We start from the raw sequence: 55,700 nt of genomic DNA on the forward strand, positions 1-55,700 counted from the left end.
ACCGAGGCCAAGCCCCGCCGCCGCACCACCCGCAAGGCCACCCAGCCGGAGACGGTCACCACCGCCGACATCCCGGCCCAGGCCACCGCGGAACCGGAGCCCAAGCCCCGCCGCACCCGCAAGACCACCGCGGCGGCCGAGGCTGCGGTCGACACGGCGGAAGGCACGGAGGCCAAGCCGCGCCGCACGCGCAAGGCGACGGCGACTGCGGAAGCCGCCGTCGACACCGCCGAGGCCACGGAGACCAAGCCGCGCCGGACCCGCAAGACGGCCGCCGCGACCGCCGAGGCCACGGAAACGGCACCGGAAGCGACGGAGGCCAAGCCGCGCCGCACGCGCAAGGCGACGGCCACCGCGGCCGAAGCCGCCGTCGACACCGCCGAAGCCGCCGAGGCCAAGCCCCGCCGCACCCGCAAGACCGCGGCCACCGCACCCGCCGAGGCAGCCCTCGACACCGCCGAGGGCACCGAGGCCAAGCCCCGCCGCCGCACCACCCGCAAGGCCACCCAGCCGGAGACGGTCACCACCGCCGACATCCCGGCCCAGGCCACCGCGGAACCGGAGCCCAAGCCCCGCCGCACCCGCAAGACCACCGCGGCGGCTCCGGCGGAAGCGGCGGCCGACGCGGCCGACGCGAAGCCCAAGGCGCGGCGTACGCGCAAGGCGACGGTCGCCGCGGAGCCCGCGGACAGCTGATCGCCCGGCAGGATCACCCGGCCAGGACGGCCCGGCCTCTCCCTCACGGAGGAGCCGGGCCGTCGGCGTTGCCCCGGGGACTCGCCCACGCCCCGCACGGTCTCCCTCCACCTCACCCCGCTCTCCCGGTAGCCTCACCCCGTGACCACGCCGATCAGCTTCACCCCTCCCGCCGGAGCTCGCGCCTACCACCTGCGGACGGCGCGCGGTGAGTTCGCCGTCGTCGACGCGCCCGTGGCGACCGGGGCCGAGCCCCGGGGTGTCGCGCTGTTGCTCCCCGGGTTCACCGGGAGCAAGGAGGACTTCCACTTCCTGCACGAGCCCCTGGCGGCGCGCGGGTACCGGACCATCGCCGTGGACGGGCGCGGGCAGAACGAGTCGGACGGGCCTGCGGACGACGAAGCGCCGTACGCCCAGCAGGAGTTGGCGCGGGACGTGCTCGCCCAGGCGGCCGCCCTCGACACGCCCCTGCACCTCGTCGGGCACTCCCTGGGCGGTCAGATCGCCCGGGCCGCCGTCCTCCTGGACCACTCCCCCTTCATCTCGTTCACCCTGCTCGCCTCGGGTCCCGGGCAGATCTCCCCGTCCCAGCAGCAGCGCGTGAAGCTGCTGCACGACGCGCTCGCGGTGATGACGATGCCCGAGGTGTGGCAGGCCATCCTGGCGATGGGCCCGCCGGAGGAGGTCGGCGGGCCCGCCCGCGGCTTCGGCGAGCTCGCACTCCTGCGCCGGCGCTGGCTGAACCACAAGCCCGCCCAACTCCTCGCCACCGGCCGCCAGTTGCTCGTCGAGCCGGACCGGGTCACCGAACTCGCCGCCGTGCCACTGCCGTTCCACGTCCTGTCGGGCGCACGCGACGACACCTGGCCGGTGACCGTCCTGGACGACATGGCCGTACGCCTGGGCGCGGACCGGACGGTCATCCCGGGTGCCGAGCACTCCCCCAACATGGACCAGCCCCTGCCGACCGCCCACGCCCTCGCCGACTTCTGGGACAAGCACCCCCAGCAGTACTAGCCGGAAGTACCAGCACGGAGCGGCGGCCAGGACTGCCGGCCAGGAGCACCAGCAAGGAGTGCCGGCCCGGAGTGGCCGGAGCCCTTAGTACTGCGCCTGCAAGTGATCCCAGAACCCGTCGCGCAGCGCGCGTCTGAGGTCCGCCTGGCCGCGCAGCGAGTACTGGAGGACGCCCTCCGCCTCGACCAGGAGGTCCTGGTCGACGGAGCCGGGCAGGTAGGGGTGGCCGGGCAGCAGTTCCACGAGGGACTCCCTGCCCCGGGCGGCCAGCCACTTCGCGGCGATCTGGGCGCCGACGAAGCGGACGTCCTCGCGGGTGGGCCGGGTCGCGCCGGCCGCCTCGTAGGCGGGGGCGGTGCGACGTGAGACGTACGGCTTGAAGAAGTCGAGGTCGAGGGTGCGCTGACTGTCGACCTCCCAGAGGAGGGGTTCGGCCTGGTTGCGGCCCTCCGGGGCCTCGATGCCCCAGAGGTGGACGCGGGCGCCGTAGCCCTGCGCCGCCTCGACCGCCGACACCAGGTCCTCGTCGCCGCCCAGCAGCGCCGCGTCGCTGATCGCCCGGTGCCTGGCGAGGGACTCCAGGTCCGACCTGATCAGTGAATCGACGCCCTTCTGCTGGTTGTTGGCGTTCAGGTTGCCCAGCCGGACCTTCACGTCCGGGAGTTCGGCGATGGACTGCTGCTCGGCGGTGTGGATGCGGCGCCGGGCGCCGTCGTACCAGTAGACCCGCAGCAGCCGGCTGTCCGCGAATATGGTGCGGGCCCGGTCGATGAGCGCCTCGATCAGGCCTTCGGCGTCCAGGTCGAAGGCCCGGCGGTCCTCGGTCCCGGCGACCAGCCGGCCCGCGGCCGCGTACAGGTACCCCGCGTCGACGAAGATCGCATGGGTCGAGGGTGTCTTCGCCACCTCGGCGAGCATGCGGGTCAGCAGCTCGTTCGTGCGGTCGATACGGGCGGCGAGGGCCGCGAGGTCGTCGTTCATCACCTCCATTGTCCCGGCGGTCACGCTGCGAACACAACCGGTCCCGTTCGGTCCACCAGGACTCTTACCCGTTAGTAATTAGACGTTCGAAAAATTTCCTTAGCGTAGGGAATGTTTGTAACAAGCACCGCGTTGAATACGTATGGAACAGGGGGCACCGTCGTCCCGTGGGCCACACACCAGTAGTTCTCCTCAGGAGGATGACCAGACGAAGGGAGAAGCCATGCGCTTCGAAATCATGCGACTCGACGACGTCGACGGCACACCCGTGGACAGCACCGTCGTGGACGCCGCCTCCGTCAACCGGATCGTTCAGCAGGCCGCCGCCATCGGGCAGCGGCTGTGGATCCGTCCGGCCGACACCTCGGCCTCGTAACCCCGCGGGTCCCTTACACATACTTCGGAGCCCCGTACGGCATCACTCGGATGGCGTACGGGGCTCCGCGTCTGTTCACACCCCGGCGCCCGGCAGGTGTTCAGCTCCCCCGGATCACCTGCGTGACCCCGTTGATGATCTGCTGCACGGCGATCGCGGAGAGCATCATGCCCGCGAGCCGCGTCACCAGGACCACACCGCCGTCCTTGATGACCCGGATGATCAGCAGCGAGTAGCGCATCACCAGCCAGAGCACGACATGGATGGCGACGATCGCCGCCCACACCGACACCTGCGTGGCGGCGCTGTCGGCCTTCTGCACGGCCAGGATGACCGACACGATCGCGCCGGGACCGGCCAGCAGCGGCATACCCAGCGGGACGAGCGCGACATTGACGTCCTTGGTCTGCTTCGGCTCGTCGGTCTTGCCGGTGAGCAGGTCCAGCGCGATCAGCAGGAGCAGCAGCCCGCCCGCGATCATCAGCGCGGGCACGGACACATGCAGGTAGTTGAGGATCTGGTGCCCGAGGAGCCCGAAGACGGTGATCACCCCGCCGGCCACACAGACGGCCTGGAAGGCCATCCGCTTCTGCACCTTGCCGGGGCGTCCGGAAGTCAGCGCGAGGAAGATCGGGGTGATCCCAGGGGGATCCATGATGACAAAAAGGGTGAGGAACAGAGAGCCGAAGACGGCAACGTCGAACATCAGTACTGAGGCCTTGCGGGAGAAGAGAAACGGAACGTGGACGAGCGGGGGTGATCCTCAGACCCCGCCGGTCCCCGGGACGGGAAACGCCCCGGTCGCCCGCCGCGTGATCTCCCCGTACACCTCGGGGTCGGTCGTGTACTCGCCGAGCACGCAGGTCTTCCGGCTGCCGTGGTAGTCGCTGGACCCGGTCACGAGCAGCCCCAGCTCCTTGGCGAGCCCACGCAGCCGGGCGCGCGTGTCCGGGTCGTGGTCCATGTGGTCGACCTCGATGCCGTCGAGGCCGGCGGCGGCCAACTCGGCGATCGCGGACTCCGGCACCGTACGGCCCCGCTTGCTCGCGGCCGGGTGGGCGAAGACGGTGACCCCTCCCGCGGCCTTGACCAGCCGGATCGCCTCGAAGGGGTCGGTCTCGTGCTTCTCGACGTAGGCCCGCCCGCCGTCGGCCAGCCAGTCCTGGCTGAACGCGTCGCTCACGGTCGGGACGACGCCCAGTTCCACCAGCGCGGTCGCGACATGCGGCCGTCCGACGGACCCGTCGCCCGCGATCCGTGCGACCTGCTCCCAGGTGACGGGGACGCCCAGCCCCTGAAGCTTGGCGATCATGCCCTTGGCCCGCGGCACCCGGTCGTCGCGCACGAGCTCCCGCTCGGCGAGCAGGGCGGGCTCCTCGGCGTCGAAGAGGTAGGCCAGCATGTGCATGCTGATGCCGTCGATACGGCAGGACAGCTCGGCCCCGGTGACGAGGGTGAGCCCCGGCGGCAGCGCCGCGATCGCCTCGGCGTGCCCGCGCGTGGTGTCGTGGTCGGTCAGCGCGACGACGTCCAGCCCGGCCGCGGCCGCGTTGCGGACCAGCTCGGCCGGGGTGTCCGTACCGTCCGAGGCCGTGGAGTGGCAGTGCAGATCGATACGCACGACGCGGGCTCCAGGCGGTGACGGGACGGATGGGGACGCTTCAGCATAACGGGAAATCGAACGACCTCTGTCACACCCGCACCCCGGGTACGCCCCCTACAGCGTCCACACAGCGCCCGCTACGGTTTCAGCAGCCTCGGCGACAGCGCCCCACAGGGCACCAGCTCCACCTCGGCGCCGGCGTCCCGCAGGTCCGTCAGCACCAGCTCGTCGTACATCAGCAGCCCGGACTGCTCGGGCCAGACCACCGCCCACAGCCACAGCCCCAGCGCCTCACCCGCGAAGACCGCACGGTCGTCGGGGGCGCCGGAGACGTGCCACAGCGGGGTGGGCCGGCCGGCGGCCAGGACCTTGGCCTGGGGCGGCTTCTCGACGTTCAGGTACGGGCCGGGGTCCGGGCCGTCGATCCCGGCGTAGCGCGCACCGAGTCCGACGCCGAGTTCCTCGGCGATGAGGACGAGTTCGCCCACCCCACCGAGCGGACCGGGACCGGAGCAGGCGACGACGGACGCCCGGCCACCGCTGCGGTCGTCACCGGCGTACGCCACGCCCGTGAACAGCCAGCCGACCGGCAGCGGCCATGGCATCCACACCGGCACCTGCGTGCGGTGCACGACGACACTGAGGGCCTCGACGCTGGGCGGGATCACGGGCTGCAGCGGATGCACCGTCCCGTGCACATCGCACTGCCAGGAATCGGCGAAGAGTCCGGGAGCCCTGACCCGGCCACCACACTTCGGGCAACTGGGTTCGCCCCTCATAGGGCTCCACGGTCCTACCCCTTCCCCTCCACGTCAAGGACGATCACCCGTCCGGGCGGAAGCAGGCGGTCGCAACAGATAGATGTAGATTGCATTAATTAGAACCACTAACTTACTATGTGCATATGCCAACCATCCACGTCCGGATCGGAGCAGTCATGGACCCCTTCGACGCGGGAGCCGACGGCATCCTGCGGCAGCCCAAGGCGGTCTGGGCGACCGCCGGCGCGTCCGTCGTCGCCTTCATGGGCATCGGGCTCGTGGACCCGATCCTGCCGTCCATCGCCCGGGGCCTGGACGCCTCCGCCGGCCAGGTCTCCCTCCTCTTCACCTCCTACTTCCTGATCACCGCCCTGGCGATGCTGCTGACCGGCTTCGTCTCCAGCCGCCTCGGCGGCCGCAGGACCCTGCTGCTCGGGCTGGCCCTCGTCGTGGTCTTCGCGGGCCTGGCCGGCACCTCCGACACGGTCGGGCAGCTCGTCGGCCACCGCGCCGGCTGGGGGCTGGGCAACGCCCTCTTCGTCTCCACGGCCCTCGCGGTGATCGTCGGGGCGGCCGCCGGAGGGAGCGCCGCGGCGATCCTGCTGTACGAGTCGGCCCTCGGCCTCGGGATGGCGTGCGGACCCCTGGTGGGCGCACTGCTCGGCGACGCGAGCTGGCGCTACCCCTTCTTCGGCACCGCGTTCCTGATGGCGGTCGGCTTCCTGTGCATCGCGGCGTTCCTGAAGGAGCAGCCCAGGCCCGCGCGCAAGACCTCCCTCCTCGACCCGGTGAAGGCGCTGGGCCACGGCGGTCTCGCCTCGGCGGCGGTCTCGGCGTTCTTCTACAACTACACGTTCTTCACCGTGCTGGCCTTCACGCCGTTCGTGCTGAACATGACGCCCTACCGGTCGGGCGCGGTCTTCTTCGCCTGGGGTGTGCTGCTCGCCGTCTTCTCGGTCGTCGTGGCATCGCGCCTACAGGAGCGGTTCGGCTCGCTGAAGGTGCTCGGCGGTTCGCTGCTGCTGCTCGCCGCGGACGTGCTGGTCCTCGGCTACGGCGACCACACCGCGGCCGTCGTCTGCACGATCCTGTCCGGCGCCTTCATCGGCGTGAACAACACCGTGTACACGGAGCTCGCCCTGGGCGTCTCGGACGCCCCGCGCCCGGTGGCGAGCGCGGGCTACAACTTCGTGCGGTGGTTCGCGGCGGCGGCCGCGCCCTACTTCGCGCCGAAGATCGAGGAGTGGACCGACGTCCACATCCCGTTCGTGGTGGCGGCGGTCACCGCGGCCGTGGGCGCGCTCGTGGTCGTCGTACGGCGCAAGGCGCTCACGCTCCCCCACTCCCGGCTTCCCTCGGGCGGGGGAACGCCCCTCGCCGAGGGGCGCGAGCCGCGGCACGCGGCGGAGGACGGGGTCACCGTTCCCGCCGGCTGAACCGACGCCGGGTCAACTGACGCGTGCGGGCCGCCGGTTGGTGATCTTCCTCACCCGGCGTCAGTCCAGCGGGACGGATCTCCGGGACGGGTCCCTGAGGTCCGTCCCGTGCGTCAGCCAGCGCTCCTGGAGGGCCTGGGCGCCGTGCACACGCTTCCAGGCCGCCTCGTTCGGGGTCATCGGCAGCAGCGGCAGGAAACGCACCGGGTCGAGGGGCTCGTCGAGCTCCAGGTCCTCCACCAGACCGCCCGGCTCGGCGACCAGCACCGAGGTGAACGGCGCGCCCGGCCACAGCGGCCCACCGACGTCGAGGGAGGCGCCGGGGGCCACGATCACACCCTCGACCTGCGGGGACGCGGCGAGCACGGCGAGCGGGCGGAGCACCTTGTCGGTGTCGGCGAGACCGCCGCGCACGGACAGGAGCAGCTCCGCGCGCGGACCCTTGACCGGGTCGGTGATCAGCGCGGTGGGGTCACCCATCGGCTGCGCGGACATGCCGAGCGTGGCGTAGCGGACGATGTCGCCCTCGTGAAAGCGCAGCACCTCGATGCGGTCCGTACCGAGGAAGGTGATCGCCGCGCGGGCGTCCGGCTCGCCCAGCGCGGTAAGCAACCGGGCCTCGACCAAAGGGAGAACATCAGTCATGTCGCGAGAATAGAACTCGTCAGTACCGGGCAAAGCAGCGCCTTGACACTTCCGTCGGCTGATACTCTTGCCCGGTGGTTCGGGGCAGCACGCAGAAGCGTCGCGATCAAGCCCCGACGCCGAAGAGATTCCCCCACGGGGGACCGGCAGGAGGAGGTGGGGCTGTCATGGATCGAAGTCGACCGTGCAGTACCACTCGCTCTTCCCGCCGCTGATGTAGCTCTGTGGCTCCGGCCGACCGCCGCCTCTCGCGCTCGCGTCTTCACACGGAAGAGCACTTCGTTTCGTTTTACCGGATCTGCCGGATCTGTCCGATCCATTCGATCCGTCTGATCTGAGCAGTAGCCGAATCAGTAGCGAAACCCGCCACCGCGACGGTGCGGTGCTCCCCGCTTTGTGGACGTGCCAAACATCCGCAGTCAGGACGTCCCCATTCCGGGTAGTTCCACCCGTCGTCGGCGCCTTTCGTTGCCCGCCGCGAAGGAGCCTGCCATGTCGATGATCCGCGACCTGCGCGCAGCCGTCCGCCCGTCCCGCCCGTCCCTGCGCAAGGACAGCGGCGCGTACGACACCACCCGCGACCCGGCCACGCCCTCGGCCGTCGTCGACTGCGCCGTCTACCGCGACGGCGCCCGCGTGCAGACCGCGGCACCGCTCACCCCGCACGAGGCGATGCGGCACGTGCGGCGCGACGGCGGCTTCGTGTGGATCGGGCTGCACGAGCCGACCGAGGCCGAATTCGCCGGTATCGCGAGCGAGTTCGGGCTGCACCCGCTGGCCGTGGAGGACGCCGTCCAGGCCCACCAGCGCCCCAAGCTGGAGCGTTACGACGACTCCCTGTTCACCGTCTTCAAGACCATCCACTACGTCGAGCACGAGCAGTTCGACGCCAACAGCGAGGTCGTCGAGACCGGCGAGGTCATGTGCTTCACCGGCAAGGACTTCTTCATCACCGTCCGGCACGGCGGCCAGGGCTCGCTGCGCGGGCTGCGCCACCGCCTCCAGGACGATCCCGAGCTGCTCGCCAAGGGCCCCTCGGCCGTGCTGCACGCCATCGCCGACCACGTGGTCGACGGCTACATCGCGGTCGCGGACGCCGTGCAGGACGACATCGACGAGGTCGAGACCGAGGTCTTCTCACCGGGCCGCAAGGGTGCCCCGCGCGGCACGGACGCCGGCCGGATCTACCAACTCAAGCGCGAGGTACTGGAGTTCAAGCGGGCGGTCTCGCCGCTGCTGCGCCCGATGCAGCTGCTCAGCGAGCGGCCCATGCGGCTGATCGACCCCGACATCCAGAAGTACTTCCGGGACGTCGCCGACCACCTCGCCCGCGTCCAGGAGCAGGTCGTCGGCTTCGACGAGCTGCTCAACTCGATCCTCCAGGCCAACCTCGCGCAGGCGTCCGTCGCGCAGAACGAGGACATGCGCAAGATCACCTCCTGGGCGGCCATCATCGCCGTACCGACCATGGTGTGCGGTGTGTACGGCATGAACTTCGACCACATGCCGGAGCTGCACTGGAAGTACGGCTACCCGGTGATCATGGGCGTCACGGTGATGCTCTGTCTGGGCATCCACCGCACGCTGAAGCGCAACGGCTGGCTGTGAGCGCGCCTGGATAGGGTGAAGCCATGACACGCGAGCTGCTCGACCAGGCCCTCGTCGAGGAGGCCACCAAGAAGTCCGGCCTCATCTGGGTCAAGGGGGCCGGCGAACCGGCTGCCCGGGCGCTGTGGCACGTGTGGCACGAGGGCGCGGCGTGCCTGGTCGGCGACGGGTCCGGCGAGCAGCCGCTGCCGGGGCTGACCGACGGCTCGTCGGCCGAGGTGACCGTCCGCAGCAAGGACAAGGGAGGCCGGCTGGTCTCCTGGACCGCGCGGGTCGTCCAGCTCGCCCCCGGCACCGAGGCGTGGGACGCGGCCGTCGGCGAGCTCAAGGGCAAGCGGCTGAACGCGCCCGACGGCGAGGCGATGACCGAGCGGTGGGCGCGGGAGTGCAGAGTGCTCCGCCTGGAACCGGCCGGGGGTACCTTGCCGCTGCCCGAGGGTTCCCTGGCCGAGGCTCCGCTGCCCTCGCCGGCCACGACCCGTCGGGCGGTTCCCGCCGGTCTGCCGCGGCTGCTGCTGAAGAGGCGCAAGAGAAAGTAGCGAGCCGGGCACGGCCCGCCGCCGACGTCGTCATGGCCGAGCGGCGGAGCGGATCGTTCAGGAGGTCGGCAGCTCCTTGCCGTAGTCCACCGTCTCGCCCTTCGCCGGCTCCTCCAGGGCGAAGTCCTGGCCCCAGGCCGAGAAGCTCAGCGTGCCCGCGCCGCCCGCGCGCACCAGGCGCAACGGGTACGGCTTGCCCTCCAGGGAGACGTCCAGCGTGCCGCCGGAGCCGCCGTCGCCGGTGATGCGGATCGTGCGCACGCCCGCCTGCTCGTGGTGCCCGTCCTTGCCCAGCGCACCGTGCAGCGTCAACAGATCGCCGAGAAGGAGGTCCTTGTCCGTGAAGCCGCTGAACTTCTTGTACGAGGGGTCGCCGGTCGGCACCTTCACGTACTTGCCGTCGAGCTTGTCGGCGGCCGCCGTGTCCGAGTCGCTGGTGCCGGCCTTGCCGTCCTCGTTCTTCCAGAACGCCGCGTCCGCCTTCAGGTACAGCTGCTCTCCGACCCGCAGCAGGTGGAAGGCCACCCCCTCCGCGGTGACCGACCCGGTGCCGCCGTCCGGCTTCAGGCGCATGTCGAGCTTGTACGACTTCCCGCCGGCGACCACGGTCCCGGACAGCCGCACCGCGTCGACCGCGCCCGCGGCCGCCTTCGTCTTCGCCTGGATCCGGTCGGCCGACAGCTTGCCGACCCCGTTCGTGCCCGCGTCCGGATCCTCACTGCACCCCGTCACTCCCAGGCCCGTCACGGCCAGTGCGCACATCGCGCTCACCAGCGCGGCCCGACGATGGGTACGGCCCTGGGGAATCACAGTCACAGAGGGGGCTGCCTTTCTGCGGGGAAGTCCTGAGCGGCGTACGGCAGCGTACCGGGGTGGCAGGCCAGGAGCGGAGCCAGTCCGTCCGGACCCCTCACCAGGGCGTACCCGATCGGGACGGGCTAGCCTGAAGCCCGCACGAGTGGGCAATTGGGAAAAGAGCCTCACAGGAAACAGCCCAGGAAACAGCCCAGGAATCCCCCCAGCAGACACGTCGGCGAACGCCCCGGCAGACAGTCCCGTCCACACCCGGGCGATCGCCTCGTACGAGCACCGAAAAGGAGGTGCGGCCATGGCCGCGGGCGTCCCCCGGGTCTTCGTCTCGCACCTCGCCGGTGTCGCCGTGTTCGACCCCAACGGCGACTCGGTGGGGCGCGTGCGCGACCTGGTCGTCATGCTGCGGGTCCGACGGCGTCCGCCGAGGCTGCTCGGGCTGGTCGTCGAACTGCCCACCCGCCGCCGCATCTTCCTGCCCATGACCCGGGTGACCAGCATCGAGTCCGGCCAGGTCCTCACCACCGGCGTGCTCAACGTCCGCCGCTTCGAGCAGCGGCCCACCGAGCGTCTCGTCTTCGGCGAGCTGCTGGACCGGCGCGTCACGCTCGTCGAGACCGGCGAGGAGGTCACCGTCCTCGACGTGTCAGTACAGCAGTTGCCGGCCCGCCGGGACTGGGAGATCGACCGGGTCTTCGTGCGGAAGGGGAAGAAGGCGGGTGCCTTCCGGCGCGGCAAGGGCGAGCGGCTGACCGTGGAGTGGTCGGCGGTCACCGGTTTCTCGCTGGAGGAGCACGGGCAGGGCGCCGAGAGCCTGCTCGCCACCTTCGAGCAGCTGCGCCCGGCCGACCTCGCCAACGTCCTGCACCACCTCTCCGCCAAGCGCCGGGCGGAGGTCGCCGCCGCCCTCGACGACGACCGTCTCGCCGACGTCCTGGAGGAGCTGCCGGAGGACGACCAGATCGAGATCCTCGGCAAGCTGAAGGAGGAGCGCGCGGCGGACGTCCTGGAGGCCATGGACCCCGACGACGCGGCCGACCTGCTCGCCGAACTCCCGGAGGAGGACAAGGAGCGGCTGCTGAGCCTGATGCAGCCCGACGACGCGGCCGACATGCGGCGCCTGATGTCGTACGAGGAGCACACGGCGGGCGGTCTGATGACGACCGAGCCGATCGTGCTGCGTCCCGACGCCACCGTCGCCGACGCCCTGGCCCGCGTCCGCAACCGCGACCTCTCCCCCGCCCTCGCCGCCCAGGTCTACGTCTGCCGCCCGCCCGACGAGACCCCCACCGGCAAGTACCTCGGCACGGTCCACTTCCAGCGCCTGCTGCGCGAACCGCCGTACACCCTGGTCAGCGCGGTCCTCGACGACGACCTCCAGGCCCTGGCCCCGGACGCCACGCTGCCGCTCGTCGCCGGGTTCTTCGCGACGTACGACATGGTCGCGGCGCCCGTCGTCGACGAGGCGGGGTCGCTGCTGGGCGCGGTGACCGTGGACGACGTGCTGGACCACATGCTGCCGGAGGACTGGCGGGAGACGGAGTTCCACCTGGCCGAGGGGGAGGTGTCCGATGGTGCCTGAGCGTGAGAGCGGCCGCATCGAGCGCACCCTGGCGGGCGCCACCGCCACCGCCACCGGCCGCCCGCGTGTCCGCCTGGACCAGCCGCGTCCGCCCCGCCGCCGGATCCTGCCCGAGTGGGACCCGGAGGCCTTCGGGCGTCTCTCGGAACGCATCGCGCGCTTCCTGGGCACCGGACGGTTCATCGTCTGGATGACGATCGTCATCATCCTGTGGGTGGTGTGGAACGTGTCCGCGCCGCGTGACCTGCGCTTCGACGAGTACCCGTTCATCTTCCTGACGCTGATGCTGTCCCTCCAGGCCTCCTACGCGGCCCCGCTGATCCTGCTCGCGCAGAACCGGCAGGACGACCGCGACCGGGTCAACCTGGAGCAGGACCGCAAGCAGAACGAGCGGTCCATGGCGGACACGGAGTACCTCACCCGCGAGATCGCCGCCCTGCGCATCGGGCTCGGCGAGGTCGCCACCCGGGACTGGATCCGCTCGGAGCTGCAGGACATCGTCAAGGAACTGGACGGGCGGCACGACGGGCACGGCGTATTCCCGACAGTCGCGGCAGAACGGTCGCGCGGACGTGACGCAGACGACCGCTGACGGGCATCCCGGGGCGCCCGCCGGGCGCCGTACCATCGTCCTTATGGCTACGGAAGACGCGGTGCGCGAAGCACTGGCGACGGTGAACGACCCCGAGATCAACCGCCCCATCACCGAGCTGGGGATGGTCAAGTCGGTGGAGATCGGTGCGGACGGAGCGGTCGCGGTCACCGTGTACCTGACGGTCTCCGGCTGCCCGATGCGCGACACGATCACCCAGCGCGTCACCGAGGCGGTCTCCCGGGTCGAGGGGGTCACCCGGGTCGACGTCACGCTCGACGTGATGAGCGACGAGCAGCGCAAGGAGCTGGCGACCGCCCTGCGCGGCGGCCAGACCGAGCGCGAGGTCCCCTTCGCCAAGCCGGGCTCGCTGACCCGGGTGTACGCGGTCGCCTCCGGCAAGGGCGGCGTCGGCAAGTCCTCGGTGACGGTGAACCTCGCGGCGGCGATGGCGGCCGACGGTCTGAAGGTCGGTGTCGTCGACGCCGACATCTACGGTCACAGCGTGCCGCGCATGCTGGGCGCCGACGGCCGTCCCACCCAGGTCGAGAACATGATCATGCCGCCGTCCGCGAACGGCGTGAAGGTCATCTCCATCGGCATGTTCACCCCGGGCAACGCCCCGGTCGTCTGGCGCGGTCCGATGCTCCACCGGGCGCTCCAGCAGTTCCTGGCGGACGTGTACTGGGGCGACCTGGACGTGCTCCTCCTCGACCTGCCGCCCGGCACCGGTGACATCGCGATCTCCGTCGCCCAGCTGGTCCCGAACGCCGAGATCCTGGTCGTGACGACGCCTCAGCAGGCCGCCGCCGAGGTGGCCGAGCGGGCCGGCTCCATCGCCGTGCAGACCCACCAGAAGATCGTCGGCGTCGTCGAGAACATGTCCGGCCTCCCGTGCCCCCACTGCGGCGAGATGGTCGACGTGTTCGGCACGGGCGGCGGCCAGACGGTCGCCGACGGCCTCACGCGCACCACGGGCACGTCCGTCCCCGTCCTCGGCAGCATCCCCATCGACGTCCGTCTCCGCGAGGGCGGCGACGAGGGCAAGCCGGTCGTGCTGACCGACCCGGACTCCCCGGCGGGCTCCGCCCTGCGCTCGATCGCGGGGAAGCTGGGGGGCCGGCAGCGGGGGCTGTCGGGACTGTCCCTGGGGATCACTCCCAAGAACAAGTTCTGATCTGAGGTTCTCGACGCCGTCGGGCAGCGCCGCGAGGGACGCGGAGCCGTATCGGCATGCGGCTCCGCCGGGTGGGCGCCAGGACCACGGCGCGCGGACCACGGGGCGAGGACCACAGTCGGTCCGCGCTCGGCCCGCAGTCGCCGACGTGAAGAAGCCCTACGACGAAGGGGCGCCGGGAAATCCACGGCGCCCCTTCGTCACGCGTAGGCGGCGATGTCCTTGATCATGGCGAAGCCGAGCCCGTACGCGCTCATCCCTCTCCCGTACGCCCCCACGTGCACCCCTTCCTTCGTCGAGCCGGCCAGGACCCAGCCGAACTCGGACTCGCGGTAGTGGAAGGGGGTCGGCACGCCGTCGACCGGAAGGGAGAGCGTGGACCAGTCCGGGCCGGCGAGGTCGTCGGCCAGCACCCACGCCGTCTCGGTCTGCTGCTCCAGCCAGTCGTCGCGCAGGCTGTGGTCCATCTGGCCGGGCCAGGTGAAGGACAGCAGCCCCACCCCGGCGAGCCACGCCGCCGAGGAGACCGACGTGGCCTCCAGCAGCCCCGTGCCGTCGGCGCTCCGGCGGGACGGGCTCGCGGCCACGGTCACGACGACCGCGAACTTCCCGCGGTCCTCGCCGGCCGTCTCGTGCCGTACGGAGGGCTCGTCACCGTGCCCGATCGAACCGTGCTCGACGGCCCCGTCGGCCGCCGTGCCCACCTGCATCAGCCAGCGCGGTCCCGTGAAGGCCTCGTCGAGGCCGTACCACGGGAAGGGCGCCTCCAGGTAGCCGTCGACCGTACGCCGACCGGAGGGGACGGGTTGCCCGCCCTCCGCGGCCGGCGTCTGCGCGACTGCCCGACTCGTCGTCTCCATGTGCCCGGACGCCTCCTCGCTCTCGCCGGACCGCCCCGGCCCGCCCCCCTTCGGGCGTACTCGTCCGGTCCGCACAACAACCAGGCAGCATAGCCATCCCGCTCCTGGCTGGGGGGAAGCCGCCCGGCGCGTGGGGCGTGCGCCCCCTCACACCGGGGAGGCGCGTGTGGTTCAGGTGGCGTCCGCGTCGAAGACCGGGCGGGTGTCCTTGGCCGGCTCCTCGGGCTTCTTCGACAGGTCGATGCGACCACCGGACGAAGACGACGAGGACGACGACGCGGCAGAGGCCTCCGCGTCGTGGCTGTGGACCGCTTCCGTGACCTCGGCCATCTCCTTCTTCAGGTCGAAGCCGTTGCGGATCTCCTTCAGCCCCAGTTCGTCGTTGTCCAGCTGCTTGCGGATGAACGTCTTGGGGTTGAGGTCCTCGAACTCGAAGTCCTTGAACTCCGGTCCGAGTTCCTGCCGGATGTCCTGCTTGGCGCTCTCCGAGAACTCACGGATCTTCCGGACGGTGCGCATCACGTCCTGGATGACCTTCGGGAGCTTGTCCGGACCAAAGACGAGCACGGCCAGGACGAAGATCGTCACCAGCTCGAGCGGTCCTATGTCATTGAACACCTGAAGCTCCTTGCGATGTCCGCGGTCCTCGGCCCTCGGTGGTCAGTTCGGGTCTTCCGTGGTCCGGGCCGGGTCCACGGTACCTGTCGCACCTGTCCGACCGGTACCTTCCAGAGGTGTCCGAGTGAGTACGGACGACCTGTTTTCCGCGTTGTTTGCCCAGTGGGGCCGTATTTCGTGGCCCGATCTGTGAAGTTCCTGTCAATCGGAGGACCCGAGCACCAGGGAGAGGGAGCGTTCCTTTCCGTCGCGTTCGATCGTCAGCTCCAGCCGGTCGCCGGGGCGGTGGGCGCGGGTCTTGACGATCAGTTCCTCGCCGGAGTGGATGCGCTGGCCGTCGATCTCGGTGATGACGTCTCCGGCCCGGATGCCGGCCCGGTCGCCGGGGCCGCCCGGGGTGACCGGGGAGCCGCCGTCGCGGCCCTGGGTGCCGACACGGGCGCCGTCTCCCGCGTAGTCCATGTCGAGGGTGACCCCGATGACCGGATGGGTCGCCTTACCGGTGTTGATCAGCTCCTCGGCGACGCGCTTGCCCTGGTTGATCGGGATGGCGAAGCCCAGGCCGATCGAACCCGCCTGCCCGCTCTCGGGGTCGGCGCCGTCGGCGGCGGACCGGATGGCGGAGTTGATGCCGATGACGCGGCCCCGCACGTCGAGGAGGGGACCGCCGGAGTTGCCGGGGTTGATGGGCGCGTCGGTCTGCAGGGCGTCGACGTAGGACATGTCGCTGCCGTCGCCGCTCTCGCCGCCGGCCGTGATGGGCCGCTCCTTGGCGCTGATGATGCCGGAGGTGACCGTGCCCTCCAGGTCGAAGGGGGCGCCGATGGCGACGACCGGGTCGCCGACCTGGACGTTGTCGGAGTTGCCGAGGTTGAGGGGCTTGAGCCCCTTCACCCCGCTCACCTTCACGACGGCGAGGTCGTAGCCGCTGTCCCCGCCGACGATCTCGGCCTCGGCGGTCTGGCCGCCGTTGAAGACGACGGTTATCCCACCGTCGGAACCGGCGGGCTCGACGACGTGGTTGTTGGTGAGGATGTGGCCGAGCGAATCGAGCACGAAGCCGGTACCGGTGCCGGACTCCTCGCCGCCGCTGACGTGCAGCGTGACGACGCTGGGCAGGGCACGGGCGGCGATCCCGGCCACGCTGTCCGCGGCGCGCGCGGTGGGCTCCGCGGAGGCCTGCGGCAGCTCCACCCCGTCGAACCCGCCGTTGCGCTCCAGATGGACGCCCACGACCCCGCCGAGCACCCCGGAGACCAGAGCGAGGGTCAGGGCCCCACCGACCAGCGTCTTCCGTACCCGCTTACGCCGCTGCTGCTCCGTGGGGACGGCGGCGCCGGTCTGCTGGAGCGGGGCGGTGGACCAGGGGTCGTAGCGCTGCCAGGGGGCGCCGGGAGAGGTCGGGGAGGCTGGGAGCACCGGGGGTGTGGGGGCTGTGGGAGGTGCCGGTGCGGGGGCTTCTCCGGCGGCGACCGGAGGCACGGGCGGATGGGGAGCGCCGGGGGTGGACGGGACGGGCGGCATGGTGGCGGCGGGAGCCGGTGTGGCGGGGGTGGGCTCGGGCGCCGGGATGGCGGGCGCTTGCATGCCGGGGGTGAGCGTGCCGGGCGCGGAGGTGGACATGCCGGGGACTGGCTCGGGCATGGCGGGGGCGGGCGTGCCGGGCGCGGAGGTGGACATGCCGGGGACTGGCTCGGGCATGGCCGGCGTGGGCTCCGGCATGCCCGCAGCGGACGTGGGCATGGGGGGCAGGGGCGTGGGCGTGCCGGGCACAGGCGTGGGCATGCCGGGCGGGGGCGTGGCCAGGGGCGTGCCCTGGGTGGGTGGGACTGCCGCCGGGTGCTGTACGGGCGGTGCGGGCGCCCAGGGGCCCGGCTCGCCGTACGGCGGGGTGCTGTAGGGGTCGGGGTCGTGCAGGGGCTGGGGACGGTCGCCCGTGGCCGAGGGCAGAGGGGTGGACTCGGCGGGGTCGGCCGCCTGGTCCGCGGGGTCCGGCGGGGCCGACTCGGTGGCCGACGCGGTGGCCGACTCAGTGGCCGACTCGGCGTGCCGCTCCCGCACGGATGCCGGCTCGGCCACCGGAGCAGGCGGCGCCACGGACTCCCCCGCGGCGGCTTGGGCCGTCTCGGTTCCCACCCCGGTGTCCGTGTCCGTCGCCGGAGCACTCACGCCCACCGGCCGGCTCAGTTCGTAGTCACCGTCCTGGGGGCCGCCGTCGGATGTGCCGACCGGTCCCCCGGCGCTCTCCTCCACCGCCGCCGCCCCCACGGGCCGCGCCAGCTCGAAGTCCCCCTCGGTGTCCTCCCGCCCGCTGTCCCGCCCGCTCTCCTGCCCGGCAGGGCTCTGCGGTCGAGGCCGGCTCCACCACTTCCCCTTAGGGGGCTTCCCCTCGTTCATGCTCTCCCCGCACTCGGGCCCCGTCGCGGCATGGCTCGTCGGCGGGGGGGCCGTAGCTCGTCGAACGCCGCCCCCGTGCCCGGCCGCCGGGCATGGGAGCGGTCCTCCGAGGATTCAACCAGGTTCGCGGCGTACCGGCGCCGGGACCGGATCAGCGGGCGTTCTGCGGAGAGGGGGAGGTGGTCGGGGGGGAGGTGGTGGCGGGGACGGGCGCGGCGAGCAGACCGGGTGCCGTGACCTCGGGGGTGGTGGACCACGAGGTCAGGGCGATCGGCGGGGTGGTGCCGAGCGGACGTATCAGCGGGGACATGGCGGCGGCGCCGGCCACCACGGGCGTGGTCAGCCCGTGCAGGGCGGCCTGGCCGGCATGGACCATGGCCGGGGCCGGCACCCCGGGCAGCAGTGGCGCGGAGACCTGGGTCGGTGCGACCGGGGTCTCACCGAGCAGCTGGCCGCCCTGGGCGAGCAGGGGCCCGGCGGTACGGCGGCGCTGGTTGTCGGGGGCCGTCGTGGAGCCGGTGGCGGGGGTGCGGGCCGGAGTGACATTGCTGCCGGAGCCGCCGCGGGCGTCCGTGTCGACCATCGGGGGACCCGTGTTGACCCCGCCCAGGGCGATCGCGGCCAGCGACACCGCGCCGGCGGCGACGAAGGCGAACCGCAGCCCCCGCGAACGCTCGGCGTCGCCACGGCCGACGGCGTGGATGCGGAAACCGCGCTCCGTGGCGGGCGTGAGCACGGATCCGTGCTCACGCGCGGGCACGTAACCGAACTCGAAGGGCTCGTTCCGCTTCACTCCGAAGACTCCGGCCGCTCCGGGGCGGGAGTCGAAGCGGTCGGCGAACCCTCCCCCGAGCGGCATTCCGCCGCCGTCCGTGTCACCTCCTCCGGGGAGCCCCTGGAGACGGGCCAGGAAGCTTTCGGAGGGGGTGGGCGGGGCCACTTCCGCGAAGACGTTCTTCAGCCGGCGCTGGGCGTCGACCTCCGCCTTGCACTTGGGGCAGGTCGCCACGTGCGCCAGCACGCGCTCCCGCGTGTCATGACCGAGCTCGCCGTCCACGAGGGCCGAGAGCCGGTCGCCGAGGTGCTGTTCCGCCAGGAGTCGCTCGGCGGGGTTGTGCCGGGATCCGTTCACGCGGTCGCGCCCCCTCCTCCCAGAGCGGGCACGCGGGCCACGAAGGAGCGCCGCTCCGCGCGCGCCTCGGGCGAGCGGTGGGCCAGCGCCTTGCGCAGCTGCGAACGGCCGCGGTGGATGCGCGAACGGACCGTGCCGAGCTTGACTCCGAGCGTCGCGGCGATCTCCTCGTACGACAGTCCCTCGATGTCGCACAGGACGACCGCGGCGCGGAACTCCGGCGCGAGGGTGTCGAGGGCCTGCTGGACGTCCGCGTCGAAGTGGGCGTCGTTGAAGACCTGCTGGGGGGTGGGCTCCTTGCTGGCCAGCCGCTCGGCGGCGTCCTCGCCGAGCGCGTCGAAGCGGATGCGCTGCTTGCGGCGGACCATGTCCAGGAAGAGGTTGGTGGTGATGCGGTGCAGCCAGCCCTCGAAGGTGCCCGGCGTGTACGTCGACAGGGACCGGAAGACACGGACGAAGACCTCCTGGGTGAGGTCCTCGGCGTCGTGCTGGTTGCCCGTGAGGCGGTAGGCGAGCCGGTAGACCCGGCCGCTGTGCATGCTGACGATCTCCTCCCACGTGGGCGGAGTCCACGCCTGCCCGTCCGCGTCGGTGGAGAAGGTCGCGGTCTGGGGCCGGCCGGCGGTGAGGCCGGCGGCGTGGCTGTGGTCAGCAGTGTCGTTCACGGATTTCGGCCTGCCCGCCGACCCGAGAAAGCGCCGCAGCACTCCTCCCTGATCCACAGGTGCAGCCGCACCTCCCCTGTCGGCTCTGGTGGTGTCCAGTGGAGCCCCTACCATAGCCACCTCGCCCGTTAGCTCCGGATAAGCGGTTTTACGAGAATTTGATCTGTGCTGATACGGCTCATACGGCTGCGTCAGCACTTGCTCGGGGACGCGTCCCTCGTCGTGATCCAACCGTGTCCCCCCGTCGTTCTTCCCACCCCTTCAAACGCCCGGTCCCATCTGCGGGTTCCCGGCGCCAACGGATACAGTCACGCCCAGGCAACCACGGGGACAGGAGAGGGTCATTACCGGCAACCGGCAGACGAGCTGGGCGTTCGCCGACGCCTATGTCGCCGAGGACGAAGCGCTGCGCTGGGCCCGCGACCGGGCCCGCGAGGCAGGGCTGCGCTCGGTGTCGCCCAGCACGGGCGCCGCACTGCGGTTGCTCGCCGCCACCGTGGACGCCAAGGCGGTCGCGGAGATCGGTACCGGCACCGGCGTCTCCGGGATCCACCTGCTGCACGGCATGCGCCCCGACGGCGTGCTGACCACCGTCGACCCCGAGCCGGAGCACCAGCAGTTCGCCCGGCAGGCGTTCCGCGCCTGCGGCTTCGCCAGCAACCGGGCCCGCTTCATCCCGGGCCGCGCGCTCGACGTCCTGCCCCGCCTCGCGGACGCCGGCTACGACCTCGTCTTCTGCGACGGCGACCGTCTCGAGGTCATGGACTACCTCGACGAATCGTTGCGGCTGCTGCGCCCCGGGGGGCTGGTGGTGTTCGAGGGCGTCTTCGCCAACGGCCGCACGATCGACTCCGGCCCGCAGCCGACGGAGGTCATACGAATCCGCGAGCTGCTGCGCGCCGTACGCGAGAGCCAGGAGCTGGTGCCGTCGCTGCTGCCCGTGGGGGACGGGCTGCTGTGCGCGGTCAAGCGGTGACCGCTGGTTCGCCCGGCCGAGAGGTGTGACGGCGAGCGGTGTGGGGGTGAAACAGCCGCCCCGGCAACCAAGAGGATGCCGGGGCGGCTGAAAGAGTATGGTCGCTTGCGCGTCAGCCGACGACCTTCTTGAGGGCGTCGCCGAGCGCGTCGGCCTCGTCAGGGGTCAGCTCGACGACGAGTCGACCGCCGCCTTCGAGCGGAACGCGCATGACGATGCCCCGCCCCTCCTTGGTCACCTCGAGCGGGCCATCGCCCGTCCGCGGCTTCATGGCCGCCATGCTCGTTCCCCTTCCTGAAACCAGCTCATCGTCAAAGCCGACGGCCCGTGAAGGGCACGCGCCATCCAGTGTGGGGCACGCGACACCGGCATCGAACACATTGCTTCCCGGCCATTATCCCGCATCTCAGGACCCGATGACCAACATCGGTCGGCATCGCTTGCGCAACGCGCGCGAGCAAAACCACTCAATTCGGCGATGTGACTGCGATACTGCGCGCCTGCACCGACTTCCGGCCACCGGAAATCGTCCCGAATTCTTTGACGCAGGTCACACGTGCTGCGCGGTGCGCTTCCTTCATGCTGTCCTTCGGAGACGGGCGTACCGGTCGGTACGCCGCAGCCGTGACACCGGAGGGGACATCCCATGGCCGACACCGTGCTCTACGAGGTGAGCGACGGGCTCGCGACGATCACCCTGAACCGCCCGGAGGCGATGAACGCGCTGAACATCGCGACCAAGATCGCCCTGCGGGAGGCGGTGCGCTCGGCCGCGGAGGACGGCGCCGTCCGCGCGGTGCTGCTGACCGCCGCCGGTGACCGGGCCTTCTGCGTCGGCCAGGACCTCAAGGAGCACATCGGGCTGCTGGCGACCGACCGGGAGACCGGCTCGGGCCAGACCATGACCACGGTCAGGGAGCACTACAACCCGATCGTGCGGGCGCTGACCGAGGCGCCGAAGCCGGTGGTCGCGGCGGTGAACGGCGTCGCCGCCGGGGCGGGCTTCGGTTTCGCGCTCGCGGCGGACTACCGGATCGTGGCGGACACCGCGGCCTTCAACACCTCGTTCGCCGGGGTGGCGCTGACCGCCGACTCCGGCGTCTCCTGGACGCTCCCGCGCGTGGTGGGCCCCGGCCGGGCCACCGACCTGCTGCTCTTCCCGCGCAGCGTCAAGGCCCAGGAGGCGTACGAGCTGGGCATCGCCAACCGGGTCGTACCCGCGGCCGCGCTCCGCGAGGAGGCCGCGAAGGTGGCACGGGCCCTGGCGGAGGGGCCGACCGTCGCGTACGCGGCGCTGAAGGAGGCCGTGGCCTACGGGTTCTCGCACTCGCTGGCGGAGACGCTGGAGAAGGAGGACGAGTTGCAGACGCGGGCGGGGCAGTCGGAGGACCACGCGATCGCGGTGCAGGCCTTCGTGAACAAGGAGAGGCCGAAGTACCTGGGAAGGTGACCGGCCGGGGCGGGGCTCAGCCCCGCCTCGCCACGCAGGCCTCCAGGTGATCGTCCACCAGTCCGCAGGCCTGCATCAGCGCGTACGCCGTCGTCGGCCCCACGAACCGCAGCCCCCGCTTCTTCAGCGCCTTGGACAGGGCCGTCGACTCCGGGGTGACCGCCGGGACGTCGGCGAGGCTCTTGGGAGCCGGGCGGCCGTCCGGGTCGGGGGCGTGGGACCAGATCAGGTCGTCCAGGTCGCCCGGGGTCCAGTCGGCCAGCACGCGCGCGTTGGCCAGGGTGGCGTCGATCTTGGCGCGGTTGCGGATGATGCCGGGGTCGGCGAGGAGCCGTTCGCGGTCCTCGTCGGTGAAGGCGGCGACGGACGTGATCGTGAAGTCGGCGAAGGCGGTACGGAAGCCGGGGCGGCGGCGCAGGATGGTGATCCAGGACAGGCCTGACTGGAACGCCTCCAGGCTGAGGCGTTCGAAGAGGGCGTCGTCGCCGTGGACCGGGCGGCCCCACTCCTCGTCGTGGTACGTCACGTAGTCCACGGTGGACAGGGCCCAGGGGCAGCGCAGGGCGCCGTCCGGACCGGCGAGGGCGGTGCCGTCGCTCACCGCGACTCCCCCTGCGCGGGCTTCTCCATGGAGACGTGGGGCTCGGGCATCCGGGCGGCGGACAGGGCGGACTCCAGTTCGGCGATCCGGGCGTCGCGCTCGGCCAGTTCGGCGCCGAGGCGGTTGAGGGCGTCGTCGACGTCCGCCATGCGGTAGCCGCGGGCGGCGAGCGGGAAGCGGAGGCGGTCGACGTCGGACCGGTTGAGGGGGCGGTCCGGGGGCAACGGGTCGTGCAGTCGCTCGGGGGCGACCTCCGGCAGCGGGCCGGTGCCCTCGCCGCCGCCCACCACGGCGAGTGTCACCGCGGCGACCACGACGGCGAGCGCGACGACCAGGAACAAGAACATAACCATCGGTGGGTCCCCACGCTCGCTGTGCTCGGTGTCGAATGTGTCAGGGTCCGATCGTGCCATGCGGGTGTGCCGGTTAGGGTCGCAGGCGGCGGATGTCCAGGACGTACCAGGAGAGGTCACAGGGGATGCTCAGGCTGGGCAGGCGTGAGTTCGGCAGGCACGAGCCGGTCGTCATGGCGATCGTGAACCGGACCCCGGACTCCTTCTACGACCAGGGTGCGACCTTCCGTGACGAGCCGGCGTTGGCGCGGGTCGAGCAGGCGGTCGCGGAAGGGGCCGCGATCATCGACGTCGGCGGGGTGAAGGCCGGGCCCGGCGAAGAGGTGACCGCCGACGAGGAGGCGCGGCGGACGGTCGGTTTCGTGGCCGAGGTGCGACGGCGCTTCCCGGACGTCGTCATCAGCGTCGACACCTGGCGGGCCGAGGTCGGGGAGGCCGTCTGCGAGGCGGGCGCGGACCTGCTGAACGACGCGTGGGGCGGTGTCGACCCCCGGCTGGCGGAGGTCGCGGCGCGGTACAGGGTGGGGCTGGTGTGCACGCATGCCGGAGGCGCGCAGCCCCGGACCCGTCCGCACCGGGTGACGTACGACGACGTCATGGCCGACATCCTGCGGGTGACCGTGGGGCTGGCCGAGCGGGCGGCGGGGCTGGGCGTGCCGAGGGAGTCGATCCTGATCGACCCGGGGCACGACTTCAACAAGAACACCCGGCACAGCCTGGAGGCGACGCGGCGGCTCGGGGAGATGGTGGAGACGGGGTGGCCGGTGCTGGTCTCCCTGTCCAACAAGGACTTCGTCGGGGAGACCCTGGACCGGCCGGTGAAGGGACGGGTGGTCGGCACCCTGGCGACGACCGCGGTGTCGGCGTGGCTCGGCGCTCAGGTGTACCGGGTGCACGAGGTCGCGGAGACGCGGCAGGTCCTGGACATGGTGGCGTCGATCGCGGGCCACCGGGAGCCGGCCGTGGCACGGCGGGGACTCGTGTAGGCCGGCCGCGAAGCGGGCCCCGACGGTGGTGGCCCGCTTCGCGGCCTGCGGTACGAGCAGGCGCTAGCGGCCCGCCTCCTTGGACACCAGCGTCACCGCCTCCTCCACGTCGTCCGTGACGTGGAAGAGGAGGAGGTCCTTCTCGGACGCCTTGCCCTGCGCGATCAGGGTGTTCTTCAGCCAGTCGATCAGGCCGCCCCAGTACTCCGTACCGAACAGGACGATGGGGAAGCGGGTGACCTTCTGGGTCTGGACGAGGGTGAGCGCCTCGAAGAGTTCGTCCAGGGTGCCGAGGCCGCCGGGCAGGACGACGAAGCCCTGCGCGTACTTCACGAACATCATCTTGCGGACGAAGAAGTAGCGGAAGTTCAGGCCGATGTCGACGTAGGGGTTCAGGCCCTGCTCGAAGGGGAGTTCGATGCCGAGCCCCACCGAGACGCCGCCCGCCTCGCAGGCGCCCTTGTTGGCCGCCTCCATCGCGCCCGGGCCGCCGCCCGTGATGACCGCCCAGCCGGCCTCGACCAGGGTCCGGCCGAGCCGCACTCCCGCCTTGTACTCCGGGGAGTCCACGGGCGTCCGGGCGGAGCCGAACACGCTGATGGCCGGGGGGAGTTCGGCGAGCGTGCCGAAGCCCTCGATGAACTCCGACTGGATGCGCAGCACCCGCCAGGGGTCCGTGTGGACCCAGTCCGAGGGGGCGCGCTCGTCCAGCAGTCGCTGGTCCGTGGTGCTCGCCTGCACCTGGTCCCGCCTCCGGAGGACCGGTCCCAGGCGCTGTTCCTCCGGTGGCTGCTTCTTGCCCTCGGGGTTGCCGGTAGCCATGTGAGCTCCCTCCGCTTGCAGATGTTCCACCTCAGCGTAGATCTACGCGGGTTACGGACGGGGGACGTCGGCGTGTCCGCCGTGGAGCGCCTTCGGCCGCGAGGCCCTCGGGACGCCTCACGCCGTGAGCCACGCGCGCAGCCTCTCCTCCCCCGCCAGGACCTTCGCCGTCTCCACGCGCTCGTCCCGCTTGTGCGCCAGGTGCGGGTTGCCCGGGCCGTAGTTGACGGCGGGGACGCCGAGCGCCGAGAAGCGCGAGACGTCCGTCCAGCCGTACTTGGGCATCGGGGTGCCGCCCACCGCCTCGATGAAGGCCGCGGCGGCCGGGTGGGAGAGGCCGGGCAGGGCCGCGGCGCTGTGGTCGTCGACGACGAACTCCTCCACCCCGCAGTCGGCGAAGACCTCGCGGACGTGGGCGACGGCCTCCTCCGGCGTACGGTCCGGCGCATAGCGGAAGTTGACCGTGACGACGCACTCGTCGGGGATGACGTTGCCCGCGACTCCGCCCGTGATGCCGACCGCGTTGAGGCCCTCGCGGTACTCCAGGCCGTCGATCACGGGGTAGCGCGGCTCGTACGAGGCCAGGCGGGCGAGGATCGGGGCCGCGGCGTGGATCGCGTTGGAGCCCATCCAGCCGCGCGCCGAGTGGGCCCGCTCGCCCTTCGTCCTCAGCAGGACCCGCAGGGTGCCCTGGCAGCCGCCCTCCACCTGGCCGTCGGACGGCTCCAGCAGCACCGCGAAGTCGCCCTCCAGCCATTCCGGGTGGGCCTCGGCGACGTGCTTGAGGCCGTTCAGCTCCGCGGCGACCTCCTCGTTGTCGTAGAAGACGAAGGTGAGGTCGCGGTTGGGGGACGGGACCGTGGCCGCGATGCGCAGCTGGACCGCGACGCCCGACTTCATGTCGCAGGTGCCGCAGCCCCAGAGCACGCCGTCCGCGTCCAGCCGGGAGGGGACGTTGTCGGCGATCGGGACCGTGTCGATGTGGCCGGCGAGGATCACCCGCTGGGGGCGGCCCAGGTTCGTGCGCGCGATCACGTTGTTGCCGTAGCGGTCCACCGTCAGGTGCGGCAGTGCGCGCAGGGCGCCCTCGATCGCGTCCGCGAGCGGCTTCTCGGTGCCGCTCTCCGACGGGAAGTCGACGAGCTGTGCCGTGAGGAGTGCGGCGTCCAGGGTGAGGTCAAGCGGGGTCTCGGCCATGCCGTCGACCCTAACGCGCCGCCTGCTCGTCGCGCCGGGCACACCGTTTCTCCTCCGTCTCCCCGGTTTCCGTACTCTCCAGTACCTTGTACGCGTGCCCGAGCCGTCACCCTCCCCCAAGCGCCGCGGCCGCCTCCTCCGTTTCGGGGCGGCCTGTGTGGCCCTGTCCGCCGTCGCGGGTTATGTCGTGGTCCAGTACGTCACCGGCGGCGCCGGGAAGCCGGGGTGCAGAGTCGTTTCCGCACAGGGTGACGGGACGACGTACGAGTTCAGCCCGGAGCAGGCGGTGAACGCGGCCACGATCGCCGCCGTCGGCACCAACCGGGGCATGCCCGAGCGGGCCGTGACCATCGCGCTCGCCACCGCGCTCCAGGAGTCGGCGCTGCGCAACCTCGACCACGGCGACCGGGACTCGCTCGGCCTGTTCCAGCAGCGGCCCTCGCAGGGCTGGGGCACCGCGCGGGAGGTCACCGACCCCACCTACGCGGCGAACATCTTCTACGAGCACCTCGCCAAGGTCCCCGACTACACCGGGCTGCCCCTGACCGTCGCCGCGCAGCGTGTGCAGCGCAGCGGCTACCCGGAGGCGTACGCCAAGCACGAGCCGGACGCCACGCTGCTGGCCGCCGCGCTCACGGGCACCGCGGCGGCCACGCTGACCTGCGAGGGGCTTGCCGAGACCGCGACGGCCACGGGTCCGGCCGCGGTGCGCGCCGCGCTCGTTCGGGACTTCGGGCGCGACGCGCTCCAGGAGGCGGGCGTGGAGGCCGGTACGGAGACCGGCACGGAGACCGGTGCGGCGGAGGCGGTCACGCCCGCCGTCGAGACCAGCGGGCGGACCGTGACCCTGCCCGTCACCGCGGAGACCGCCGCCGGCCGCGGCGTCCGGGAGCGCGGCTGGCAGCTCGCCCACTGGGCGGTGGCCAACGCCTCGGCCCTGCACATCGAGCGGGTCGGGTACGCCGGCCGCGAGTGGGTCGCCGGGAACACCGACAGCACGTGGCGGGCCACCAGGACCGGCGGGACGGAGGCCGCCGGGGTCTCGGGTTCGGCGGCCGGCGCCGGGACGAGCGCCGTGCGGATCGTCACCGCGCAGTAGTACGGGCCATCACCCGCGGGGGTTATGCAGCGCGGATGAGGGACGCCGCGCGGTCAGCTTTTCGCGGCCTCACTCCCCATGCGCCGAAACCGTTGGAAACAAAGGGCCGCAAGGGTTTGGCGGACTTTCACACCGGGCGCCCTTTGCCCGTTTTTATCCGCAGCCGATAATGCGACACATTGCCAACTCTTTACGTTGGCGGTCCGCAACCTTCGCGGACTTCGAGCGGTAGTCACTGCGTCCGAGCCCGGACGATCGACAACCGGTCGCTCAACCGCCGGGCACGGTCGGACATTTCAGTGTCATTACCGTTTCCTTCCGTCTAAGGAGCATCATGTCCCTCCCCCTGACCCGCAGGATCGCCCGTGCCGCGCTGCTCGTCGCTGCGGGAGCGGCTGCCGGGGTCGGTGCGGCCGGCTCCGCCGGCGCGGCCCCCGCCCTGCCCGCCACCCCGGAGCTCGGCGGCCTCACCGCCCTGGACGGGGCGAACGTCGGTCACACGGTCGAGGGCGCGGCGAAGGACGTCACCGGGACCCCGGCCGTGACCGGCGGCAAGACGGTGGAGCAGGCGGTGCCGGCCGCGGGCAGGACCGGCGACAAGGCCGTGCGGAAGGCGGCGCCGACGGCGCAGAAGGCGGTCGCCGCGACGACGGGCTCCGCCGGCGGTGTCGTCGACGACACCGCGACGACGGCGACGAAGGGCGGCCTGCCGACGGCGTCGCTCACCCAGGGCGGGCTGCCGGAGGCGGAGACGCTGCCGCTCGGCTGACCACGGGCTCTCGGCTGACCACGGGCTCGAAGGGCGACGGGGTCCAGGTACCTTCCTGGGCCCCGTCGCCCTGTGCGCTCACACCGGCAGGGGCGGGCGCCTGTGCGACGGCACCCGGCACAGCGGTTACCGACGCTGCACAGCGGTTACAGACGCTCCACCGCGGCCCTCACCCGCTCGTCCGTCGCCGTCAGCGCCACCCGGACGAAGTTCTCGCCGGCCGGGCCGTAGAAGTCGCCGGGAGCGACCAGGATGCCCAGGTCGGCCAGGTGGCCGACCGTGGTCCAGCAGGACTCGTCCCTGGTGGCCCAGAGGTAGAGGCTGGCCTCGCTGTGTTCGATGCGGAAGCCGTGGGCGAGGAGGGCGTCGCGCAGGAGGGCGCGGCGGGCGGCGTATCGCTCGCGCTGGACGCGGACGTGCTCGTCGTCGCCCAGGGCGGCCACCACCGCCGCCTGGGTGGGTGCCGACGTCATCATGCCGCCGTGCTTGCGGATCTCCAGGAGGGGGCCGAGGACGGCCGGGTCACCCGCGAGGAAGGCCGCGCGGTAGCCGGCCAGGTTCGAGCGCTTCGACAGGGAGTGGACCGAGACGATGCCCTCGTACGAGCCGCCGTTGACCTCCGGGTGCAGGACCGACACCGGGTCCGCCTCCCAGCCCAGCTCGATGTAGCACTCGTCCGAGAAGAGCAGGACGCCGTGCTCGCGGGCCCAGGCGACGATCCTCGTCAGGTCCGCCTTCGACAGGACCTTGCCCGTCGGGTTGGACGGGGAGTTCAGCCAGAGGAGCTTCAGGCCGGCGGGGTCGAGCTCCGTCGGGTCGTCGTAGACCTCGTGGTCGGCGCGGGCCAGGCGGGCGCCGACCTCGTACGTCGGGTAGGCCAGGCGCGGGTACGCGACCCTGTCGCCGGGGCCGAGGCCCAGCTGGGTCGGGAGCCAGGCGACCAGTTCCTTGGAGCCGACGATCGGCAGGACGTGGCGGTGGGTGACCTCGCGGGCGCCCAGGCGGCGCTCCAGCCAGCCGGTGATCGCGTCGCGCAGCGCCGGGGTGCCCCAGACCGTCGGGTAGCCCGGGGAGTCCGCCGTGTCGATCAGCGCTTTCTGGATCAGCTCGGGGACCGGGTCGACCGGGGTGCCGACGGAGAGATCGACGATGCCGTCCGGGTGCGCGGCGGCCGTCTTCTTGTACGGCTCCAGCTTGTCCCAGGGGAAGGTGGGCAGACGGTCGGAGACTGCGGACACGGTGTACTGGCTCTCTTTCGTCGGTACGGCTCGACGGCCCCGTACGCCACTCGTACGGCAAACGCCTCGGTCCCGTACGGCGACCGAGGCGATCAGGGCGTACGGGACCGAGGCGGCGCGATGCTGGCCGCTTACTGGTTCTGCGGCGGCAGCGCGGCGATGAAGGGGTGGTCGCGCTCGATCAGCCCCAGCTTGCTGGCGCCGCCGGGCGAGCCGAGCTCGTCGAAGAACTCGACGTTCGCCTTGTAGTAGTCCTTCCACTCCTCGGGAGTGTCGTCCTCGTAGAAGATCGCCTCGACCGGGCAGACCGGCTCACAGGCACCACAGTCGACGCATTCGTCCGGGTGGATGTACAAGGACCGGGAGCCCTCGTAGATGCAGTCGACCGGGCACTCCTCGATGCACGCCTTGTCCTTGACGTCGACACAAGGCTGCGCGATGACGTAGGTCACGCTGTCGTTCCTCCTCGATAGGGCGCTGGCGGGCCTCCCACAGGCTCCGCCGCCTGGCGCGCGGGAGCGCGGCGTCGTCGATGCCCGCCCCTAGTATCTCCGTTCTTGGGCATGATCCGAACAGGAGGGGTGAACTGACCTGTGGAAATCTCGGCCGCCGGACGCCTCAAGGTCCATATCACCACTGCTGACGTGGGCAAACGCGTCTCCGTGCGCTGCTTGAACGCGCCTGGGGACACGGAGGGGAAATTCACCGACACGGTGGGTGTTCTCACATCATGGGACGCCGGTGTGCTGGTCATCACACGGAAAAACGGGGAGGTCGTCCGGATTGACGAGGCCTCGTTGGTCGCCGGGAAGGTCGTCCCGGCGGCTCCGGCACGGCGCCGGGGACCGGCCGCCTCCTACGAGGAACTCGCCCGTGTCTCCGCGCGGGCCTGGCGCCCGCTGGAGAGCGAGCGGCTGGGCGAGTGGGAGCTGCGGGCCGCGGTCCAGCAGGTGCCGAGCGACGCGCGTCCGTCGGGTGCGGCGGCCGGACGACGGGCGGGCTTCACCCGCCGGGCGAACTCCGTGCTCCCCCTCGGCGACCCCGGCCTGCCGCTCGACGAGGCGCTGGACGTCGTACGGCGCTGGTACGGCGAGCGGGGCCTGCCCGCCTACGTGCAGACCGCGACCGGCGCCGAGGGCACCCAGGAGCTGCTCTGCGCCGAGCTGGAGCGGCGCGGGTGGGTGCGGGAGGTGACCGCCGAACTGTGGATCGGGGCGCTGGCGCCGGTCGCCGACCGGGTGGAGGCTGAGGGGGTGGTGCTCGCCCGGGAGGCCGACGAGGCGTGGCTGGCGCGCTATCAGCGCAAGGGGGTGACCGAGGTGGCCCTGAAGGTGCTGGGGAGCGGGCCGTCGGTGTGGTTCGCGTCCGTGCCGGGCGAGGGGGGAGCCGCGCCGGCCGCCATCGGGCGGTGTGTCGTGGACGGGCGGTGGGCCGGGTTCGCGGCCGTCGAGGTCGATCCGGAGCAGCGCAGGCGGGGGCTGGCGACGGTCGTGATGGCCGCGTTGGCGCGGCGCGCGCTGGAGGAGGGCGCGTCGGCCGCGTGGTTGCAGGTCGAGGAGGACAACGCGGGGGCGAGGGCCCTGTACGGCGGGATGGGCTTCGGGGCGCATCACGCGTACCACCACTACCGGGAACCGGAGGCCGGCGCGCCATGAGCGGGATCGAGCCGGCCGAGGTGCGGCGGCGGTTCGCCGAGGAGGCGCGGGCCGAGCGGCCCGATCTGTCCGTGCTGTGCCTGCTGGTGGGCGCGGAGGGCGACCGGACGCTCGACGAGGCCGGTCTGGACGCCGCGCAGGTCGAGCTGGACGAACTGGCGGGGCAGGTGCCGTTCCGGCCCGGCGGGCCGCGGTCGTGGGCGCTGGCGCTGCGGGAGCTGCTGGGTGAGCGGTACGGGTTCAGGGGCTCCGCCGCGGACTACCAGCGGCTGGAGTCGTCCCTGCTGCACCAGGTGCTCCGGCGTCGGCGCGGGCTGCCGATCCTGCTGTCGGTGGTGTGGATCGAGGTCGCCCGGCGGGCGGGGGCGCCGGTGTACGGGGTGGCGCTGCCGGGGCACTTCGTGGTCGGGTTCGGTCCGCGGGAGGAGCAGGTGCTGGTCGATCCCTTCGACGGGGGACGGGTTCTGACGGGGCGGGATGCGGAGCTGCTGGTGGCGGGGGCGACGGGGGCCGCGCTGGAGCCGTCCATGCTGGTGCCGGCGGAGCCCCTGGACGTGGTGCTGCGGATCCTGAACAACATCCGGGCGTGGGCGGCGGCTCGGCCGGAGCGGTCGGAAGTCGGCCTGGGGGCGGTCGAGTTGTCGTTGCTGCTGCCCTCCCACCCGGCTCGGTTGCGGTACGAGAAGGGCCAACTCCTGGTACAGCGGGGCGAGTTCCTCGACGGTGCGGCGGAGATGGAGGAGTACGCCGGGCTGGTGGAGGTGGTGGATCCGGGGCTCGCCGAGCGGGTGCTGAGGGAGGCTCGGGCCGCTCGGGCCATGCTCAACTGACGGCCACTCCCTGCCGCCGGTCCTTTCCGGTGGGGGCCGGGCGGGCGGCGGTGTCGGCCGTCCGCGGTGCCGTACGACAGCCGCCCCGCTAAACACGCACGTCATGGGAAACGGCGAAGAGGGCACCCGGAGGTGCCCTCTTCACCGCTGCCGTACGTCAGCTCGGGTCGGTCTCGATGACCGCGACCCGGTCGGTCTTGCTCTTCAGGGCCAGGCGCAGGGCGCCGATCACGTCCTGGACGGTGACGTCCGTCTTCTGGCCGGTGGCGCGGGTGATCTGGACGCCGTCGAAGGTGCCGCCGTACAGCTCCTTCAGGGCGGCCTCGTCGTAGGTGTCGACGAGCTTGCCGTCGATGGCCTTGACCTGGAGGAACTTCCACAGGGAGTTCTGCGGGCTGAAGCGGACGGTGTGCGCCGCGTCGGTCTGGACCGTGACGGTGCCGGACATCGCCGGTTCGGCGAACTCCTTCATCATCCGGTCGACCTCGGCGTTGGAGACCGTCGGCTGCTTGGTGGTCGTGGGGACCTTCACCGGGGTGGCGGTGCCGCTCTCCACCTGTGTGCGGTAGGCGGCTACGACGGCCGTCTCGGCCTTCGTCGCGTCGATGCCCTTGCCCGCCTTGCCGTAGACGGCGACGGCCTTGCCCGGCTCGAACTTGATCGTGCCGTCGGTGGCCGAGCCGGAGCCGCCCGCGGCGGTCTCCAGGGCGGCCTGGAGCTTCTCCTCGTCGACCGGCATGACCGGCTCGACCTGGCGGTGCTCCCCGAACAGCGAGCCGATCACCGAGACGGGGTTGTAGTCGCTCCTGGCCGCCTGGTCGACCGTGGACTGCATGTCGAACTGCAGGCCCGCCTGGTCCGGCTTGAGGGTGACGGTGTCGCCGTCCACGGACAGCTTCAGCGTCTGGTTCACCCGGTCGTCGAAGGCCTCGTCGAGCTTCTTGACGGCGTCGTCGCGGGTGCCGCCGCCGATGTCGACGCCGAGCACGGTGGTGCCCTTGGGCACGTCGGAGTGGTTCATCAGCAGCCCGGCACCGTAGGCGCCGGCCGCGCCGACGACGACCACGCCGCAGAGCAGGGCCAGCTTGCTGCGGCCCTTCTTCTTTTTCTTCTTCGAGCCGGCCGCGGGCGCGTTCTGCGCGACCGGCCCGGACGCCTGCGGCGGGGTGTGCGGCTGCGGCCCGTCAGGATGCGCGCCGGGCGCGAACGGCCCGCCCGGGCCCGCGCCCTGACCGGGCGGCGGCACGACCGGGATGCCGCTGGTGACGGTGTGTCCGGAGACGTTGTCGTGACGGCCGTAGCCGCCGCCCGCGCCGGGCTCGGGGGCCGGCTTCTGCGGGGTGAGGATCGCGGTGTCGTCGCTGAGACCGCCGCCGGGGTGACGACCGGTGCCGGGGGCGCCCTGGGCACCGGGACCGCCCGGGACGCCAGGACCGCGCTGGGCACCCGGCCCGCCGGGACCGGCGGGAGCGCCGGGCGCCGCGCCGTTCATCGGCGGCACCATCGGGCCGTCGCCGGTGACCGGCCCGCTGGTGGGGCCGGCGGGGCCCTGCGGGCCGTTCCCGGGCCGGCGGCCGCCGGGGCCGTCCGGCCCGTTGAAGTTGTTGGGGCCGCCGAGGCCACCGGGACCGCCGGGGGCGCCGCCCTGGCCGTTGGTCCCGGCGAAGCCGTTCTGGCCGCCGCCGGTGTCCGAGAAGTACGGCAGGCCGTCCTGGCGCGGCTCGGCGGCGTCCCCCTGCCCGGGGCGCGCACCGCCGCCCAGCGGGCCTGCGGCGAGCGCCTCGGTCACGTCGAAGGAGCCGGTGCCGCCGCCGTGCCCGGGAGCCACGGGACCACCGGTGGCGCCGGTCAGCCCGGCACCGTTCGTCCCGCCGGGGCGGGTGGCGCCCGGCGCGCTCATGGAGCCGACGACACCGCCGGGCCGCCCGGCACCCGGACGCGCGCCACCGGGCGCACCGGCACCGGATCCGGCCGGACGGGCACCGCCGGTGCCGCCGACGGCACCGGTCGAACCACCCGCCGTCCCGGCCCCGTTGGCGGCTCTGTCGCCCTGATCGCCCTTGCCGGGCGAGGACTTGCGCGGCGCGAACCAGTCGCTCGCCTTCTCGTCACCCATCGGAGCCTGTCCGGCGGGCGCGTCGGCGGGGCGTGCGGACGGCGCGGTGGGCGCGGAACTCCCGCCGCCGGCGGCCGCGGCGCCCGCGCCCGGGGCGGAGCCTCCGGTCTGCTTGTCGCCGCCGCCGTCGCCCGCGCCGTCCACGTCCGCGACGGGCTTGCGCACGACGACCGGCGGAATGGGCCGCGACCCGGGGATGTTGATCCGGATCCGGGTCGTCAGCGTGGTCTCGGTCTTGCGTTCCTCCGGCTGCGCGGCCGAACGGCCCGCGTCCGGACCGCCGTCGGACACCATCGGGGTGCCGTACGGCGGCGTGCCCGAGGGGTATGCGGCTCCGCCGCGCCCGTTGGGCCCGGAGGACGGACTGTCAGTTTCACGACTCAAGGCAGGTTCTCCAGGTTGGCTCCGCCGCCCGCCACAACCTCACGGGCAGCTCGGCGGCGCGCACCACCATACTGGCCACTTCTGGCGCGTATCCCGCGACCGCCGACGAAACCCGCACCGGACTCGCACGGCCACGCCATGGCGAAGTAGTACGTCACTTGCCAAGTCGGACGTCGCCGCCGACAGGTTGCCGCCCGGGGCCAAGCGTGGCGCAGATCACAGCCAGGGCCATGCCTCCGAGGAGGAAGAGGTAGGAGCTGCTTCCCGCGCCGAACAGGAAGTCGCCCTCGGGGCGGCCGGCGATGAGCAGGACGACGGCGATCATCCAGCCGGCGGCGGGCGCGACGGCCCCGCCCCGGCCGTCCAGGGCGCGCGCCCCGCCGAGGAACAGGCCGGCGGCGCCCGCGAGCGCGAGCAGCAGCCCGCCCGGGAACCAGCCGGCCTGGAGGAGCGCCCCGGCGAGGCCGGTGACCGCGCCGAGCAGCAGGAGCCCGAGGTGGGCGGCGATCCGTGCGGCGGAGGGGCGCGGGAGGGGCTGGGCGAGCATCGGCCCTCGGTCGGACATCAGGCCACCCCCTCGACACCGGCGAACAGGTCGGTCTCCTGGTCCTGGTCAGACTCCCCGCGTACCAGCTCGTAGTACTCGGTGGTGAAGAGGGGCTGCGCGAGCTCGTTGGAGAGCACGAAGGACCGCCCGTCGGGGGCGACCTCGATCTGCGTGGCGTGCGCGCCCATCGCGGCGGCCTTGGCGGCGGCGTACGCGGTGCCGTCGATCGCGGTGGTGATCCGCTCGTCGTCGACGACGCCGGGGACGTCGTCGACGGTGGCGCTCCCGGTGAAGGGCAGGCCGGGCAGCTCCTCCCGGAGCCGGGCGAAGGCGGCCTCGGCGACGGAGCGCGGGACGCGGTTCCAGTAGACCTTGGGGACGCTCCAGCCGGCGTCGGCGGCCAGTTCCACGGCCCGCGTGGCGACGCGGTGGGCCTGGATGTGGTCGGGGTGGCCGTAGCCGCCGTTGTCGTCGTAGGTGACGAGGACCTGGGGGCGCAGGTCGAGGATCACCTCGGCGAGCGGGGCGGCGGCGGTGTCGACGTCGGCCTGCCAGAAGCAGGCGGGGTCGTCGTTGTCGGAGAGGCCCATCATCCCGGAGTCGGTGAAGCGGCCGGCGCCGCCGAGCAGCCGGAAGTCGCCGACGCCCAGTTCGGCCATGGCGGCGGTCAGCTCGCGCAGGCGGTACTCGCCCAGGGCGGCGCCGGTGAGGTGCCGCAGCTCCGGCGGGATGACCTCGCCGCGTTCGCCGAGGGTGCAGGTGACCAGGGCCACGTGGGCGCCCTCGGCCGCGTACCGGGCCATGGTCGCGCCGTTGTTGATCGACTCGTCGTCCGGGTGCGCGTGCACCAGCAGCAGCCGCCGGGCGGGCAGTTCCGTCATGGGGCCAACCCTACGAGGCACAACCCGCCCGCCTCCGGCCGCCCACCCGGTCGGCTCGCTCCCCTCGCCGTCGAGTACGTGGGCGATGGCGAGTGCGATGCGCTCGGTCCAGGCGAGGGGGCCGCCGGCCCTTCGGTCTCCGGATCGCGTCCGCGCGCCTCCTGCGCCTCCGCCATCTCCTGGGGGTCGGCGGCGCGGGCCGACCGGAAGCGTCGGCGGGACGGGCGGCCTTCGCCGGCTGTCGCAGCCGAGGGTCGGCGTCGCGTCCGTTCACGCGCCCCGTTGCCGCCCCGCGCCTGTCCCGGCTCCGTCGGGCTTATGGATCAGGATGCCGGGCAGGTGCGGAACATGGCGGACAGCGGCGAGCTCCGGTCGACCGCCCACCGGAGCCCACTCGTCGGCACGCTCAGAACTTGATGCTGCCGATCATGCTCGCCACGCTCGTCGTCAGGTCGCTGATCGTCGGCGCGACCGTCGAGGAGGCGAGGTAGAAACCGAGCAGGATGCAGACGACTGCGTGACCGCCCTTCAGTCCTGACTTCTTGATCAGCAAGAAGACGATGATCGCCAGCAGCACCACCGCCGAAATCGAGAGTGCCACGGCGGCTCACCTCCAAGAACCCGGGTACGTGAGGGGAAACAGAGCGAGGGAACTTGTAAATCCATACAACTGCCAGCAGGTTCATACCCACACAGCGCTAGTGATCATAACTATGAGTACGTGCGCATCGAGTGGCGCACAGCCGCACAAGGGGGCGCATGGCCAATATGGTCATGGCATGACGACCGAGTCCGACTCCTTCCCCCGGCGGCACGCCCGCACCCAGCGGTTCACGCTCGGCGCGCCGCGTTCGTTCACGGTGGCCCCCGACGGCTCCCGTGTCGTGTTCCTGCGCTCGCACTCCGGCACGGACCGGGCGGGCATGCTGTGGGTGCTCGATCCGGCGGACGGCCAGGAGCGCGTGGCCGCCGACCCGCGCGCCCTCCTGAGCGGCGCCTCGGAGGACCTCTCACCCGAGGAGCGGGCGCGCCGTGAACGCAGTCGCGAGGGCGGGGCGGGGATCGTCGGATACGCCACCGACGAGGCCGTCGAGTTGGCCTCTTTCGCCTTGTCAGGGCGGCTTTTCACGGCGGAGCTGCGGGCCGGCACGGCACGCGAAATCCGCGTCCCCGGGCCGGTGATCGACCCCCGGCCCTCGCCGGACGGGCGGCTCGTCGCGTACGTCGCGCGGGGCGCACTGCGGGTCGTGGGTGCCGAGGGCGAGGGCGATCTGGCGCTCGCCGAGCCGGAATCGGCGTCGGTTTCCTATGGATTGGCCGAGTTCATCGCGGCCGAGGAGATGGGGCGTTCGCGGGGGTTCTGGTGGGCTCCGGAGTCCGACCGGCTGCTCGTGGCACGCGTGGACGACACGCCGGTGGAGCGGTGGTGGATCTCGGATCCGGCCCAGCCGAAACGTGACCCACAACACGTGCCATATCCGGCGGCCGGGACGGCCAACGCGGAGGTCCGGCTGTTCGTGATCGGCCTGGACGGGGTGCGCACGGAGGTCGTCTGGGACCGGGCGCGCTACCCGTATCTGGCGCGAGTGCACTGGTCAGCGGCGGGTGCGCCACTGCTGCTGGTCCAAGCGCGCGACCAGCGCAGTCAGCTGTTCCTGGCGGTGGACACCGACTCCGGGGCGACCCGGATGGTGCACGCCGACGAAGATCGGATTTGGCTTGATCTTTTCCCTGGGGTGCCCTGCTGGAGCCCCGCGGGACACCTCGTCCGGATCGCCGACGAGGGTGGCGCGCGGGTCCTGGCGGTCGGCGAACGGCCGCTGACGGGAGCGCAGTTGCACGTGCGGGCGGTGCTGGACGTGACGGCCGACGACGTGCTGGTCTCGGCGTCGGCCGGGGAGGGCGCGGAGCAGCCGGAAACCGGCGAGGTGCATGTCTACCGCGTCAACGAGCTCGGCGTCGAGCGCCTTTCCCAGGAGCCCGGGGTGCACTCGGCGGTGCGTTCCGGGGGCGTGACCGTGCTGGTGTCGGCGGCGCTGGACCGGCCGGGGAGCCAGGTGCGGGTACTGCGGGACGGGAAGCCGACCGCGAGCGTCCGTTCGTATGCGGAAGATCCCGGTCTGTCCCCCCGCGTGAAGCTCACCCAGGGGGGCGCACGCCGTATCCCGTGCGCCGTGCTTATGCCTACGGACTACCCCGGTGACACCTCGCTGCCGGTGCTCCTCGACCCCTACGGCGGACCGCACGGGCCGCGGGTGCTCGCCGCGCACAACGCGCATCTGACCTCGCAGTGGTTCGCCGACCAGGGCTTCGCGGTGGTCGTCGCCGACGGCCGGGGCACACCGGGCCGCTCGCCCGGCTGGGAGAAGGCGGTCCACCAGGACTTCACGGTCGCCCTCGACGACCAGATCGAGGCGCTCCAGGATGTGGCGAGGAACCACCCCCTGGATCTGTCCCGGGTGGCGATCCGCGGCTGGTCCTTCGGCGGCTATCTCGCCGCCCTGGCGGTGCTGCGCCGCCCGGACGTCTTCCACGCGGGCATCGCGGGCGCCCCGGTGACGGACTGGCGGCTGTACGACACCCACTACACGGAGCGGTACCTAGGCGACCCGACGACGGCCGCGGAGACGTACGCGAGGAACTCGCTCGTCACCGACGAGGGGCTCTCCTCCCCCGCCGAGCCGCACCGTCCGCTGATGATCGTGCACGGTCTGGCCGACGACAACGTGGTCGTGGCGCACGCCCTGCGGCTGTCCTCCGCCCTGCTGGCCGCCGGCCGCCCGCACGAGGTGCTGCCGCTGTCCGGGGTCACGCACATGACCCCGCAGGAGCGGGTCGCGGAGAACCTGTTGCTGCTTCAGGTGGACTTCCTGAAGCGGTCCCTGGGGATCACCGGCGGGACCACCGGCTGAGCACGGCAACGGACCGGGGTGACATGGCGCACCCCGGTCCGTTTACGGCACCCGCACGGCCGTACGCTGTTCAGCCTGACGCGTCCGTATATCGGAATCGGGTCGGCCAAGTTGCCTCCGTGTTAACGCGGTTGCTGCACAAATGTGCTGCTATGCGCCCGCGTCGGCCGAGCGCCCCATGGATACGGGCTCGGCGAAGTGGCACGCCGAGTCGTGGGCGACGGGACCGCCCAGGTGGCCCAGCTCCGCGGGGACCGCGAGCGCCGGGACCTCGAGGGCGCAGCGCTCCCGGGCCTTCCAGCAGCGGGTGCGGAAGCGGCACCCGGAGGGGACGTTCGTCGGGGAGGGCACGTCGCCCGAGAGGATGATCCGCTCCCGGCGCTCCCGCGCCTGCGGGTCCGGCACGGGCACCGCGGACAGCAGCGCCTGGGTGTAGGGGTGCGTGGGGTGGTCGTAGATCTCGGTGTCGCTGCCGGTCTCCACGATCCGTCCGAGGTACATCACCCCGACCCGGTCGGAGACGTGCCGCACGATCGACAGGTCGTGCGCGATGAAGAGGTACGACAGCTCGAACTCGCTCTGCAACCGGTCGAGCAGGTTCATGACCTGGGCCTGGATTGATACGTCCAGCGCGGACACCGGCTCGTCGGCGACGATCACCTCGGGGCGCAGCGCCAGCCCCCGGGCGATGCCGATGCGCTGGCGCTGGCCGCCGGAGAACTGGTGCGGGTAGCGGTTGATGTGCTCGGGGTTGAGGCCGACGACGTCCAGCAGGTCCTGGACCTTCCTGCGCCGGTCGCCCTTCGGGGCAACCTCCGGGTGGATCTCGTAGGGCTCCCCGACGATGTCGCCGACCGTCATCCGGGGGTTGAGGGAGGTGTACGGGTCCTGGAAGACCATCTGGATGTTGCGTCGGACGGCCTTGAGGGCCCTCCCCGACAGCCTGGTGATGTCCTCGCCCCGGTAGCGGATCCGGCCCGCCGTCGGCCTCTCCAGGTGGACCAGCATCTTCGCGACCGTGGACTTGCCGCAGCCCGACTCGCCCACGATGCCCAGGGTCTCGCCCCGGCGGAGCGTGAAGTCGACGCCGTCGACGGCCTTCACCGCGCCGATCTGCTTCTTGAACAGGACGCCCCGGGTGAGCGGGTAGTGCTTGACGAGGCCGCTGACCTCCAGGATCGGCTCAGCTGTCGTGGCCATGCAGGCACTCCCTCCAGAAGTGGCAGGCGCTGCCCCGGTCCTCGTCCACCTCGTACAGGGGCGGCACGTCCGTGCGGCACACGTCCCGGGCCATCGGGCAGCGCGGGTGGAAGGGGCAGCCCGGCGGGATGTGCATCAGGTTGGGCGGCAGGCCCCTGATGGCGTAGAGCTCCCGGCCCTTCCGGTCCAGGCGCGGGATGGAGTCGAGCAGGCCACGCGTGTACGGGTGGGCGGGTGCCTTGTAGATGTCGTGGACCGGGGCCGACTCGACGATCCGGCCCGCGTACATCACGGCGATGCGGTCGGCGACGTCGGCGACCACGCCGAGGTCGTGGGTGATGAGGATCAGGCCCATGCGGTACTCGCGCCGCAACTCCGCGAGCAGATCCATGACCTGGGCCTGGACGGTGACGTCCAGGGCGGTGGTCGGCTCGTCGGCGATGATGAGCGCCGGTTCGAGGGCCATCGCCATCGCGATCATGATGCGCTGGCGCATACCGCCGGAGAACTGGTGCGGGTAGTCCCCGACCCGCTCCCGCGCGGCCGGGATGCGCACCCGGTCCATCAGCTCGACGGCCCGGGCCCGCGCGTCCTTCCTCGACAGGCCGCGGTGCACCACGAACATCTCGCCGAGCTGGTCGCCCACGGAGAGGACGGGATTCAGGGAGGACAGGGCGTCCTGGAAGACCATCGCCATCTCTGCGCCCCGGACCTTGCGGCGCTCCTCCTCCTTCAGCCTCAGCAGGTCCCGGCCCCGGAAGAGGATCTCGCCGGCGGTGATCCGCCCCGGCGGCATGTCGAGGATGCCCATGATCGCCTGGGCGGTGACGGACTTGCCGGAGCCGGACTCGCCGAGCACGGCGAGGGTCTCGCCCGCGTCGACGCCGTAGGTGACGCCGTTGACGGCCCTGGCGATGCCGTCGCGGGTGCGGAACTCGACGTGCAGGTCGCGTACTTCGAGCAGCATCCGGCCGTCACCTCAGTTTCGGGTCGAGGGCGTCGCGCACCGCGTCGCCGAGCATGATGAACGCGAGCACGGTGACCGCCAGCGCGCCGGCGGGCCACAGCAGCGCGTGGGGGGCGTTGCGGATGTAGGGCGAGGCGGCGGAGATGTCGATGCCCCAGGAGACGGTCGGCGGCTTCAGGCCGACGCCGAGGTAGGACAGGGTCGCCTCCAGCGCGATGTACGTGCCGAGCGCGATGGTCGCCACCACGATCACCGGGGCCACGGCGTTGGGCGCGATGTGCCGCAGCAGCAGGCGGGAGGGGGAGGCGCCCAGGGCGCGGGCGGCCTGGACGTAGTCGTTCTGCTGGACGGTGATGACCGAGCCGCGGGCGATGCGGGAGATCTGGGGCCAGCCGAGCAGCACCATGAACCCGATGACCGGCCAGACCGTGTTGCTGGTCATGACCGAGAGGAGGACCAGACCGCCGAGGACGACCGGGATCGCGAAGAAGACGTCGGTGATCCGGGACAGGATCGCGTCCCCCGCCCCGCCGAAGAACCCGGCGAGGCCGCCGAGGACGCTGCCGAGGAGGGCGACGCCGAGCGTGGCGAGGACGCCGACCGTGACGGACGTACGGGCGCCGTACACGGTGCGGGTGTAGACGTCGCAGCCCTGGCCGTCGTAGCCGAAGGGGTGGCCGGGCCGGGAGCCCTCCTGGGCCCTGGCGAGGTCGCACGTGAGGGGGGAGCCGGAGGCGATCGCCGAGGGCCACAGGGAGATGAAGACCAGGAAGAGGATGACCAGCGACGAGACGATGAAGACCGGGTTGCGGCGCAGGTCCCGCCAGGCGTCGGACCACAGGGAGCGCGCCCGTCCGACGGCGGCGGCCGACGGGTCCGGCCCGACGGGGCCCGTGCCGTCCGGTCCGCCCGGGGCCCCTCCGGCGAAGACGGCCTCCCCGCCCGACCACCGCCGCTCCAGCGTCGCCCCCTCGGTCGCCGCCAGGTCCATCGCGCCGCCCGTGCCGGTCCCGGCGATGGCCCTCTCGGGCTCGTACGGCTGCTCAGGCATAGCGGATCCTCGGGTCGAGTACGGCGTACAGGAGGTCGACGAGCAGGTTCGCCACCAGGAAGACCAGGACGAGGACCGTCACGAAGCCGACGACGGTCTGGGTGTTCTGGCGGAGGATGCCCTGGTAGAGCTGGAAGCCGACGCCGTGGATGTTGAAGATGCGCTCGGTGACGATCGCGCCGCCCATCAGGGCGCCGATGTCGGTGCCGATGAAGGTGACCACGGGGATGAGGGAGTTGCGCAGCAGGTGCCGGGTGACGACCCGGCGCCGGGGCAGGCCCTTGGCGATGGCGGTGCGGACGTAGTCGGACCGTTTGTTCTCCGCGATCGAGGTGCGGGTCAGACGGGTGACGTAGGCCAGGGAGACCGAGGCCAGCACCAGGCCCGGGACGATCAGCTCGTCGAAGCCCGCCTCGGGGGACACCGACGGTTTGATCCACGCCCACTCGACGCCGAGCAGCAGCTGGAGCAGCAGGCCGGTGACGAAGGTGGGGACGGAGATCACGACGAGGGTGACCAGCAGGACGCCGGTGTCGACGGGCCGGCCCCGGCGCAGCCCCGTGACGACCCCCAGGGTGATGCCGACGACGATCTCGAAGAGGATCGCCACGATCGTCAGCCGGATGGTGACCGGGAACGCCGTCGCCATCAGCTCGGTGACCGGCTGGCCGTTGAACGCCGTACCGAAGTCGCCGGTGAAGACGTTCCCCATGTAGGTCAGGTATTGCTGCCAGACCGGCTTGTCGAGGCCGAACTCCTTCCTCAGCCGGCCGGCGGTGGCCGCGTCGCACTGCCGGTCGCCGCACAGCCCCGCGACGGGGTCGCCCATCACGTTCACCATCAGGAAGATCAGCAGCGTGGCGCCGACGAACACCGGGATCATCTGGAGCAGGCGCCGGATCACATACCGCCCCATGGCGGGTCAGCTGACCTTGATCTCGTTGTAGACCGGGACGGAGAACGGGTTGAGCCGCACGTCGGACAGCCGCTCGGAGTAGCCGGCGCTGCCGTTCTGGTACCAGAGCGGGATGGCGGCCATCTGGTCCCGGACGACCCTCTCGGCCTGCTGGAACTTCTCGACGGCCGCGGCGGTGTCGCTCTCGGCGTTGGCCTCGTCGACCAGCCTGTCGAACTCCTTGCTGGACCACTTGCCGTCGTTGGACGAGGCGTTCGTGTAGTAGAGCGGCTGGACGAAGTTCTGGATGAGGGGGTAGTCCATCTGCCAGCCGGCGCGGAAGGGGCCCGTCATCTTCCGGTCGGTGATCTGGCCGCGGAAGTCGGCGAAGGTGCCGACGGGGTTGCCGACGCAGGCCTTGTCCTTGCCGAGGGCGTTGTTGATGGAGTTGCAGACCGCGTCCACCCACTGTTTGTGGGAGCCGGTGTCCGCGTTGTACGTGATCTTGACCTGGCCGCCGGGCAGGCCGCCGCCCTCCTCGATGAGCCTCCTGGCCTCGGCGGGGTCGTAGACGCAGGCGTCGCCGCACAGGCCCTTCTTGTAGCCGCCCTCCGTGCCGAGCACCGGGGAGGCCCAGTCGGTGGCGGGGGTGCGGGTGTTGTGGAAGATCGTCCGGGTGATCTGCTCGCGGTTGATCGCGCGGGACAGGCCGGTGCGGACCTTCTCTGAGCCGGCCCTGTTCCATCTCTTGTCGTAGTGGGGGAAGGCGAGCGTCTGGATGATGCCGGCCGGGGTGTTGAGGTAGCGGTCGCCCAGGTCGTTCGCGACGTTTTTGAGCTGGGTGGCGGGCACGTCGTCGACGAGGTCGAGGTTGCCGGCCATCAGGTCGGTGTAGGCGGTGTTGTTGTCGGTGTAGACCTTCAGGGTCACCCCGCCGTTCGCCGCCTTGTCCGGGCCGGGGTAGTCCTCCCACGTCCTCAGCTCCATCTGGGAGCCCTTGGTGTAGGACTCGATTCTGTACGGGCCGTTGCCGACGGGTTTCCTCAGCCAGCCGGCGTGGTCGGTGAAGAAGGCCCGGGGCAGCGGGGCGAAGGCGGGATAGCCGAGGGTGTCGGGGAAGGTCGAGAACTTCTGCCTGAGCCGGACCGTGAAGGTCCGCTCGTCGACGACCCGCAGTCCGGAGAGGGTCTCGGCACTCTGCTTGCCGCCGTCGTCCGGGTGGGTCCTGGTGTAGCCCTCGATGTACTCGAAGAAGTAGGCGTTCTTCTGGTTGTTCTTCAGGCTCGCGCCGTAGTTCCAGGCGTCGACGAAGGACTTCGCCGTCACTTTCTCGCCGTTGCTGAACGTCCAGCCGTCCTTGACGGTGATCGTGAAGTTGCGCGAGTCCGAGGTCTCGATCCTCTCGGCGAGCATGTCCTCGGCCCGGCCGGTCCGCGGGTTGTACCGCTTCAGGCTCCGGAAGATCATGTCGAGGACCTTGCCGCCCTGCACCTCGTTGGTGTTGGCGGGTTCCAGCGGGTTCTGCGGGTCTCCCCAGGAGGAGCTGAGCACGGCGCCGGTGTCAGCGCCGACGCCACCTCCGCAGGCCGTCGCCGCGAGCGTCACCGCCGCCGCGCATGCGACCCGTGTGACCTGCGTGACTCCACGCATGGAGTGCCTCCTCGTGAGTGTGCCGACGCCGGGGGTGCTGTCCCTTCACCGGTCAATATCACCCCATCACGCACATGACGCACATTCAGCCCACCCGTCCGGGGGCGGACGCCATCCTGATGTACGCATTCCGGCAGGCCCACGCCCGCAGACCGGACCGGATGGCGGACGCGCCTTCCGTATCCCGCTTCGGTCATGGCAGTTCAAAGCTGGACCATGCAGCCCACCGCACCACGGTCAAACGGCAAAAGAGCAGATCAAAGCCGCAAACGGTGCATTGACGGCGGCCGGGCGGGGTTGAAAAGTCGCGCTTGGCACATCGGTTGACGTCATGCCGACGGCACGGAGTCGTCACCGTCATGGGCTCCCCCGTGCCGACGGCACAGGGATGCCACGTTTCGACGGCGCGGAGTTCCGGCCGTGCCGTCGGCACGCCGGCGGCAGGTGGGTTCGCTCCTGCTGACGGCACGTCGATCCGTCGTGCCGTCACCGGTCGCCCCACGCCGCCCCCTAGCCCCGTCCATGCCAGGCCAGGCCAGGCCAGGCCAGGAGCACCATGACCTCCCCCATGTCGTCAGCCGCCGCCTCGTTGCAGATGGCGGTGGACCCGGGTGCCGCACCCCCGACGCCCACCGCCCCGTCACCGGGGGTTACAGGCCGTTCCCCCCGGCGGATCGCCTGGCTACGCTTCCGCCGCGACCGCACGGGGGTCGTCTCGGCCTGGGTGGTGCTGTTCTTCTTCATGGTCGGCATCGCGGCCCCGCTGATCGCGAAGCTGTACGGCAAGGACCCGTACACCACCTACGGCCAGAACCAGTCGGGCCTGCTGAACGACTTCGGCGGCGAACATCGTGGTCGACGCGGTGTACGCGCTCATCGATCCACGGATCCGGCTGGCGTAGTGCGGAACCTGAAGGTGCGTCTCTGGCGCGGGCGTTGACGCTCTCGCCCAAGCCGATCGTGGCGGACGAACCGGTATCCGTCGGCGGTCCCCGAGGTCACCGCGCAGGACGCGCCGCACCGTGACCGCATCCTCCTCACCGGCGACGTCCCCTCCCCCGTCGCCCCGCCGTCCGGCTGCCGCTTGCGCACGCGCTGCTGGAAGGCGACGGAGCGGTGCGCGACGGAGACACCACCGCTGGTCGGGATCGAGGGCGACGGCACGGGTCACCTCACCGCGTGCCACCACCCGGAGGCCACCGCGGAGGAAGTCGGCTCCGGTACCGGAGTGCACGTTCGTCAGGGCGTCTGACTCCCCGTCCACTCGGGGTGCCACTCGCGCGCAGGTGGATGCGGACCGGCCGCGGCGACCGACGGCGGCTCGGCGGTGCTCGCCCGCACGGGCGCTGCGCCGCCAGGGACGTTGCCACCCAAATCGAGCACCTGGCGGACCGGCCGCCGGGACCGCGGTCGGCGCCGTGCGCCGGGCCTTGGTGCCTTTCCTCGGGATCGCCGGCGCCGGCCCGCGCCATCCGCGGCGCGTCCTGTCGCAGGGCCGTGTGGTCCGCTGACCCGCACCCGAGACGTCTGAGGGTCCCCGAGGCCCCGGGACGACGAAACACCGGAGCCGACCCGTCGTACGTACAACGGATCGGCCCCGGGAGCAGCGGCGCGCGTCAGCCCTTCTTGACCTCGGCGGCCGCGCCGGCGTTCTCCTCCAGCGCCTTCAGCGCCGGGTCCATCACCACGTCCTCGTCGCGCGCCTCGGTGGTGGGCTCCTCCGGGAAGTGGCAAGCCGTCAGGTGACCCTCACGGTTGCCGGAGAGCTGGATCAGAGGCGGCTCCTCGGAGGCGCACTTGTCCTGCGCCTTCCAGCAGCGCGTACGGAACCGGCAGCCGGACGGCGGGTGAATCGGCGAGGGCACGTCACCGGCGAGCCGGATCCGCTCCCTGTTCTCCGCCTCGTCATCGACCGCGACCTCGGGAACCGCCGAGAGCAGGGCATGGGTGTAGGGGTGGCGGGGCCGGTTGTAGATCGACTCCCGGTCGCCCACCTCGACCACCTTGCCGAGGTACATCACCGCCACGCGCTGCGAGAAGTGCCGGACCACCGCCAGGTCGTGGGCGATGAACAGGAAGGCGATGCCGAGCTCCTCCTGGACCTTCTGGAGGAGGTTCACCACCTGGGCCTGGATCGACACGTCCAGCGCGGAGACCGGTTCGTCGGCGACGATCAGCTTCGGGTTGAGCGCGAGGGCGCGGGCCACACCGATGCGCTGGCGCTGGCCGCCGGAGAACTCGTGCGGGAAGCGGTTGTAGTGCTCGGGGTTGAGGCCGACGAGCTCCAGGAGCTCACGGACCTTCTTCTCCCTGCCACCCTCCGGGTTGATCCCGTTGACCTCCATCGGCGACCTGACGATCGTGCCGACGGTTTGCCGCGGGTTCAGCGAGGAGTACGGGTCCTGGAAGATCATCTGGATCTCGGACCGGACGGGGGCCAGCTGCCTGCGCGAGGCGTGGGTGATGTCCTGGTCCCTGTAGACGATCTTCCCGCCGGTCGGCTCGAGGAGCCGGGTGATGAGCCGGCCCGTGGTCGACTTGCCGCAGCCGGACTCACCGACCAGGCCGACGCTCTCGCCGACCCCGACGGTCAGGTCGATGCCGTCCACCGCCTGCACGGCACCGACCTTCCGTTTGATCGGAAAGCCGCCGTAGATGGGAAAGTGTTTGGTCAGGCCCTCGACCGTGAGCAGCTTCTCGGCCGAGGTACCGGGGGAGCCCTGCTGTGCGGGGAGGGTGAGGTTGTCGCTCATGTCTCGGATCTCCCTAGCGCAGCCGAGGTTGGATCTTGTCGATGAAGATGGTCTGCTTCTGTTCCGCCGTCAGGTGGCACGCGGAGGCGCGACCAGCGCCGAGTGCGGGCCGCTCCCCGCTGCACCGGTTGCCGGCCACCTCGCCGGTGAAGGCGCACCGCGGGTGGAAGGGGCAGCCCGAGGGCGGGTTCAACAGGCTGGGCGGAGAGCCGGGGATGGGCATCAGCGCCTGCGCGGTGTCGCCGCCGAGCCGCGGCATCGAGCTCAGCAGTCCCCAGGTGTACGGGTGTTGGGGGGTGCGGAGCACTTCACGGACGCTGCCGCGCTCCACGGCCCGGCCCGAGTACATCACCAGCAGGTCGTCGGCCATGTCGGAGATGACGCCGAGGTCGTGGGTGATGAAGATGATCGCCGAGCCGAACTCCTGCTGGAGGTCCTTGAGCAGGTCGAGGATCTGGGCCTGGACGGTCACGTCGAGCGCGGTGGTCGGCTCGTCCGCGATCAGCAGGTCGGGGTCGCAGACCAGGGCCATGGCGATCATGGCGCGCTGGCGCATACCGCCGGAGAACTGGTGCGGGTAGTCGTCCACGCGCGTCTTCGGCTGCGGGATGCCGACCTTGGTCAGCATCTCGATCGCCCGGTCCTTCGCCTCCTTCCTGGAGGCGCCGGTGTGCTTCATGAAGGGCTCGGCGATCTGGCGGCCCACCGTGTAGTACGGCGAGAGGGCCGTCAGCGGGTCCTGGAAGATCATCGCGACCTTGTTGCCGCGGAGCTTCTCCATCTCCTTCTCGGTCGCGGTGACCAGTTCCTGGCCGTCGAGGACGATCTCCCCGTCGACGGTGGTGGTCTTGGGGTTGTGCAGGCCGAGGACGGTCAGGTTGGTGACGGACTTGCCGGAACCCGACTCGCCCACGATGCCGAGGGTCTTGCCGCGTTCGACGTCGAAGGAGAGTCCGTCGACCGCCTTCACGATGCCGTCCTCGGTGGAGAACCGCACCCGCAGGTCGCGGACCGAGAGGAAGGCCTCGGGCCCGGTCGGGGCCTTCTCACCTTCAGCCTTGGTCAGTGTGGTCACGGTATTTCTCCTAGCTGAGGCGCACGCGCGGGTCGATGAAGGCGTAGGCGAGGTCCACGAGGATGTTCAGGACGAGGATGAAGAACGCCCCGAACAGCATGACGCCCATCGTCAGCGGAAGGTCCTTGTTCACCGAGGACTCGACCGCGAGACGGCCCAGTCCGGGCAGGTCGAAGGTGTACTCCGTGACGACCGCACCCGACAGGAGCGCGCTGAGGTCCATACCGATGATGGTGACGATCGGGATGAGCGAACCGCGCCAGGCGTAGCGGAAGAAGACGTACCGCTGCCTCATTCCCTTGGCGCGCGCGGTGCGGACGTGTTCCTCCGAGAGCTGCTCGATCATGGTCGAGCGGGCCATACGCGTGTACTGGGCGGTGAAGATCGTGGCCATCACGGCCCAGGGGATCAGCAGGCCCAGGAACCAGCCGGGCAGGTCCTCGGTGAAGGGGACGTACTTGGGGTCGTCCATCCAGCCGGTGCTGTAGACGAGGATGCCGAGGACGATCGGGCCGAGGAAGTAGATCTGGAAAGAGCTGAGCACCATCGAGGCACCGCTGACCACCTTGTCGACCATCGTTCCGCGCTTCCAGGCGGCCAGCAGTCCGGAGCCGAGGCCGAGCACAAGGAAGATCACCAGGCCGCCGACGGTCAGCGACAGGGTCAGCGGGAAGCGGTCGACGATGGAGTCCCAGACGAACTCGCCGCTGTCGAAGGAGACGCCCAGGCACGGTGCGGAGCAGTGCCCCTGAGGGAAGTCACGCCCGGTCACGATGCCGGTCATGAACTCCCAGAACTGCGCTGTGATGGGCTTGTCGAGACCGAGGTTCTCCCTGATGACCGCGATGTTCTCGGGCGTGCAGTTCTTGCCGCAGGCCAGCTCGGCGAAGTCTTGGGGGATCGTATAGAACAGGAAGAACGTGAAGGCGCCGATCAGGAACATGATGACGACGGCGCCGATCAGCCTGCGGAGGAGGAACTGAAGCATGGCGGTGGATGCTCTCTTCGAAACGCGGCGGTCTGACGGGGATACCGTCCGCGGGGGTGCGCTCCGCCTGGCGCACACCCCCGCGGATCAGCCGAGCTGACGGGTTACGGCTGCTTCAGGAACAGGTCGTTGATGTCGATGTAGCTCGACTCCGTGCTGTACCGGGCACCGCCGATGTTCGAACCGTAGAGCTGGATCTGCTTCGAGTAGTAGACCGGAGCAGCCGGGTTGATCTGCTCCACGATGCGGCGGTGAGCCTCTTCCCAGGTCTTGGCGGCCTGCTCGGGCTGCTGCGTCACGGCCTTCGCGATGAGGTCGTTGACCTGCTTGTCGTTGATGTGCGAGTAGTTCGGCGAGCCGTCGGCGACCTGGTTGCCGTCGTAGACCGGGGTGATGACCGTGGACGGGGACGGCCAGTCCTGGCCCCAGCCGGTCATGTAGAGGTCGTACGGGTTCTTCAGCTTGCCGACCTGCTCGTAGAACGTGGCGCGCTCGATCTCCTTGGCCTGCACATCGAAGCCGAGCTTGCCCAGCGCGTCCTTGATGATGACCATCTGGGCCTGACCGCGCGGGGTGTTGGAGTAGGCGTAGGTGAGCTTGGTGCCCTGCTTGACACCCGCTTCCTTGATCAGCTCCTTGGCCTTCTCCAGGTCACCGTTGGGCTTCTTGAGCTTGCCGAACGGGTCGTACTTGGGGTCGTAGCCCGGCAGGGTCGGCGCCATCAGACCGCCGGCGACCTCACCGCCGTACCGGCCGCCGTCGGCCTGGACCATGGACTGGTTCGGGATCGCGTAGGTGATCGCGTCACGGACCTTCTTGTCCTTGATCCGGTCAAGGTTGAAGGACAGCTGCCACACGTAGGGCTGGTAGCCCTGGATGGTGCGCTTCTTGGTGTCCGCGTTGGTGATGACCGTGGACATCTGGGCCGGGTCCACCGAGTCCGTGAACTGGATGGCGTTCTTGGCCTCGCCCTGGTCGGCGATCAGACGCTTGGTCTGGCTCGCCTGGTCGATGGTCGAGGTGAACTGGTAGCCGTTCACGTACTGGTGACGGACCGAGTCCGTCTTCGGGTCCCACTGGTCGTTCTTGACCAGCGTCAGCGACTTGCCCGGCTTGTAGTCGGAGATCTTGTACGGGCCGAGGGCCGCCGGGGCCTTGTCGTACTTCTCCTTCGTGTCCTGCTTCGCGGGCACGATGGCGTAGCCGGCCATGGCGAGGGCCTGCGGGAGGTCCGGCTGGGCCTGCGCGAAGTGGAAGACGACGGTCTTGGCGTCCGGGGTCTCCAGGACGGTGTCCGGGAGGTGCTTGCCCTTGTACGGGCCGTCCGGCAGCGCGTCACGGTACTTCGCGCCGGAGAGCCAGGTCTGCACGTAGGTCGGACCGTCGAAGATGACCTTCGAGTACATCCGCTCGATGGTGTGGCGGACGTCGGCCGAGGTGATGGCGTTGCCGTCCTCGTCCTTGATGCCGTCCTTGAGGGTGTACGTCCAGGTCTTGCCGCCGTCGGAGGACTTGCCGGAGTCGGTCGCTATGTCGCCGACGACCGTCAGGTTGCCCTTCTCGTCCTCCTGGAAGTTCGTCAGACCGCGGTGGATCAGGTTGGCGAACTGGCCGGCGTCGCTGACGTAGATCTGACCCGGGTCCATGTGGCTCAGGTCCGACTGCATGTACACGTTGACGATGCCGCCGGACTTCGCCCCGGCCACCTCTTCGGCCGGACCCGTGGACGCCTTGACGTCACCGTAGGCGACAGGCTTCGACTGGGCGGCGGCGTCCTCCTGCGACTTGGACTCGTCCTTGGCCTTGTTACCGCTGTTGCCGGAGCAGCCGGTCAGTGCCAGCGAGCCGGCCACGACGGCCACGGCCACGGCGCGCGCGGTGCGCGTTCTGATGGGCTTCATGATGCCGATGCACCTACCTGTCGATAGTTGTCCACGAGTGCTGCCTGACGGTCCGGGAGACCCGGAACGGGGGTGGCAGCCCCCCCACCCACCAATGGACGGTTAGCGTCCGGTCTTGGGGTCGAATGCGTCCCGGACGGAGTCTCCGAGAAGGTTGAAGCAGAGCACGAAGAGCACCAGCGCCACCCCGGGGAAGACCATGAACATGGGGTCCTGCTCGTACACCTCGGAACCGACGGCGAACATACGGCCCCAGTCGGGGGTGGGCTCGACGAAGCCGACACCGACGAACGAGAGGAAGGCGATGGTCAGGATCGTGCTCGGCAGGATGTAGGTGCTCTGCACCAGGATCGGCGTGACGATGTTCGGGAGGATCTCCTTGCGCACGATGCGCCAGGGAGAGGCCCCGGACACCTTCGCCGCCTCCACGAACTCCCGTTCCCGCAGCGACAGCACCGAGCTGCGCACCAGACGGGCCAGACCCATCCAGCCGAGGACCCACATCACCAGGATGATGGCGACGGCCCGCAGATAGGTGGGCGTCTCGTCCCGCGGAGAGACGAACAGCGCGGTGACGACGGGCATGAACGCGATGAAGAACAGCTGGCTCGGGAAGGCGAGGAAGAAGTCGGTGATCCGGCCCAGCCAGTAGTCGACCCGGCCACCGAAGTAACCGCTGACCATACCGATGATGACACCGGTGACGACACTGAGCCCCGTGACGATGACCGCCATGTAGAGCGAGGTGCGCATGCCGTAGAGCAGCATGGTGAACACGTCGCGCCCCAGCTTGGGCTCGACCCCGAACCAGAAGTCACCCGACATGCCGCCGAACGAGCCCGTGGGCATGGCGAAGTCGTCGAGCAGGAACGGGTAGTCGGGCTCCTGCGCGTAGAGCGTGTAGGGGTCCTTGCCGTACAGCTTCGAGATGACCGGAGCGAGCGCGGCGACCGCGAAGAAGAAAATCACTACGCAGGCGGAGACGACTCCAGTACGGTCTCGCTTGAAGCGCTGCCACATCAGCTGGCCGGGGGAGCGGCCCTCGAGCTTCTTGGGCTCGTCGGCCTCGGCGGTCGCAGCCAGTTCGGGGTCCAAGGCGACCGACGACCCCGAGCCCTCGGCCTTGGTTGGACTGGTCATGTGTGTTCTTCCCCCGGGGGTGGAGAGTTTGAGCGCAGCACAGATACCGGCGGGTTCTGTGTTTTGTGGGAACTTTCGCCAAGTCGGTCAACGCGCGTCAAGGGTGAACGACATAGGGATCTCCCTACCGTCCATATTTTGAACAAAATTTGCAAAGATCGACACCTTGGCGCGCTTGACAGGTGAGACCGACTCTTCACGAAGCGGACATGTGTGGAGATATTTTCGGTTACCCGTCCGAAACACGATCGCTACCTCTCCGGTATCCGAACACTGCCTCACAGTCCACGGACAGCGACGTCGGCCTGATCCGGGCAGTACCCCGGATCACACCGTGAAGGCCGAGGTCAGCGGGCATACGGCACACCAAAGACCCGGCTCCCCCTCCTTGCGGGGAGCCGGGTTGCGGCAAGCGGGGGTTGAGGCTCCGTCAGCCGTGCTTGGCGCGGCTCGCGGCGCGGGCGCGCTCGCGGGCGTCCAGGTTCACCTTGCGGATGCGAACCGCCTCCGGGGTGACCTCCACGCACTCGTCGTCGCGGCAGAACTCCAGCGACTGCTCCAGCGACAGCTTGCGCGGCGGCACGATCGACTCGGACACGTCGGCCGTCGAGGACCGCATGTTGGTGAGCTTCTTCTCCTTGGTGATGTTGACGTCCATGTCGTCGGAGCGGGAGTTCTCGCCGACGATCATGCCCTCGTACACCTCGGTGCCCGGCTCCACGAAGAGCACGCCGCGCTCCTGAAGGTTCGTCATCGCGAAGGCGGTGACGGCACCGGCGCGGTCGGCGACCAGCGAGCCGTTGTTCCGGGTCTGCAGGGTGCCGAACCAGGGCTCGTGGCCCTCGTGGATGGAGTGGGCGATGCCCGTGCCGCGGGTCTGGGTGAGGAACTCGGTCCGGAACCCGATCAGGCCGCGGGACGGCACCACGAACTCCATGCGGACCCAGCCCGAGCCGTGGTTGGACATGTTGTCCATCCGGCCCTTGCGGACGCCCATCAACTGCGTGACCGCGCCCATGTGCTCCTCGGGCACGTCGATCGTCATGCGCTCGACCGGCTCGTAGACCTTGCCGTCGACGTCCTTGGTGACGACCTGCGGCTTGCCGACGGTCAGCTCGTAGCCCTCGCGGCGCATGGTCTCGACGAGGATGGCCAGCGCCAGCTCGCCACGGCCCTGGACCTCCCAGGCGTCGGGGCGGTCGGTCTCGAGGACCCGGAGGCTGACGTTACCGATCAGCTCGCGGTCGAGGCGGTCCTTGACCTGGCGGGCGGTGACCTTGCGGTCCTTGACGGCGGCCTTCGCGTCGGCGCCCTTGCCGGTGCCGCCGCGGCCGACCAGCGGCGAGGTGTTGGTGCCGATGGTCATGGAGATCGCGGGCTCGTCGACCGTGATCAGCGGCAGCGGGACCGGGTTCTCGGTGTCCGCGAGCGTCTCGCCGATCATGATGTCGGGGATGCCGGCGACGGCGCAGATGTCACCGGGGCCCGCCTTCTCGGCCGGCCCCCGGGTGAGCGCCTCGGTCATCATCAGCTCGGAGATGCGCACGTTGGCGACCGACCCGTCGCGCTTCATCCAGGCCACGGTCTGGCCCTTCTTCAGCTCGCCCTGGTGGACGCGGAGCAGCGCGATACGGCCGAGGAAGTTGTCGGCGTCCAGGTTGGTGACGTGGGCCTGGAGCGGGGCGGCCTCGTCGTAGGTCGGGGCGGGGATGTGCTCGAGGATGGTGGAGAAGAACGGCTCCAGGCTGGTGGAGTCGGTCGGTACGGTCCCGTCCTCGGGCTTGGTCAGGGAGGCGATCCCGTCCCGCCCGCACGCGTAGACGATCGGGAACTCGATCTGCTCCTCGTCGGCGTCCAGGTCGAGGAAGAGGTCGTACGTCTCGTTGACGACCTCGTCGATGCGGGCGTCCGGACGGTCGGTCTTGTTGATGCACAGGATGATCGGCAGCCGGGCCTGGAGCGCCTTGCGCAGCACGAACCGGGTCTGCGGCAGCGGGCCCTCGGAGGCGTCGACGAGCAGGACGACACCGTCGACCATCGACAGACCGCGCTCGACCTCGCCGCCGAAGTCGGCGTGGCCCGGGGTGTCGATGATGTTGATGGTGATCGGGTCCCCGCCATCCTTCGGGTGGTACTTCACCGCGGTGTTCTTGGCGAGGATCGTGATGCCCTTCTCACGCTCCAGGTCGTTCGAGTCCATCATGCGGTCGTCGACGGAGTCGAGCTGGTGGGCGGCGAAGGCACCGGCCTGCTTCAGCATGCCGTCGACGATGGTCGTCTTGCCGTGGTCGACGTGGGCGACGATGGCTACGTTGCGAATGTCGTGGCGCGTGGCCATAAAGCGGCGTTCTCCCGGAGTGTGAGGACCGGCCCTGCTGCGTACATCTGTGTTACGCGGGCCCTGCCGGGCTTGACACGCCACGGCCTCACCCCATGGTACGTGGCCCCGCGAGGGACGGCCCCCACAGGGCCACGAGGCTCACGTCCCCACGCCTGTCACCTCGCACGTCACCGCACTTCCCGGAGGGGTTCCCGACGTGTTCCTCGTCACTTCTCGGACGGGCTCGCCGAGATCCTCGCGCCCTTCTTCAGGAAGCCCATGTCCTCGTAGACCGGGGTCTGGAACCCGAAGGCACCCGCGTTGACCACGTTCTTCTTCGCGGCCGTGAGCTGCGGGCGCTGGTAGAGGGGAATCGATCCGGCAGCCGCCCAGATCCGGGCGTCGGCCTTGCGCAGCAGGGACCGTTCCTCCTCCTCGTCCAGGGTCGAGATCGCCTGGTCGAACAGCTGGTCGACCTGGTCGGTGCCGACCCGGGTGTAGTTCTGCTCGACGCTCAGCGACCCGTCGGCGGCCGGGACCGGCTTGGCGTAGATCGGCCGGGCGTCGGTGGCCGGGAAGGCGGAGGCGGGCCAGGAGTAGAGGGCCAGGTCGTACTCGCCGGAGGCGATGTGGTCCTTGAAGTAGCTCTCGTCGGAGACCTTGGTGAGCTCGGTGCGGATGCCGACCGTGTCCAGCATCCGCGCGATCCGCCCGGCGACCGCGTGCAGCGGCTCCGAGCCGGCGCCGGTCGGCAGCACGAACCGCAGGGTGAGCGCCTTGCCGTCCTTGGCCAGCGCCCCGCGTGCGGCGCCGGCCGGGGCGGCGGTGCCCCGGGGGGCGTAGGCGCCGGGCGCGCCGTTCCGGTTGACGGACTGCTTGCCGTCCTGGGCGAGCTGCCTGCCGTGGTCGTCGTCATCCCGGTCCGACCGGCCGGGCGCCTTGTCGTCCTCGCCGACGATGTACGTGCCGTCGTCGCCGCCCTCGGACGCGTCCTCGCCGCCCGTGTCGCTCCCGGACTTCTCGCCCCGGGACCCGGCCGCCTTCTCCGCCTTCTCCGCCTCCTTGACCGGGCCGCCGGGAACCCATCCGGCGTCCGCGAGCAGCGCCTGCGCCTCCTTCGTGTCCTGTCCGCCGAGCGCCCCGCTGTTGTCGGCGTAGACCTCCTGCCCGGACAGGGCGAGGTGGCTGCCGACGGGCACCGCGGGCAGGCCCAGCGGCTCGAGCACCGCCTCGACCAGTTCCTCGCGGTCCAGCGCCCGGGCCACCGCCCGGCGCACCCGCTCGTCGGCGAGCGGACCGTCGGCGCCGTTCAGGGCGAGCTGCGTGTAGGCCGGCTCCAGCGACTTGCGCACCTCGTAGTCCCGCAGCGCCTTCTGCTGGCGTTCCCACGTCGCGATCGCCTGGCGCAGCTTCCTGCGGGCGTGCAGCTCGTCGTCGGCCGCCTCCTCG

At 71.0% G+C, this 55,700-nt stretch carries 52 protein-coding genes and 1 pseudogene (2 of these 53 running past the window's edge); 19 read left to right on the plus strand and 34 right to left on the minus strand.

Annotated elements, in window-relative coordinates:
- Nucleotides 1-696 carry the final stretch of a DEAD/DEAH box helicase gene (locus ACF1A1_RS14400; protein ID WP_391999849.1) on the plus strand. Its footprint begins 1,812 nt before the window's first position, so the window shows 696 of its 2,508 coding nt (coding positions 1,813-2,508); its start codon lies beyond the left edge, outside the window; its stop codon occupies nt 694-696.
- A 141-nt stretch (nt 697-837) separates the two neighbouring features.
- Nucleotides 838-1,713, plus strand: a complete 876-nt coding sequence (locus ACF1A1_RS14405) for an alpha/beta fold hydrolase (RefSeq protein WP_391999850.1) — start codon at nt 838-840, stop codon at nt 1,711-1,713.
- Between the two features lie 84 nt (nt 1,714-1,797).
- Here the strand turns inward: ACF1A1_RS14405 and ACF1A1_RS14410 are convergent, their stop codons facing one another.
- Nucleotides 1,798-2,703, minus strand: a complete 906-nt coding sequence (locus ACF1A1_RS14410) for an NYN domain-containing protein (RefSeq protein WP_392000188.1) — start codon at nt 2,701-2,703, stop codon at nt 1,798-1,800.
- Between the two features lie 214 nt (nt 2,704-2,917).
- Between ACF1A1_RS14410 and ACF1A1_RS14415 the strand changes: the two genes are divergently transcribed.
- Nucleotides 2,918-3,070: a hypothetical protein gene (locus ACF1A1_RS14415; protein WP_007384531.1), complete on the plus strand. Its 153-nt coding sequence runs from the start codon at nt 2,918-2,920 to the stop codon at nt 3,068-3,070.
- Between the two features lie 100 nt (nt 3,071-3,170).
- Here the strand turns inward: ACF1A1_RS14415 and ACF1A1_RS14420 are convergent, their stop codons facing one another.
- The 3 genes from ACF1A1_RS14420 to ACF1A1_RS14430 form a co-directional block, all read right to left on the minus strand.
- Nucleotides 3,171-3,776, minus strand: a complete 606-nt coding sequence (locus ACF1A1_RS14420; RefSeq protein ID WP_391999851.1) for a MarC family protein — start codon at nt 3,774-3,776, stop codon at nt 3,171-3,173.
- 57 nt (nt 3,777-3,833) lie between these two features.
- Nucleotides 3,834-4,691 carry a PHP domain-containing protein gene (locus tag ACF1A1_RS14425; RefSeq protein WP_391999852.1) on the minus strand — a complete coding sequence of 286 codons (858 nt, stop codon included), beginning with the start codon at nt 4,689-4,691 and terminating at the stop codon, nt 3,834-3,836.
- Between the two features lie 119 nt (nt 4,692-4,810).
- Nucleotides 4,811-5,452: a DUF6758 family protein gene (locus tag ACF1A1_RS14430; RefSeq protein ID WP_391999853.1), complete on the minus strand. Its 642-nt coding sequence runs from the start codon at nt 5,450-5,452 to the stop codon at nt 4,811-4,813.
- Nucleotides 5,453-5,610: 158 nt separating this feature from the next.
- Between ACF1A1_RS14430 and ACF1A1_RS14435 the strand changes: the two genes are divergently transcribed.
- Entirely contained in the window at nt 5,611-6,870 is a 1,260-nt protein-coding gene (locus ACF1A1_RS14435) for an MFS transporter (RefSeq protein WP_392000189.1), read from the plus strand.
- A 60-nt stretch (nt 6,871-6,930) separates the two neighbouring features.
- Here the strand turns inward: ACF1A1_RS14435 and ACF1A1_RS14440 are convergent, their stop codons facing one another.
- Nucleotides 6,931-7,515, minus strand: coding sequence for a suppressor of fused domain protein (locus tag ACF1A1_RS14440; protein WP_391999854.1), 585 nt, complete (start codon nt 7,513-7,515; stop codon nt 6,931-6,933).
- 492 nt (nt 7,516-8,007) lie between these two features.
- Between ACF1A1_RS14440 and ACF1A1_RS14445 the strand changes: the two genes are divergently transcribed.
- The gene (locus ACF1A1_RS14445) at nt 8,008-9,123 is read left to right on the plus strand and encodes a magnesium and cobalt transport protein CorA (protein WP_391999855.1); all 1,116 of its coding nucleotides are present in this window, start codon (nt 8,008-8,010) and stop codon (nt 9,121-9,123) included.
- A 23-nt stretch (nt 9,124-9,146) separates the two neighbouring features.
- The gene (locus ACF1A1_RS14450) at nt 9,147-9,662 is read left to right on the plus strand and encodes a hypothetical protein (protein WP_391999857.1); all 516 of its coding nucleotides are present in this window, start codon (nt 9,147-9,149) and stop codon (nt 9,660-9,662) included.
- 57 nt (nt 9,663-9,719) lie between these two features.
- On the opposite strand, the gene ACF1A1_RS14455 is transcribed toward ACF1A1_RS14450, so the two are convergent.
- On the minus strand, nt 9,720-10,478 hold the full coding sequence (locus ACF1A1_RS14455) for a hypothetical protein (protein ID WP_391999859.1): 759 nt from the start codon (nt 10,476-10,478) through the stop codon (nt 9,720-9,722).
- 292 nt (nt 10,479-10,770) lie between these two features.
- On the opposite strand from ACF1A1_RS14455, the gene ACF1A1_RS14460 reads away from it, so the two are divergent.
- The 3 genes from ACF1A1_RS14460 to ACF1A1_RS14470 are packed head-to-tail and all read left to right on the plus strand — an operon-like array spanning nt 10,771 to nt 13,823.
- The gene (locus tag ACF1A1_RS14460; protein ID WP_391999860.1) at nt 10,771-12,054 is read left to right on the plus strand and encodes a magnesium transporter MgtE N-terminal domain-containing protein; all 1,284 of its coding nucleotides are present in this window, start codon (nt 10,771-10,773) and stop codon (nt 12,052-12,054) included.
- Entirely contained in the window at nt 12,044-12,646 is a 603-nt protein-coding gene (locus ACF1A1_RS14465) for a DUF1003 domain-containing protein (protein ID WP_391999861.1), read from the plus strand. Before ACF1A1_RS14460 ends, ACF1A1_RS14465 begins: the two co-directional genes overlap by 11 nt.
- Nucleotides 12,647-12,689: 43 nt before the next feature.
- The gene (locus ACF1A1_RS14470; protein ID WP_391999862.1) at nt 12,690-13,823 is read left to right on the plus strand and encodes an Mrp/NBP35 family ATP-binding protein; all 1,134 of its coding nucleotides are present in this window, start codon (nt 12,690-12,692) and stop codon (nt 13,821-13,823) included.
- A gap of 200 nt (nt 13,824-14,023) precedes the next feature.
- Here the strand turns inward: ACF1A1_RS14470 and ACF1A1_RS14475 are convergent, their stop codons facing one another.
- From ACF1A1_RS14475 to sigE, 5 genes are all read right to left on the minus strand, one after another.
- Nucleotides 14,024-14,683, minus strand: coding sequence for a hypothetical protein (locus tag ACF1A1_RS14475; RefSeq protein ID WP_391999864.1), 660 nt, complete (start codon nt 14,681-14,683; stop codon nt 14,024-14,026).
- Nucleotides 14,684-14,854: 171 nt separating this feature from the next.
- The gene (locus ACF1A1_RS14480) at nt 14,855-15,301 is read right to left on the minus strand and encodes a sec-independent translocase (RefSeq protein ID WP_391999866.1); all 447 of its coding nucleotides are present in this window, start codon (nt 15,299-15,301) and stop codon (nt 14,855-14,857) included.
- A gap of 201 nt (nt 15,302-15,502) precedes the next feature.
- The gene (locus ACF1A1_RS14485; protein ID WP_391999867.1) at nt 15,503-17,698 is read right to left on the minus strand and encodes a trypsin-like peptidase domain-containing protein; all 2,196 of its coding nucleotides are present in this window, start codon (nt 17,696-17,698) and stop codon (nt 15,503-15,505) included.
- Between the two features lie 151 nt (nt 17,699-17,849).
- Nucleotides 17,850-18,830, minus strand: a complete 981-nt coding sequence (locus tag ACF1A1_RS14490; RefSeq protein WP_391999868.1) for an anti-sigma factor family protein — start codon at nt 18,828-18,830, stop codon at nt 17,850-17,852.
- On the minus strand, nt 18,827-19,537 hold the full coding sequence (gene sigE, locus ACF1A1_RS14495) for an RNA polymerase sigma factor SigE (RefSeq protein ID WP_392000190.1): 711 nt from the start codon (nt 19,535-19,537) through the stop codon (nt 18,827-18,829). The genes ACF1A1_RS14490 and sigE overlap by 4 nt, the downstream gene beginning before the upstream one ends.
- Nucleotides 19,538-19,772: 235 nt before the next feature.
- On the opposite strand from sigE, the gene ACF1A1_RS14500 reads away from it, so the two are divergent.
- Nucleotides 19,773-20,471, plus strand: a complete 699-nt coding sequence (locus tag ACF1A1_RS14500; RefSeq protein ID WP_392000192.1) for an O-methyltransferase — start codon at nt 19,773-19,775, stop codon at nt 20,469-20,471.
- 112 nt (nt 20,472-20,583) lie between these two features.
- Here ACF1A1_RS14500 and ACF1A1_RS14505 read toward each other — a convergent pair whose 3' ends face one another.
- On the minus strand, nt 20,584-20,751 hold the full coding sequence (locus ACF1A1_RS14505) for a DUF3117 domain-containing protein (RefSeq protein WP_003966491.1): 168 nt from the start codon (nt 20,749-20,751) through the stop codon (nt 20,584-20,586).
- 366 nt (nt 20,752-21,117) lie between these two features.
- Between ACF1A1_RS14505 and ACF1A1_RS14510 the strand changes: the two genes are divergently transcribed.
- On the plus strand, nt 21,118-21,921 hold the full coding sequence (locus ACF1A1_RS14510; protein WP_391999870.1) for an enoyl-CoA hydratase/isomerase family protein: 804 nt from the start codon (nt 21,118-21,120) through the stop codon (nt 21,919-21,921).
- A 16-nt stretch (nt 21,922-21,937) separates the two neighbouring features.
- Here the strand turns inward: ACF1A1_RS14510 and ACF1A1_RS14515 are convergent, their stop codons facing one another.
- Entirely contained in the window at nt 21,938-22,522 is a 585-nt protein-coding gene (locus ACF1A1_RS14515; RefSeq protein WP_391999872.1) for a DNA-3-methyladenine glycosylase I, read from the minus strand.
- Nucleotides 22,519-22,869 carry a DivIVA domain-containing protein gene (locus ACF1A1_RS14520; RefSeq protein WP_392000193.1) on the minus strand — a complete coding sequence of 117 codons (351 nt, stop codon included), beginning with the start codon at nt 22,867-22,869 and terminating at the stop codon, nt 22,519-22,521. Before ACF1A1_RS14520 ends, ACF1A1_RS14515 begins: the two co-directional genes overlap by 4 nt.
- Nucleotides 22,870-23,000: 131 nt before the next feature.
- On the opposite strand from ACF1A1_RS14520, the gene folP reads away from it, so the two are divergent.
- On the plus strand, nt 23,001-23,861 hold the full coding sequence (folP, locus tag ACF1A1_RS14525; RefSeq protein WP_392000195.1) for a dihydropteroate synthase: 861 nt from the start codon (nt 23,001-23,003) through the stop codon (nt 23,859-23,861).
- 63 nt (nt 23,862-23,924) lie between these two features.
- On the opposite strand, the gene ACF1A1_RS14530 is transcribed toward folP, so the two are convergent.
- Nucleotides 23,925-24,683, minus strand: a complete 759-nt coding sequence (locus ACF1A1_RS14530) for a TIGR00730 family Rossman fold protein (protein ID WP_391999874.1) — start codon at nt 24,681-24,683, stop codon at nt 23,925-23,927.
- 117 nt (nt 24,684-24,800) lie between these two features.
- Entirely contained in the window at nt 24,801-25,880 is a 1,080-nt protein-coding gene (dapE, locus tag ACF1A1_RS14535; RefSeq protein ID WP_391999875.1) for a succinyl-diaminopimelate desuccinylase, read from the minus strand.
- Between the two features lie 94 nt (nt 25,881-25,974).
- Here dapE and ACF1A1_RS14540 point away from each other — a divergent pair, with 94 nt between their 5' ends.
- Nucleotides 25,975-26,979, plus strand: a complete 1,005-nt coding sequence (locus ACF1A1_RS14540; protein WP_391999877.1) for a heavy metal transporter — start codon at nt 25,975-25,977, stop codon at nt 26,977-26,979.
- Nucleotides 26,980-27,313: 334 nt separating this feature from the next.
- The gene (locus ACF1A1_RS14545; protein WP_391999879.1) at nt 27,314-27,748 is read left to right on the plus strand and encodes an ATP-binding protein; all 435 of its coding nucleotides are present in this window, start codon (nt 27,314-27,316) and stop codon (nt 27,746-27,748) included.
- Between the two features lie 146 nt (nt 27,749-27,894).
- On the opposite strand, the gene ACF1A1_RS14550 is transcribed toward ACF1A1_RS14545, so the two are convergent.
- Both ACF1A1_RS14550 and fdxA read right to left on the minus strand, forming a co-directional pair.
- Nucleotides 27,895-28,986 (minus strand): bifunctional succinyldiaminopimelate transaminase/glutamate-prephenate aminotransferase, encoded by a 1,092-nt coding sequence (locus ACF1A1_RS14550; protein WP_391999880.1) that lies wholly within the window; start codon nt 28,984-28,986, stop codon nt 27,895-27,897.
- A gap of 131 nt (nt 28,987-29,117) precedes the next feature.
- Nucleotides 29,118-29,438 (minus strand): ferredoxin, encoded by a 321-nt coding sequence (gene fdxA, locus ACF1A1_RS14555; RefSeq protein ID WP_018089397.1) that lies wholly within the window; start codon nt 29,436-29,438, stop codon nt 29,118-29,120.
- Nucleotides 29,439-29,579: 141 nt separating this feature from the next.
- Here fdxA and ACF1A1_RS14560 point away from each other — a divergent pair, with 141 nt between their 5' ends.
- Both ACF1A1_RS14560 and ACF1A1_RS14565 read left to right on the plus strand, forming a co-directional pair.
- Entirely contained in the window at nt 29,580-30,641 is a 1,062-nt protein-coding gene (locus ACF1A1_RS14560; protein ID WP_391999881.1) for a GNAT family N-acetyltransferase, read from the plus strand.
- Complete coding sequence (locus ACF1A1_RS14565) at nt 30,638-31,471, plus strand: transglutaminase-like domain-containing protein (protein WP_391999882.1); 834 nt, start codon at nt 30,638-30,640, stop codon at nt 31,469-31,471. The genes ACF1A1_RS14560 and ACF1A1_RS14565 overlap by 4 nt, the downstream gene beginning before the upstream one ends.
- A gap of 157 nt (nt 31,472-31,628) precedes the next feature.
- Here the strand turns inward: ACF1A1_RS14565 and ACF1A1_RS14570 are convergent, their stop codons facing one another.
- The 4 genes from ACF1A1_RS14570 to ACF1A1_RS14585 form a co-directional block, all read right to left on the minus strand.
- Nucleotides 31,629-33,971 (minus strand): hypothetical protein, encoded by a 2,343-nt coding sequence (locus ACF1A1_RS14570; protein WP_391999883.1) that lies wholly within the window; start codon nt 33,969-33,971, stop codon nt 31,629-31,631.
- Nucleotides 33,972-34,125: 154 nt separating this feature from the next.
- Entirely contained in the window at nt 34,126-34,536 is a 411-nt protein-coding gene (locus ACF1A1_RS14575) for a DUF6113 family protein (protein ID WP_391999884.1), read from the minus strand.
- Nucleotides 34,536-35,399 carry an N-acetyl-1-D-myo-inositol-2-amino-2-deoxy-alpha-D-glucopyranoside deacetylase gene (gene mshB / locus ACF1A1_RS14580; RefSeq protein ID WP_391999885.1) on the minus strand — a complete coding sequence of 288 codons (864 nt, stop codon included), beginning with the start codon at nt 35,397-35,399 and terminating at the stop codon, nt 34,536-34,538. The genes ACF1A1_RS14575 and mshB overlap by 1 nt, the downstream gene beginning before the upstream one ends.
- 406 nt (nt 35,400-35,805) lie before the next feature.
- The gene (locus ACF1A1_RS14585) at nt 35,806-36,000 is read right to left on the minus strand and encodes a hypothetical protein (protein ID WP_189934182.1); all 195 of its coding nucleotides are present in this window, start codon (nt 35,998-36,000) and stop codon (nt 35,806-35,808) included.
- Nucleotides 36,001-36,178: 178 nt separating this feature from the next.
- Between ACF1A1_RS14585 and ACF1A1_RS14590 the strand changes: the two genes are divergently transcribed.
- A complete protein-coding gene (locus ACF1A1_RS14590) occupies nt 36,179-38,311 on the plus strand; it encodes a prolyl oligopeptidase family serine peptidase (RefSeq protein ID WP_391999887.1) in 2,133 nt (710 codons plus the stop codon).
- A 150-nt stretch (nt 38,312-38,461) separates the two neighbouring features.
- On the opposite strand, the gene ACF1A1_RS14595 is transcribed toward ACF1A1_RS14590, so the two are convergent.
- The 5 genes from ACF1A1_RS14595 to ACF1A1_RS14615 are packed head-to-tail and all read right to left on the minus strand — an operon-like array spanning nt 38,462 to nt 44,074.
- Complete coding sequence (locus tag ACF1A1_RS14595) at nt 38,462-39,511, minus strand: ABC transporter ATP-binding protein (RefSeq protein ID WP_391999888.1); 1,050 nt, start codon at nt 39,509-39,511, stop codon at nt 38,462-38,464.
- The gene (locus ACF1A1_RS14600; protein ID WP_391999889.1) at nt 39,495-40,478 is read right to left on the minus strand and encodes an ABC transporter ATP-binding protein; all 984 of its coding nucleotides are present in this window, start codon (nt 40,476-40,478) and stop codon (nt 39,495-39,497) included. The genes ACF1A1_RS14595 and ACF1A1_RS14600 overlap by 17 nt, the downstream gene beginning before the upstream one ends.
- 7 nt (nt 40,479-40,485) lie before the next feature.
- Nucleotides 40,486-41,529, minus strand: coding sequence for an ABC transporter permease (locus ACF1A1_RS14605; RefSeq protein WP_391999891.1), 1,044 nt, complete (start codon nt 41,527-41,529; stop codon nt 40,486-40,488).
- On the minus strand, nt 41,522-42,445 hold the full coding sequence (locus ACF1A1_RS14610) for an ABC transporter permease (RefSeq protein WP_391999892.1): 924 nt from the start codon (nt 42,443-42,445) through the stop codon (nt 41,522-41,524). Before ACF1A1_RS14610 ends, ACF1A1_RS14605 begins: the two co-directional genes overlap by 8 nt.
- Before the next feature lie 6 nt (nt 42,446-42,451).
- Complete coding sequence (locus tag ACF1A1_RS14615; RefSeq protein ID WP_391999893.1) at nt 42,452-44,074, minus strand: ABC transporter substrate-binding protein; 1,623 nt, start codon at nt 44,072-44,074, stop codon at nt 42,452-42,454.
- Between the two features lie 556 nt (nt 44,075-44,630).
- Here ACF1A1_RS14615 and ACF1A1_RS14620 point away from each other — a divergent pair.
- Both ACF1A1_RS14620 and ACF1A1_RS14625 read left to right on the plus strand, forming a co-directional pair.
- On the plus strand, nt 44,631-45,014 hold the full coding sequence (locus tag ACF1A1_RS14620) for a hypothetical protein (RefSeq protein WP_391999894.1): 384 nt from the start codon (nt 44,631-44,633) through the stop codon (nt 45,012-45,014).
- 42 nt (nt 45,015-45,056) lie between these two features.
- Nucleotides 45,057-45,326 (plus strand): annotated as a pseudogene (locus ACF1A1_RS14625) (oligopeptide/dipeptide ABC transporter ATP-binding protein); the annotation flags it as partial.
- Between the two features lie 364 nt (nt 45,327-45,690).
- Here ACF1A1_RS14625 and ACF1A1_RS14630 read toward each other — a convergent pair.
- The 7 genes from ACF1A1_RS14630 to ACF1A1_RS14660 all read right to left on the minus strand — a co-directional run.
- On the minus strand, nt 45,691-46,827 hold the full coding sequence (locus ACF1A1_RS14630; RefSeq protein WP_391999896.1) for an ABC transporter ATP-binding protein: 1,137 nt from the start codon (nt 46,825-46,827) through the stop codon (nt 45,691-45,693).
- Nucleotides 46,828-46,840: 13 nt separating this feature from the next.
- Nucleotides 46,841-47,902: an ABC transporter ATP-binding protein gene (locus ACF1A1_RS14635; protein ID WP_391999898.1), complete on the minus strand. Its 1,062-nt coding sequence runs from the start codon at nt 47,900-47,902 to the stop codon at nt 46,841-46,843.
- A 10-nt stretch (nt 47,903-47,912) separates the two neighbouring features.
- Nucleotides 47,913-48,890, minus strand: coding sequence for an ABC transporter permease (locus ACF1A1_RS14640; protein ID WP_391999900.1), 978 nt, complete (start codon nt 48,888-48,890; stop codon nt 47,913-47,915).
- Nucleotides 48,891-48,994: 104 nt separating this feature from the next.
- Nucleotides 48,995-50,791, minus strand: a complete 1,797-nt coding sequence (locus ACF1A1_RS14645) for an ABC transporter substrate-binding protein (protein ID WP_391999902.1) — start codon at nt 50,789-50,791, stop codon at nt 48,995-48,997.
- A 102-nt stretch (nt 50,792-50,893) separates the two neighbouring features.
- The gene (locus ACF1A1_RS14650; RefSeq protein ID WP_391999903.1) at nt 50,894-51,931 is read right to left on the minus strand and encodes an ABC transporter permease; all 1,038 of its coding nucleotides are present in this window, start codon (nt 51,929-51,931) and stop codon (nt 50,894-50,896) included.
- A gap of 430 nt (nt 51,932-52,361) precedes the next feature.
- Nucleotides 52,362-54,269 carry a translational GTPase TypA gene (gene typA / locus ACF1A1_RS14655; protein ID WP_391999905.1) on the minus strand — a complete coding sequence of 636 codons (1,908 nt, stop codon included), beginning with the start codon at nt 54,267-54,269 and terminating at the stop codon, nt 52,362-52,364.
- A 209-nt stretch (nt 54,270-54,478) separates the two neighbouring features.
- Nucleotides 54,479-55,700, minus strand: the 3' portion of a protein-coding gene (locus ACF1A1_RS14660) for an ABC transporter family substrate-binding protein (protein ID WP_391999907.1). Its footprint extends 965 nt past the window's final position; 1,222 of the gene's 2,187 nt are visible here — the last part of the coding sequence; its start codon lies off the right edge, out of view; its stop codon occupies nt 54,479-54,481.

It is taken from the genome of Streptomyces sp. NPDC014995 (assembly GCF_043080745.1).
Lineage (GTDB): Bacteria > Actinomycetota > Actinomycetes > Streptomycetales > Streptomycetaceae > Streptomyces.

Bases quoted from the DNA above. Each gene is read 5' to 3' on its own strand.
- ACF1A1_RS14410 (WP_392000188.1), bottom strand. From the start codon at position 2,703: ATGGAGGTGATGAACGACGACCTCGCGGCCCTCGCCGCCCGTATCGAC.
- ACF1A1_RS14415 (WP_007384531.1), top strand. From the start codon at position 2,918: ATGCGCTTCGAAATCATGCGACTCGACGACGTCGACGGCACACCCGTG.
- ACF1A1_RS14420 (WP_391999851.1), bottom strand. From the start codon at position 3,776: ATGTTCGACGTTGCCGTCTTCGGCTCTCTGTTCCTCACCCTTTTTGTC.
- ACF1A1_RS14430 (WP_391999853.1), bottom strand. From the start codon at position 5,452: ATGAGGGGCGAACCCAGTTGCCCGAAGTGTGGTGGCCGGGTCAGGGCT.
- ACF1A1_RS14435 (WP_392000189.1), top strand. From the start codon at position 5,611: ATGGACCCCTTCGACGCGGGAGCCGACGGCATCCTGCGGCAGCCCAAG.
- ACF1A1_RS14440 (WP_391999854.1), bottom strand. From the start codon at position 7,515: ATGACTGATGTTCTCCCTTTGGTCGAGGCCCGGTTGCTTACCGCGCTG.
- ACF1A1_RS14445 (WP_391999855.1), top strand. From the start codon at position 8,008: ATGTCGATGATCCGCGACCTGCGCGCAGCCGTCCGCCCGTCCCGCCCG.
- ACF1A1_RS14450 (WP_391999857.1), top strand. From the start codon at position 9,147: ATGACACGCGAGCTGCTCGACCAGGCCCTCGTCGAGGAGGCCACCAAG.
- ACF1A1_RS14460 (WP_391999860.1), top strand. From the start codon at position 10,771: ATGGCCGCGGGCGTCCCCCGGGTCTTCGTCTCGCACCTCGCCGGTGTC.
- ACF1A1_RS14465 (WP_391999861.1), top strand. From the start codon at position 12,044: ATGGTGCCTGAGCGTGAGAGCGGCCGCATCGAGCGCACCCTGGCGGGC.
- ACF1A1_RS14470 (WP_391999862.1), top strand. From the start codon at position 12,690: ATGGCTACGGAAGACGCGGTGCGCGAAGCACTGGCGACGGTGAACGAC.
- ACF1A1_RS14475 (WP_391999864.1), bottom strand. From the start codon at position 14,683: ATGGAGACGACGAGTCGGGCAGTCGCGCAGACGCCGGCCGCGGAGGGC.
- ACF1A1_RS14485 (WP_391999867.1), bottom strand. From the start codon at position 17,698: ATGAACGAGGGGAAGCCCCCTAAGGGGAAGTGGTGGAGCCGGCCTCGA.
- ACF1A1_RS14505 (WP_003966491.1), bottom strand. From the start codon at position 20,751: ATGGCGGCCATGAAGCCGCGGACGGGCGATGGCCCGCTCGAGGTGACC.
- ACF1A1_RS14510 (WP_391999870.1), top strand. From the start codon at position 21,118: ATGGCCGACACCGTGCTCTACGAGGTGAGCGACGGGCTCGCGACGATC.
- ACF1A1_RS14520 (WP_392000193.1), bottom strand. From the start codon at position 22,869: ATGTTCTTGTTCCTGGTCGTCGCGCTCGCCGTCGTGGTCGCCGCGGTG.
- folP (WP_392000195.1), top strand. From the start codon at position 23,001: ATGCTCAGGCTGGGCAGGCGTGAGTTCGGCAGGCACGAGCCGGTCGTC.
- ACF1A1_RS14530 (WP_391999874.1), bottom strand. From the start codon at position 24,683: ATGGCTACCGGCAACCCCGAGGGCAAGAAGCAGCCACCGGAGGAACAG.
- dapE (WP_391999875.1), bottom strand. From the start codon at position 25,880: ATGGCCGAGACCCCGCTTGACCTCACCCTGGACGCCGCACTCCTCACG.
- ACF1A1_RS14545 (WP_391999879.1), top strand. From the start codon at position 27,314: ATGTCCCTCCCCCTGACCCGCAGGATCGCCCGTGCCGCGCTGCTCGTC.
- ACF1A1_RS14565 (WP_391999882.1), top strand. From the start codon at position 30,638: ATGAGCGGGATCGAGCCGGCCGAGGTGCGGCGGCGGTTCGCCGAGGAG.
- ACF1A1_RS14575 (WP_391999884.1), bottom strand. From the start codon at position 34,536: ATGTCCGACCGAGGGCCGATGCTCGCCCAGCCCCTCCCGCGCCCCTCC.
- mshB (WP_391999885.1), bottom strand. From the start codon at position 35,399: ATGACGGAACTGCCCGCCCGGCGGCTGCTGCTGGTGCACGCGCACCCG.
- ACF1A1_RS14590 (WP_391999887.1), top strand. From the start codon at position 36,179: ATGACGACCGAGTCCGACTCCTTCCCCCGGCGGCACGCCCGCACCCAG.
- ACF1A1_RS14595 (WP_391999888.1), bottom strand. From the start codon at position 39,511: ATGGCCACGACAGCTGAGCCGATCCTGGAGGTCAGCGGCCTCGTCAAG.
- ACF1A1_RS14600 (WP_391999889.1), bottom strand. From the start codon at position 40,478: ATGCTGCTCGAAGTACGCGACCTGCACGTCGAGTTCCGCACCCGCGAC.
- ACF1A1_RS14605 (WP_391999891.1), bottom strand. From the start codon at position 41,529: ATGCCTGAGCAGCCGTACGAGCCCGAGAGGGCCATCGCCGGGACCGGC.
- ACF1A1_RS14610 (WP_391999892.1), bottom strand. From the start codon at position 42,445: ATGGGGCGGTATGTGATCCGGCGCCTGCTCCAGATGATCCCGGTGTTC.
- ACF1A1_RS14615 (WP_391999893.1), bottom strand. From the start codon at position 44,074: ATGCGTGGAGTCACGCAGGTCACACGGGTCGCATGCGCGGCGGCGGTG.
- ACF1A1_RS14620 (WP_391999894.1), top strand. From the start codon at position 44,631: ATGACCTCCCCCATGTCGTCAGCCGCCGCCTCGTTGCAGATGGCGGTG.
- ACF1A1_RS14630 (WP_391999896.1), bottom strand. From the start codon at position 46,827: ATGAGCGACAACCTCACCCTCCCCGCACAGCAGGGCTCCCCCGGTACC.
- ACF1A1_RS14640 (WP_391999900.1), bottom strand. From the start codon at position 48,890: ATGCTTCAGTTCCTCCTCCGCAGGCTGATCGGCGCCGTCGTCATCATG.
- ACF1A1_RS14645 (WP_391999902.1), bottom strand. From the start codon at position 50,791: ATGAAGCCCATCAGAACGCGCACCGCGCGCGCCGTGGCCGTGGCCGTC.
- ACF1A1_RS14650 (WP_391999903.1), bottom strand. From the start codon at position 51,931: ATGACCAGTCCAACCAAGGCCGAGGGCTCGGGGTCGTCGGTCGCCTTG.
- typA (WP_391999905.1), bottom strand. From the start codon at position 54,269: ATGGCCACGCGCCACGACATTCGCAACGTAGCCATCGTCGCCCACGTC.